We start from the raw sequence: 55,623 nt of genomic DNA on the forward strand, positions 1-55,623 counted from the left end.
GGAAAAACTGCCCCACCACGCCCGGTAGGAAGCTGATGGGCAGGAAAACCGCCAACAGCGAGAGGGTGGCCGCCGATACCGCCGAGAGCACCTCGGTGCTGCCTTTGAGCACCGCGTCCTTGAGGCTATAGGGTTGGCTGAGGTAGGCCTCAATGCCTTCGGTAACGGTTCTTACGTCGTCAGCGGAGAGCAGATCGCCGCTCCCTTTGCTCACCGCCTCGTGCAGCGAATACCCCTGGCCCTGGTAGCGGGCGATGTGCTCGGTCAGGACGGCGGCGTCTTCGCGGGACAGGAATCCCTGGGTGGCCTTCATTACCGCATCGGGGAGGCTATAGTTCTGGTGGCGGTAGCGGTCGATGTTTTCCGCCACCACAATGGAGTCGTCCACCACGATGCCCACCGCTACGATGATGGCGAGCAGGCTGATGATGTTGAAGGTGAAGCCCAACAGCCCAAAGATCAGCAAAGCCCCGGCCAGGGTAATGGGGATGGCCAGCACCACCGAGAACACCGAGTTGAGCTTGCCTAAAAAGATCAGCACGATGAACGAGACCACTGCGACCACCAAAAAAACCTCTTTCCAGGTGTCGTTGACGGTGGCTTCGATGAAGGTGGTGGTGTCGTTGGTGACGCTTACCCGGTAGCCCGGAGGCAGGCTGGTATTGGCGAGGGTTTTCTTGATCCCTTGGGCCACCGCCACCGCGTTGGCGTCGGGGGTTTTGCGGACGTTCAGGAGTACGATGGGCTGCCCGGAGAGCCGGGTATAGCGAGTGGCTTCAGCCTGGCTATCGCGCACGCTGGCGACATCGGAGACTTTGAGCCCGCGCCCCGGATCCACCAGGATCTGGGCTACGTCCACGGCGCTCTGGGGCTGGTTGCGCAGGCTGTAGAGCAAGCGCTGCCCGCTTTGTTCTTGGCTTCCTGCTGGAACTGCTAGGGCCGAGGCCTGTAGCGCGGCCACCACCTGGTTAGCCGAGAGGCCGTAGTCGGCGAGTTTCCAGGGGTCCACCAGCACTTGGATCTGGCGTTTGGGGTTGCCCTCCACCTGGAGATCGGCCACCCCGTTTACCAGTTGCAAGCGGGGCTTGAGTTGGTTCTCTACCCAATCCGCCACGCTTCTGAGGTCGCGCCCCTCCGCCGAAACCGCCACGCTCAGGATGGGCTGTGAAGCCGGGTCGAACTTCTGCACCACCGGGGCCTCCGCGTCGCGGGGGAGCTGCCCGCGCACCGCCGCGATCCGCTGGGAAACGTCGGTGGCGGCTTGGTTTACGGAGGTGCCGTACTTGAACTGGGCGATCACCAAGGAGAACCCCTCGCTGGATTCCGAGGCGATCTGGTCAATGCCCGAGAGGGTCGAGAGGGCTTCTTCGATAGGCTTGGAGATCTGGCTTTCCACCTCTTCCGGACCCGCGCCCGGGTAGGTGGTGCTGATAGCGACCACGGGAAACTCGAACTTAGGCAGCAGGTCTACCCCCAAGCTTCTGGCCGCCAGCAACCCAAACAGCACCAGCGCCAAAAACGCCGCGGTAGAGAAGACGAAGCGCTCGACGAAGAACTTGACGATGGGGCTTTCACGCACGGCTTGACCTCCTATCCCCGTTCATCGGACCACCTCGAGCGCATCCCCCTCGCGCAGGCTAGCGGGGATGGGGAAGACCACCTGGCGGCCCGCCTCTAGACCGCGCAGCGCCACCTGATTGCCGTTATCGCCGAGGATCTGAACCTCCACTGCCTTGGCTCGACCGCCTTCTGCCAGCATCACCGCTGGCTTTTCTCCCGGCAGCAAAGCCCCGCTGGGCACGACCACCCCTTTGGCCAGCTCGAGGGTATAGCGCACGCTGGCGCTGGCCCCGGGCGGCAGGGGGGCTTGGAGGGTAGCTACCGCTTCCACCAGGCGGTCGGTGCCGGGGACTTGGCTGGTGCGGCTGAGGCGGGCGTAATAGGTCTGACCGCCGTAGTCGAGGTTCAACCCGCTTCCCAAGGCCAGCTTGGCCGCTTCCGAGGGAGGGAGGCGGAACTTGGCCTCGAGCCGGCGGACATCGGCCAGCCGGAACACCCGCGAGCCCGCCGCCACGAACTCCCCGGGGTTGACGTACACCTCGGCTACCACCCCGGCGAAAGGGGCCCTGACCTCGGTGTCGGCTAAAGCGCGCCGGGCCTGGGCCAGTTGGGCTTCGGCCTGCTGGACCTGCACCCGCAACAAAGCCAAATCTTCACGGTTGGCCCGCTGGGCCCGCTCGAGCGCCTCGCGGGCGTTATCGGCATTGGACTTGGCCTGGCCCAGCGCGGCCTCCAGGCTGGTGAGGTCGACCTGGGCTATGGCCCCCGCCCGGAAGAGCTCCTGGCCTTCGCTATAGCGGCGCTGGGCCACCCGCAGGTTGGCCTCCGCCGCCTCGAGGGCGGCTTGCAGCGAAGCCAGGCTGCCCTGGTTGGAACGCTGCGCCCGCTCGAGGTTGATCTTGGCCTGTTCCAGCCCCAGCTCGGCGTTTTGTACCGCGGTGCGGGCGGTCGCGTCGTCGAGGCGCAGCACGATCTGGCCCGCCGCGACCCGGCTGCCCGCCTCGACCAGCACCGCCAGCACCTTGCCGCTGGCGCTCGAGGCCACGTTGCTCTCTCGCGCCGGAGCCAGGGTGGCCCCCACGGTCCGGCTGGCCCTAAGGACGCCTTCCTTGGCCACTATCACCCGCACTTTGGTGACCCGGGGAGCGCTTTCGGCGCTCGCCGGGGTGGACTCGGCGTTTCCCCGACGGTTGTTACACCCCGCCAGCAACACAGCGGCCACCGCGAGCAGAACCAGCGCCTTTAGCCGTTTGCGTTTGCTGCTTTGCATGGCTAGCGCCCCCCAGCATACAACCCGTACAGGGCGCGCAAGTAACTCCCCTGGGCTTGCAGGGCCGCCAGCTCCGCTTGCAGGGCGGCCAGCTCGGACTGGGCATAGGCCAGCGGGGAGATCAACCCCGAGTCGAGCCGGCGCTTATCGGCGGCCAGCTGCTCCCGGGCGTTTTGCAGCAGGGATTGCTGGATTCCCAGGGCCCGAAAGGCGTTTTGGGCCTGGGTATACAGGTTCTCATACTGCAAGCTTAGCCCCCGGCGGATCTCGCGCAGGGCGGCCTCAGCCTGCTCGGCGCGGGCTTTGGCGGCTTCGATCTCGGCTTGGGCGGCGTAGCTGGGGTCGAGCAGCTCGAGCTGTAGCTTGGCCAGCTCGAGCCGTTGCTGGGCCTGCACCAGGTCCGGGGTTTGCTCGAGCAGGCTCTGTAGCAGGCTCCGCTCGGGCAGGGCTGGGGCTGGGGGAAGCGGGGCCAGCTCCGCGAACTCCCCTACCAAGCTGCGCAGGTTGCTGCGGGCGTTGGCCAGCCCCTGCTCGGCGAAGGCTTGGTTGCGCTGGGCGTCCTCCAGGCGGGCTTGGGCGTTTTTGCTCTCGAGCGCGGTGCCGGAACCGTTTTTCTGACGGATCTGGGCTACTTCGAGGTTACGCTGGGCCAGCTCGGTGGACTTCTTGGCGAGCGCTACCTGTTGGAGGGCCTCGAGGACCTGGGTATAGGCCTGCACAATGCCGCTTTCGGCTTGGGCTTTGGCCCGGTTCAGGCTGGCCTGAGCCAGCGCCAGGCGCTGCTCGGCCTGGAGCCGCGCTGGGCGGGTCAGCAGGGGGTCGGCCAGGGTGCGTTGAAGATTGGCCTGGGCGTCGGCGAGTTCAGCTTGGGCGCTTTGCACCGGGGCTTGCTCGGCGGCCTTAGCCAGGGCGGCTTGGAGGGTGAGGGGCTGGGTCTGCTGCGCCAGGCCGGCGGCCAGCAGGGGGAAGCAGAAAACCAGCACGAGCTGACGGGGCGCGAACCGCACGGCTGGCGTTGGCTGCCGGTGTTCGATCTGGGCCGTTGGGCGTCGAGTATGCATCACTTCACCTCGCTAAGGGGCAGGGCATAAAAGCGGTAGAGGTCGAGAAGGCGGGAGAGCCGGTTGAGGCTGGCTTGCTCGAGCGCAAGCCGGGCTTGGGCCAGCCCCAGTTCGGCCTGGAGGGTGGCCAGGGGGCTGGCGAGCCCCAGCCGTTCGCGTTCGCGGGCTTCGGCCAGGGTGCGCTCGGCATCTTGCAGGGCGGTTTGCGCCAGCCCTACCTGGGCCTCAGCCCCCTGTAAGGCCGATCGTAGCGAAGCTTCTTGCAAAGCGGCGGCGCGCTTGGCCGCCTCCAGGGCGGCCTGGGCCGCTTCGATCTGCTTGCGTCCAGCCTCCAGAGCGTCGAAGATGGCCGGGCTGAGGTTCACCGAAAGCCCGATCTGGAACTGGCTTTCCGGCTTTACCTGCCCGGTGGTGGTCGTAGGGGGGTTTTGATAGCTGTAGCCGACTTGGGGTTGCAGGGTGCGGCTGTTGAGGCTCAGGCTGAAGCTGTCGCGGGGCGAGGTGTTGTAGGTGTAGCTGGCCTGGGCCACCGGCCAGATGCCTCGCTCGGCGCGGGCGTAGTTGAGCTGGGCCTGCGCCACTTGCAGCTCGGCCTGACGGACGCTAGGGGGGGTGACGGCTAGGGGAGGAGGGGGCTCGGGCAGCGCCCCCAGGGCTGCCGTTCCCAGCAAGTCGCTGAGGTTGCGCTGGGCTAGCTCGAGGTTGCGCTCCGCGTCTTCCACCTGGAGTTGGGCCTGGCGCAGCTGGGCCTGGGCCTGGCGCACTTCGGCGGGGCTGGCGGCCTCGCGCTGGGCGCGCAGCCGCACCGCCTCCAAGCTGGCTTGAGCCAACCGGGCTCCGCTTTGGGCGACTTCCAGCCCCACCTGGGCCAGCCGCACCCGGTAGGCCGCCTCCAGGGCCTGGGCCTCGAGGCTGGCCTGGGTTTGGCGCAGCCCCAAGGCGGCCTGCTCGACCCCCAGCCGGGCCTGGGCGATGGCGTCGGCGGTATCGCCGAAAGGAAAAGGGGTGAAGGCCAGCCCCACCGAGGCGCTTACCGCCTGGGTGTCGGGGATGGGGTCTTTAAAATGGAGCCAGGCGTTACCTCCTTGGGCTTGCAGGCTCACCGGACTCTGCTGCGCCCGCAGCTGGGCTTGGGCAGCCTCGAGCGCCAGCCGGGCCTGGACGAGCGAGGGATGGTTTTGCAGCGGGGCGTAGAAGCTCTGCCCCAGGCCGCAGGCCAAAAGCTGGATGCCGAAAGCCAGGACAAAGGAAGGCGTACGTCGTACCCTATAGGCTCGTTGCTTTTCGACGCAAGACCTAGGACGTACGACGTATGGCGCGAATGCCCTGATCGCCCTCACTCCTTCACCGCCTGGGGTTCCAACAATTTCCGATAGCTCTTGCACAGCATCTCGATCTCCTTTGAACTGAGGCGGGAATACCGCTCCCGCCAGACTTCCCGCCAGCTCTTGCGCAGCCGCTCGAGGAAAGCCCGGCCTTCCTCGGTGAGCAGTATGCGTACCTGCCTTCGGTCTTTGCTGTCCAGCTCGCGGCGTACCCAGCCCCGTTCCTCCAGCCCGGCCAACAGCTGAGAGACCCCCGAGGGCGAAACGTCCAGCACGAAGGCCAGGCTCGAGGGCTGCTCGATTCCCTCCCGCACCGACATCAAGGCGAAGGCCTGCATTGGCGAAATGCCTAAGGGCTCAAACGCCCGCTGCTGGTCAATCCGGAACTGCCACACCAGCCGCAGGGTGAGCCGTTCCAGGGCGTCCAAGGCAGCGTCGCTGAGATACTTCATACGCATGAAATATTAGGGTGACTAACAGGTTTGGACTGGACGGCTCGCTACATTCTTCACGAGAAAGACCTCCAACCCTCAACCCACGCCCGCCCTTTGGCCGGGGTAACGCAGCGTCGCAGGCAACGCTTTGGGTTACCACGCCGGGGTCAAGACAGTGTTATCCTGGGTCAACTATGGGGAAGCAAAGCTTTGATGAACGGGAGTTGATCCTCGAGCTGTTTCCCGGAACCTCTCCAGAACTCTTGCCGCTTGGGGAGGTGCTCTACTACCGAGACGTGGAGGGGCGGGTACACATCTCCGAAGAGCCCTTCCACCTGGTCTTGGAGCCGCTCGAGGATACCGCATCGCTGGCGCCAGTGCTTTGCGAGGCTTGTCTGTGCCAACTCTCTCGCTCGGCGGCCCAGTTCGTGCGGCATCCGGTGGGCCAGGGAGGGCGGCACTTTCGCTACCTGGCCCTCTGCGCCGATACCGACGCTTGCCGCGAGCGAGCCAGACCCGGGCGGCTGCGTGAGATCCTGTTGCGGGCGGGAATTTCCTCACGCGGTGAATCGGCGGACTGAGCAGGCTTGACGCGTGGCTGTTTGGCCTACGACGTCAGTAAAGCCCGATGCCCCCCAAGTTATCGGTGCACTAGGAATTCTTAGCCTGAAGATGTACTATACTGCCTTAGGATTGCTTTGTTGGTTTGGACTGTCTTTCGCTAACACAGCGACAGAAGCCGTATCAGGCCCCAGCGGATGGGGCTTCTTAGTTGGAGGGACGATGGCACGTGAAGTCAGGCTAACCCGCGACGGGTACGAGCGGCTCAAGCGGGAACTCGAGCAAGAGCGCGCTCGCTTACAAGACGCAACCCGCATCCTACAGGAGCTGATGGAGTCCTCCGACGACTACGACGACTCGGGGTTGGAGGATGCCAAACGGGAGAAAGCCCGTATCGAAGCCCGGATTGATTCCCTCGAGGACACCCTCTCGCGGGCGGTGGTGATCGAAGGGGCCCAGGAAAAAGGGGTGGTGACGCTAGGGGCCATCGTCACCCTCAAGGCCCGGGAGGGCAAGGGGGAGCAGATGGAGGTCCAGGTAGTTTCCCCCGCCGAAGCCAGCGTGTTGGAGCACCCGATGAAGATCTCCGACGAGTCGCCCATGGGTAAAGCCCTCCTGGGCCGGAAATTGGGGGAGACGGTGCACCTGGAAAGCCCCAAAGGACACCGCGAGTTCGAGGTGATCTCGGTCAGGAACTAGCCAAACGTCGAAGGCTAAACGCCGAACGCCCGAAGACTTCCAGAGCGTTTGGCGTTTATTCTTGGGAGACATATGCTCGAGCACAGTGAACAGACCCGGCAGCGACTGGCGAACCTCAAAGCCTTGGTAGAAGCTGGTTTTGAGCCCTTCCCATACCGCTATGACAAGACCCATAGCGCCGCAGAGATCCTGTCGGCACACCCCGAGCCTCAACCGGGGCAGGAGTTTCCCGAAGAGCAGGTGCGGGTGGCGGGCCGCCTGATGACCTTTCGCCACATGGGTAAAGCCAGCTTCGCCCACCTCCAAGACGAATCCGGGCGTATCCAGATCTATCTGGCCCGCGATCTCACCGAGCATTACGACCTGTTGAAAAAGCTCGATATCGGGGACATCGTGGGGGTGGAGGGGACGGTCTTCGTTACCAAGACCGGCGAGGTCACCGTTAAGGTGCGGCGCTGGCTGCCCTTGGTCAAAGCGCTCCACCCCTTGCCCGACAAGTGGCACGGGGTCCGGGAGCTCGAGACCCGCTACCGCCAGCGCTATCTGGATCTAATCCAAAATCCCGAGGTGCGGGAGGTGTTTCGTGTTCGCTCCCGCATCACCCGCTACATCCGCGATTACCTCACCGACCGCGGTTTCTTGGAGGTGGAAGGACCCACCTTGCAAGTAGTGGCCGGAGGCACCGAAGCCAGGCCGTTCAAGACCTACCACAACGCCCTGAACCACGAGTTTTACCTCCGCATCGCCCTCGAGCTGCACCTCAAGCGGCTGTTGGTGGGTGGCTTTGAAAAGGTTTTCGAGATCGGACGCAACTACCGCAACGAGGGCATCTCGCCCAAGCACAACCCCGAGTTCACCATGCTCGAGGCCTACTGGGCCTACGCCGACTACACCGACATGATGGCCCTGGTCGAGGACATGCTCTCGGGGCTGGTGCAGAGTATCCATGGCCGTACCGAGATCCGCTACGGTGAGCACCAGATCGACTTCGCCAAACCTTTTCGCCGCATCGACTTCGTGAGCTCGCTCAAGGAGAAGGCCGGGCTGGACTTCGATCCTACCGACCTAGAGCGGCTGCGCCAATTCGCCGATAGCAAGCACCCCGAGATGCGGAGCGTACCCAGCTATAAGCTCTTGGATAAGCTCTTTGGCGAGTATGTAGAGCCTACCCTGATCCAGCCCACCTATGTGATGGACGTTCCGCTGGCCATCAGCCCCCTGGTCAAGCGCCACCGCGACCCCGCCAAGGCCAACCTCACCGAGCGGGCCGATTTGTATGTGGCGGGTTTTGAGATCGCCCCAATCTACTCCGAACTCAACGACGCCCTCGACCAGCGCGCCCGTTTCGAGGAACAAAGCGCCCGCCGTGAGGCAGGAGACGAGGAAGAACCCGAGCAGGATGAAGACTTCCTGCTGGCCCTGGAGTACGGGATGCCCCCCGCCGCCGGGATGGGCCTAGGCATCGATCGTCTGACCATGCTCCTCACCGACCAGCACAGCATACGTGACGTGATCCTGTTTCCCCTTCTCCGACCGCGCAGGCCAGGCGAAGGCATAGACTGAAGGGGTGAGGTTGCTTTACTACTGGAGAGAGGCTGGTATGGGTGGGGCACAGCAATGGGGGCTATCGTGACCCCCCTGGTCGCCGCCCGGCTTAGCCTTGGAGCGGGCGTGGGGGTTTTTGGGCTGAAGTGGTTGGCCTTCAAGCTTACCGGCTCGGTGGCGTTATACTCTGACGCCCTCGAGTCCATCGTAAACATCGTGGCGGCGGGAGCCGCCCTCATCGCGGTGGGGGTCTCTAAGCGCCCCCCTGACGCCAATCATCCCTACGGCCACACCAAGGCGGAATACTTTTCCGCGGTGCTCGAGGGTATCCTGATCGCCCTGGCGGCCCTGGCTATCGTGATCGAGGCCTGGCACAGGTTGTTCGCCCCAACCCCACCCCAGAGCGTCGGCCTGGGGCTGTCGCTCTCGGTAGGGGCCTCCGCCCTTAATGGTTTGCTGGCTTGGTTCTTGATCCGTAGCGGCCGAGCCCACCGCTCTCCGGCGCTGGTAGCGGACGGCCAGCACCTTTTCGCCGATGTGCTCACCTCGCTAGGGGTGCTAGCGGGGGTGGGTCTGGCCTGGCTCACCGGTTGGTGGGTGTTGGATCCCCTCCTGGCGATGGCGGTAGCGGTTAACATTCTTTGGATCGGGTGGCGACTGGTGCGGGATTCGGTGGGTGGGCTGATGGACGAAGCCCTGCCGGAGGCCCAGATGGGCCGGCTACAGGAGGTGATTCGCGGCCACCTCAAGGATTGGCAAGCAGATGGCAAAGTGCTCGAGGTGCACGATCTCAGGAGCCGGCGCGCAGGGCCGCGCACCTTTGTGGAGTTTCACCTGGTGGTGCCGGGCTCGCTCACCGTGGAGGAGGCCCACCGCATCTGCGACCGGCTCGAGGAAGGCTTGCGCGAACGGGTCCCCGGGGTACAAGTGACCATCCACGTGGAGCCGGAGTGGAAGGCCAAACACAGCGGGTTTGTGGTTCGCTCGAGGTGAACGAGCGAACGCCTTGGGGCGCAGCGGAGACGCTTATTTGTACGTCAACTCTACGATGGTGTAGCTCTGTACGCCCTTGGGGCTGGGGTACTCCACCCGGTCCCCTACCTTCTTGCCCATCAGGCGTTGGCCCATGGGGGATTCGTTGGAGATCTTGCCGTTGAACACATCTGCCTCGTGGCTTCCCACGATGGTCAGACTCATGCGTTGGCCTGAGTCGGTCTCGAGCTCCACGCTCACCCCTAAGCCCACCTCTAGCGGGGTACCGTTGCCGGCCTCTACCACCACGGCCCGGGCCAAGATGCTCTCGAGTTCGCTGATTCGCCGGTCGTTGTCCCACTGTGCCCGCCGAGCCTCGTCGTAACCAGCGTTCTCGCGCAGATCGCCCTCCTCGATAGCCTGTTCGAAAGCAGCGGCAATCTCTTGGCGCTTGACCGTCTTGAGGGTGGTCAACTCATCCTGCAAACGCTTCAAGCCTTCAGCGGTCAGGTAGACCGGTTTATTCTGCGACATCCCTGCTTCTCCTTACCGGGCGAGATCCCCTTTGGGGAGCCTATCCCTGCCAGCGCAAAAACAAACACCAGCCTAAAGGCCAGCACCCGTAATTATACCCTGCTCTTGGCGGTTAGAGGAGAAGACTTATCCTGCCCTGCCGCTACTGGCAGGTTTGGCCTCGAGGAGTTCGTAAAACCCCCGGGCGTTGTGCAGATAGTGGGCTAAAATGCCCGGGATCAGGCTTCCGCTCAGAAGATAGCTGAACCCAAACAGCAGTCCAGCGAAGAGGGTATACAGCGGATAAGCCCAGGCCTTGCGGTCAGGGACCGGATGAAATGCGGCAAAGATCACGGCTTGGGCCAGGACCCCTAAAGGGCCCAGCCGCTGTAGCAGAAAACTTTGCAACGCTCCACGAAAAAAGCACTCCTCACCCAGCCCCGAGGCCACCGCCAAGCCCAGCGCCACAGGGTGGGTCAACCCGCCTTGCTGCAAGACGGTCCCCAGTTGGCGATGCAAAGCCTCGGCGTGGCGGAAGGAATTGGGGAAAAGGCGGGAGAAAGCGAGCTCGAGCCCCCACAGCCCTCCAAACAGGAAAAAAAACACCAGGGTATCTCGCAAGGCGTCAAGGGAGCGCACGAAGGGGTAACCGGCCAGGTCCATCCACAGTAGACCAAGGGCGAAAAGCCCGCCTTGGATGGCGAAGAGTATGCGAATCACGCGGGCGAACACAGGGATTTATTATTCCGCATCGAAGCGCCGGGCTTGGGAGTTGGGAGACATTTACACGTTTCGCCGCACAGCGGTGCCCGGGCGCGCGGATGCCAGGAGTGCGTCCTACGTTGAACGTCATACGTCGTACGAAGGGGATCGTCCCCTAGGTGTACAGCCATAGGCTGTCCCGAGACGCCACCCCACGGCTTACGCCGAAACAAGCGTCTCACTTCGCTCGGCGAAAGAAGCGTCAAAAAACCCCCGCGTTTAGCGTCTGGCGTTTTGCGTATGGCGTACGACGTACGACGCAAGTTGCGTTTCGCGTACGACGAGAGTAAAGCCCACTGCCCCAAAAAACGCCTACGTCCTTACTCGATGCTTTCCGAGCCTAATCCGAAGCCTTGCTCGAGCAACTTTTTGGGGTAGGCACGGAAGGCCAAAAAGGTCTGGGTACGCTCCACCCCGGGCATCTTTCGTAGACCCATCGTAACCACGTCGTCGAGCTGCTCGAAATCCGTAAGGCGCAGTAGGGCGATCAGGTCCCACTCTCCGGTGACCGAGTAGACCTCGGCTACACCGGGCAACTCGGCGATGGCCTCTCCGGTCTCCGGGATGAGCTCTCGGCGGGCTTGGATCATCACAAAAGCGGTAATCATACCCCCATGATAAGGCGAGGTGCAGGCTATATCCGGGCGCTTTACTACACCGCAAAGATAAGTTTGGGTTTGAACTGTAGATAATCCGCCGCGACGAAGTGCAGTGGGATGCCCTTCCAGTCTTGGGGTAGCCGTCGCCCGTCGGCGCCGTGGAGGTGCCCGTAGAGCACTGCGTCAGGGCGGTATTGCTCGATCATGTCGGTGAAGGCGCTTTTCTCTCCGCCGGGGCCGAAGGGGGGATAGTGCAGGGCCAGCACCAAATGTCGGTAGGATTTGCCTTTTAGGCTCTCGAGGGAAAGGCGCAGCCGCTCCGCTTCGCGCCGGTAGATCTTCTCGTCCTCTGGGCTGAGCTCGCGGCTTCCTGGGACATCCCAACCCCGAGTCCCGGCGATGGCCACCTCTCCGATCACCAACGAGTCGTTTTGCAAGGCGTACATACCGGGGGGAAGGGCCGAGCGCACCCGTCCGATAGAGCTCCACCAGTAGTCGTGGTTGCCGCGCAGCAGCACTTTGGCCCCGGGCAACTCGGCGATATCCCTTAGATCGAGCAAGGCGTCCTCGAGCCGCATCGCCCAGGAGATGTCTCCGGCGATGACCACCAGATCCTCGGGCCGTACCACCTCGCACCAGCGGCTAAAGAACGCCTCGGGGTGCCCCTCCCAGTTGCCTCCGAAAATGTTCATGGGCTTTGGGGAGGCTCGCGAGAGGTGAGGGTCAGCGATGGCAAAGACGCGCACGCAACCAGTCTAGCCGAGACCGCGGTGCCGGGCTCGAGCTAAACTGGGGGGATGGGGGACGAGCTGTTACACCAGGCCCTGCGGCTGCTGGCGGCGAAGGACTATACCGAAGCGGGGCTGCGGCGCAAGCTCGCCCGTCGGGGTTCGCCCGAAGAGGTGGAGGCGGCGGTTCGCCGGGTCAAGGAACTCGGTTACCTGGACGACCGCAGATACGCCGAGAGCTACCTCCGGCTCAACCAAGGTCGCTGGGGGATGAACAAATTGCGCCAGGCGTTGCGGTCCAGAGGAGTTTCCGTAGAGGTGATCCGGGGGGTGCTGGCTGACCTCGAGTCCGAAGCCGATCCGGTAGCCGAGGCCCTCCGGTTGCTCGAGCGTTACCCCAGCCGCTATAAGGGTGAAAAGGCCAAGGCCATCCGCTTCTTGCTCAACCGGGGATTCCCGCTTTCGGCGGCTTTGGCGGCTTGGGAGAGGTATAGCCAAACGCCGAACCCCGAACGCTAGAGGTCTGGTAACTTGATTTGTGCTGACTCAGACGTCGTACGTCGAACGTCATACGTCATACGAAGGGGATCGGTCCCTCGGGTGTACGGGCGTAGCCCGTCCCGATAGGGGATCGTCCTCAGCGTTTAGCGTCTGGCGTTTTGCGTATTGCGTATGACGTACGACGTAGGACGTATACCAACCCCACCCTAGCCCTCCCCTGCTAGGGGAGGGAGCACCCCGCGTTTGGCGTAAGACGTACAACGTACGACGTATGACCTAAGTCGCGTCTTGCGTTAAGCTATAACCTATGCCGCACGTTCGTGCAGAGATCTTCATTCCTAAACCGCCGGCCCAAGTGTACGCTTATGCCAAGGATTTGGTCGGGCTCAAACCCTACCTGAAGGATGTGGAGAGCCTGCGGGTGCTCGAGGACGCGGGGGCTCACTCCAAATCGGAGTGGGTGGCGGTAGCCATGGGCAAGAAGGTGCGTTGGATCGAGGAAGAAGAATGGTTTGATGCCGAGCTGCGTAACCGCTTTCATAGCCCCGAGGGGGATTTTGACGTGTACCAAGGAAGCTGGACCTTTCTACCGGAGGGGGAGGGTACGCGGGTGGTGCTGGAACTCGAGTACGAGCTTAATATCCCCATCTTTGGCGGACTTTTGCAAAAGCTGGTGCTGAAGCTTATGAAGGAAAACTGTGACGGGCTGCTGCAGGGCCTCAAAGACCGCTCGCTCGCCGCGTGATACAATCGGTTTATGTGGCGTGCCCAGCGATGTTAGGCTGAACTTTCCGCCGGGGTCGTGGCGGGCCTTTGTGCCTCCGGCCCGGCGTTTTTCATATCGTTTGACCCTAGGCTTTCGACCGCAAAAGATCCGGAGATTCCCATGCCGCTTCAGCTGTATAACACCCTGACCCGCCAGAAGGAGCCGTTTGTCCCGGCCACCCCTGGCTATGTCGGTATCTACGTATGCGGGCCGACCGTCTACGGCGACCCCCACCTGGGCCACGCCCGCGGGCCGGTGGTCTTCGACGTGCTGCGCCGGTGGCTCCTTCACCAGGGGCTCAAGGTGCGCTACGTGCGCAACATCACCGATGTGGGCCACCTCACCGACGACGCCGACGAGGGAGAAGACAAGATCCTGAGGCGGGCCAAGCTCGAGCGCCTCGAGCCCATGGAGGTGGCCGAGAAGTATGCGTGGGCCTACTTTGACGCGATGGATGAACTCAACGTGTTGCGCCCGAGCATCTCGCCCCGCGCCGCTGGGCACATCCCCGAGCAGATCGAACTCACCCAGGCCCTCATCGAGAAGGGCCACGCCTACGAGAAAAACGGCTCGGTCTATTTCCGCGTGAGCAGCTGGCCTGGCTACGGCAAGCTCTCGGGGCGCAACTTCGAGGAGCAAGAGGCCGGGGCTCGGGTGGCGGTGCGCGAGGAGAAGGAAGATCCCCGCGACTTCGCCCTGTGGAAGGCCGCCGATCCGGAGCACATCATGCGCTGGAACAGCCCTTGGGGAGAGGGCTTCCCCGGCTGGCACATCGAGTGCAGCGCGATGAGCCTCAAATATCTGGGGGAGGGCTTTGACATTCATGGTGGAGGGATTGACCTCCAGTTCCCCCACCACGAGTGCGAGATTGCCCAGGCCGAGGCTGCCGGGTATGTGTTCGCGCGCTACTGGATGCACCACAACCACGTCCTTTTGAACGGCGAGAAGATGGCCAAGAGTACAGGGAATCTGGTGCTCCTGCATGACCTGCTCAGCCAAAACGAGCCGATGGTGGTGCGCTTTTACCTGCTACAAAGCCATTACCGTAGCGTCCTAGACTTTACCGACGCGGGGCTCGAGGCTGCCTTGGGCGGGTATATGCGTTTGCTAAGCGCCTACCGCGAGGTACGCCGCCAGCTCCGGCTGCCCTCGGCAAAGCCTGGGAGGGATGCTGCTCTCGAACAGGCCCTGGATAGGCTCGAGGCCGATTTCAGCAAGGCGCTGGACGACGACCTGAACACCCCCCAGGCCCTCGCCGCTTTTTTCGTCTTTCTTCCCGTGCTCAACAAGGCGCTGGCCGAGAAAGCGGGAAAGGAGAGCCTCGAGCGCACCGAGAAAGTTTTCGCTGAACTGGGGGAGGGGGTGTTGGGGTTATTCCCTCCTCGCGTGCTGGAAGTCAACCTGGGCGGAAGCCTGCTGGATGGGCTTGTGCGGCTTTTGCTCGAGCTGCGCGAGCAGGCCAGACAGGAGAAGAACTTCGCTCTTTCTGACCAAATCCGCCAGCGCCTGGCAGAGCTAGGGGTGGTGGTGGAGGACACCCGAGAGGGGCCTAAGTGGAAGGTGCAATAAAAAGTAGGGGGATAGCCCCCCTACCTGCGCCAACTCAGCTTACTCTTCCCGCGAGCGCGCCCCTTGGAGGATGGTGAGGTAGTAGAAGATAGTCGAGAGGGTGCTGGCCAGGGCGGCCACATAGGTGAGGGCCGCTGCGGTGAGCACCCGCTGAGCCCCCGCCATCTCGGGGCCGCTGCTTAGAAAGCCCTGGCGCAAGATGCGCAGGGCCCGGCTCGAGGCGTCAAACTCCACCGGTAGGGTCACCAATTGGAAAAGGGCCACCGCCGCAAAAAGCCATAGCCCGAGCTCTGCCAGGCCCAACGAACCAACGACCAAGCCGACCAGCACCAGGATTGGTCCCAGCGCGCTACCGATATTCGCGGCGGGTAAGATCGCCGCACGAACGCGCAGGGCTGCGTAACCTTTGGCGTCTTGCAGGGCGTGTCCTACCTCGTGGGCGGCCACGGCGAGCGCGGCCACCGAGGGCGAGTTGTAGTTAGGCTCGGAGAGCCGCACCACCTTTTGGCTGGGGTCGTAGTGGTCGGTGAGGGCGCCGGGAACCATCTCTACCCGTACGTCTCTCAGTCCGTTGGCGTCTAGGATGGCCCTAGCGGTCTGGGCTCCGGTAAGACCCCTGGAGTTGGCGATGCGGCTATAGCGAGCGTAGGTAGACTGTAACCAGAACTGGATCACCAGGGTAGCTACAAAAACTACCCCCATCAACAGCCAAGCTAGGATCATTTCTTAACCTCCCTCTATGAACATAGCAAAAACCAAACCCCTGATGCTGAGGTTTGGATTACGACTGGAAGATCGGCACTCTACCGTAGAGACGGTCACACGCTCGCCAGGGTGGTCATCGGCATATGGCCGCCAGGCCGCGCAGCGTGTTATCAGCCCGCCAGAGGCTGGCTCTTGATGGTGAAGCGCAAAGCCGTACGCTCTTCGTGCTCGAGGTCCAGCTTGACAAAGGCCGGTTTGACCAACAAGTCCAGGTTGTCCGGGGCGATGTAGCCCCGTGCGATGGCGATGGCCTTGACCGCCTGGTTTACTGCTGCCGGGCCGATGGCCTGCACCTCCACCTCCCCTTGGGAGCGAAGGAGGGCCGCAATAGCACCGGCTACAGAATTTGGGCGAGACTTCCCAGAGACGCGCAACGTTTCCACCATGACCTCCGCACGTAGGATCGCTCCGAGAGTCATGTTAGGGTGAGCTGGGCTATAATGTCAATAAAATAGCGTCCTGGCAAGGAATCCTAATAAATGAAAGGGGGCTTTCCTCTTTGCGCAACGCGATGGGTGAGCCTTGTTTAACCTAACATTTAGCAAACTCTCATCGGCGGTTGTGGGTATCTTCCCCAAGGCAGGGGGGTTGTATCTACCGGGGCGCTTTGCTAACCGGTTATTACGCTAAGCGCGGTGGGCCATCCTCCGCCGGGCCATTCCGGAAAGGGGTAAATCTGATCCCCAGGTTGACGGTATACCAAAGCCTCCGTATAATACCGCAAATGCCGCGTAAAGATATGCGCGGCATTGCATCCCCAGGCAGAGCGTGGTGCGGATTTTGGAAGCGAGTCTCTATCCCTCGTTCGCCTGTGCCTTATTCCTAGAGCTGCCCTCGTCGTGATCGATAAGCACCGACCCCTCGTAGGAGGCCCAAGAGATGGAGTTTAGAAAAGCGTACCCGGAAATTCCGATCGGCAACGATGCCTGCGGAATCATCGCCATCGTCGAGAAGAGCGGGCGGCCCAGCCATGCCAATGTACAGCGGGTGCTAGAGAGCTTATACCGCATGGCTCACCGCGCCGGGTTGATCCGCGGGGAAGGCGACGGAACCGGTATCCAGACCGACCTCCCCCGCGAGCTATGGGCGGCCTATCTGGAAGAGGCCGGGATAGATGGATCCATAGCACAGAATCCGCGCTTTTTCGTGGGCCACCTGTTTGTGCCGAAAAGTGAAGGGGCTCGAGTGCAAGAGCTCCTCGACCTGTTCCGGGTGGAGGGGGCGCGGCGGGGCATCAAGCTTTTGCACGACCGCCGTGGTGATGTGACTTCCGGCGTGTTGGGGCCGGTAGGCAAACGCACGGAGCCCCTGTTCCTACAGGTTGCCGGTCTTTCTACCGATGGTGACGGCCCCTTGTGGGAGTTAGGGCTGGTGCTCGAGGAGCGCTTTCCCGTTCATGTGGTCTCGCTCTCCACCGCTTCGGTGGTGTACAAAGTGCGCGGTTCGGCGGAGATCCTCAAGCGCTACTACCCCGAACTCTCCCGGGCGGAGTTCAAGTCGGCCATCACCCTGGGGCATAACCGCTACTCCACCAACACCCTTTCCACCTTCGAGCAGGTGCAGCCCTTTGGGGTCTTGGGCCACAACGGCGAGATCAACACCATCGAGCGGCTGCGCCGTGAGAGCCGCTTTCTAGGTATCCCGCTCACGGGGGGCTCCGACTCCCAAGACTTGAACCGCCTCCTCGAGGGCCTTCTGTACCGCTTTGGCCTCTCCCTTCCGGAAGCCCTCGACCTGGTGTTTCCTCCCATCTTGGGCGAGATCAAAAACTACTCCCCGGCTCTGCAGGACCTCTACATGGCGCTGCGGCAGCGTTTTGGCCCCCTGGCCCAAGGGCCTGCCGCGCTCGTGACGCGCCATCGCGAGGAAGCGGTGTTTTGCACCGATGCGATGGGCCTGCGCCCTTTGTGGTTTATCGAGACTGAAGGGGAGCTGATCTTCTCCTCCGAGCGAGGGGTCTTCACCGCCGAGGAGTTCGTCCACGACCCGCGCCCGTTGGCCCCCGGGGAGAAGATGTACTTGCGCCTGACCATCGAGGGGGCTCGGCTTTTCCCCTTCGAGCGTCACCAGCGTTTTGTGCTCGAGGGCAACCTGGCGAAAAGCGGGGCCCTGGAGGGTTTTCGAGTGCACCTGACCGGGCCGCGCTACGACGCACCCGCACCGCTTGCGGGGGGCTCGGAGCCCCAGGTGGAAGAGCGGCCAGCTCCTCCTTCATTGGGCCTCGAGCGGGCTTTTGGCTGGGATCGCTGGGACACTGCCTACCTCGAGGCTTTGGCCGAAACTGGCAACGAACCCATCGGCTCCTTGGGCTACGACGGGCCCTTGGCGGCTTTGAACCCGGAGAAGCCCAATCTTTCCGAGTTCTTCAAGGAGACCGTGGCCGTGGTGACTAACCCGGCCATTGACCGCGAGCGCGAGATCGAGCACTTCTCCACCCGCTCCATCCTGGGCCGCCGGGCCTTGCCCGATGGACGCGGGGTCGGGCATGTCGAGGAGCTGCTGGTTCCCGTGCTCATCGAGGAACTGGTGGCGGCCCCCGCCGCGAAGACTGCTCCCAACCTTCGCGCGATCGCCCAAGGGCAGGGCACGTTGACCCTCGAGGAAGCCCTCTCCCGTTTCAAGCACGCGCTTTTGGTGCCTCAGTTCACCGTGGAGGAAGGCTTGCTGGCCGGGCTCAGGCGTCTGCAAGAGGCCGCCGTTCAAGCCGTGCGGGACGGAGCCGAACTGCTGGTGCTCTCCGACCGCCACGCCTATGAGGGGGGGGTCTGGATCGACATCTACCTGGCCCTGGCTGCGGTAGGGCGTTCCCTGGAAGAGGCCCGCGACCTCGAAGGGATCAGCCTGCGCCGCCGGACCTCGATCGTGGTGCACTCCGGTGGGGTGCGCAACCTCCACGACCTAGCGGTGTGTCTGGGCCTAGGGGCCGACGCGGTGGCCCCCTGGTTGATGCAGCAAAAAGCCCTGGCCTCCGGGGGTAGCGAGGCCCTACAGAAGCTGGTGGAAGGGCTCAGAAAGGGCCTCGAGAAGGTCATCAGCACCATGGGCATTCACGAGCTACGCGGCTACGGGCGCATCTTCAGCGCGGTGGGGCTCAAGCCCGAGTTGGCGGGGTACTTCGGCATCCGGAGCTTCCTGGCCTCCGAACAGGCGGGCTATGGCTTCTCCGAGCTCGAGCGCACCCTCTTGGAGCGGGTGAGCTTCCTCACTGCCCCCAAGGTGCTGCCGGCCAAGGATTTCCGTTTCAACCCGCGCATTTACAAGACCGCCCTGGATGTGGCCGCGGGGGAAGCCCCTTACGAGCACTACCAAGAGAAAGTGCGGGGGCTCGAGCACGAATCCCCCATCGCGGCCCGGCAGCTTTTGGCGGTGCGCTTTCCCGAGAAGAGCGCCGTAACCCCCGAGGAGGTGGACATCGGGGTAGGTGGGCACTCGTTGCCCTTTGTCATCACCGCGATGAGCTTCGGTTCCCAGGGCGAGACCGCCTTCCGCGCCTATGTAGAGGCGGCGAAGAAGCTCAACATGCTGTGCATCAACGGCGAGGGGGGCGAGATCCCCGACATGCTGGGAAAGTACACCCACTGGCGCGGCCAGCAGGTAGCCTCCGGGCGCTTCGGGGCGCACGCCTACATGCTCAACTCGGCTTCGGTGATCGAGATCAAGATCGGGCAGGGGGCCAAGCCTGGTGAGGGTGGTCACCTCCCCGGCAAGAAAGTCACCCCCAAGGTGGCTGCGGCCCGCAACGCGGTGCCCGGCGTGGACCTTATCTCGCCCTCCAACAACCACGACCTGTACTCCATCGAAGACCTGGCCCAGCTCGTCGAGGAACTCAAAACGGTGAACCCCAAGGCCAAGGTCTCGGTGAAGGTCCCGGTGATTCCCGGGATCGGCACCATCGCGGTGGGAATCGCCAAGGCCGGAGCCGACATCATTGCCCTCTCCGGCTTTGAAGGAGGGACCGGGGCGGCCCGTTGGCACGCCCTCAAGTACGCGGGGTTACCCGTGGAAATCGGGGTGCGCCGGGCCCACCGGGCCTTGGTTCGGGCGGGGATGCGCGACAAGGTGGAGATCTGGGCGGATGGCGGTCTGAAGACGGCCTATGACGTGCTGCGCATGGTTTTGCTGGGCGCAGACCGGGTGGGTATGGCCACGCTGGCGATGGTCGCCATCGGCTGTACCATCTGCCGGGGGTGCCAGACCGATACCTGCCACGTGGGCATCGCCACCCAGATCGAGACGCTCGAGCAGGCCCAGGCCCACGGCCTCAAGCGCTTCGTACCGCAGGAGCCCGAGCGGGCTGTAGACCAGCTGGTGCGGTTCTTCTCGCTGAAGGGAGAGGAGCTGCGCAAGCTCGTGGCGGCGCTGGGCTTCCCGTCGCTCAAAGAGGTTCGTGGTCGGAGCGATCTGCTCTACCAGGAAGCCCATGGCGAGTCCTTAGACCTTCGCTACTTTTTCGAACCCATCAGCGAGCCGGAATGGCTGCGGGAGCGCTCGGCGCACGTGCTGCGCAAACCCCTCAACCAGCTCACCCGCACCATCACCGAGGTCGTCTCGGAAGCTTACGCCGAGGGCGGGCGGGAACTGCTGTTCCAGGAGGGTCCGGTAGGCTCCACCGATCGCGCCTTGGGGACCCACCTGGCCGGAGAGATCGCCCGTCGCAGGCTTTACGGTAAAGGCTTTGACGCTCAGGTCGAGTTGCGCTTCGACGCGGGATCGGTGGCGGGGAACGGGCTGGCCGCTTTTAGCGTGGAAGGGCTCGAGGTTCTCGTCGAAGGTGGGGCTCAGGACGGGGTGGCCAAAGGGGCTTACGGTGGCAAGGTCGTGGTGCTTAAAGGACGCAACCCCTACGGGCAGTATGTAGACGGCAGCGTGGGTAAGAGCTTCGCCTACGGGGCCATCGGCGGTACCCTGATCGTGGAGGGCATGGCCGACAGCCGCTTCTGCATTCGGCTCTCCGGGGCTGACGTCGTGTTGGGCGGCGAGCCGGAGCGCCCGGTGCAAGACGAGTTGGGCAACCTCGCTTCTCGCGCTCAGGCCAAGGGATTCGCCTTTGAATACATGACCCGGGGCCGCGCGCTGGTGCTAGGCGATCCCGGTCCCTGGATCTGCTCGGGGATGACCGGCGGGCGGGTTTACTTGCGTTATTGGCCGGAGATGGGCCTGAACGAGGAGGCCATGCGCCGCCGCTTGGCCAAGGGGGCTAAAGTGGTGATCCAAAAGCTCGACGAGCGAGGGGTAGCCGATGTGCGCGAGCTGATGGGGGTTTACCTATCCGTCCTCACCCAGGCCGAGCGGCACGACAAGGCGGAGCGACTCGAGCGCCTTCTCCTCGATCCTGGCTCCCATTTCCGCATGGTGCTTCCCGCCAACCAGCAGGTTGCCCAGGAAGTGAGCACCGAGTAGGGAAGATGCCGACTCCCGTTCTTTTGGGGCTGCGCCGGAGAAGGGTTTGGCAGGGTTTGCTGCTGGGCAGCGGATTCCCTCACCCCAGGCCACCGGAGGGTCTTGGGGTAGATTCCCTTCGGGACAGCCTACGGCTGTACACCCAGAGGTAGATTCCCCGGCGGGACGGCCTACACCCGTACGACCCCACCCCAACCCTCCCCTGCTAGGGGAGGGGGTATTAGCTTTCCTGGCTCCCGGCCTGGTCGGCTACGGTCAAGGCGAAGGGTACAGCATAAAGGGGTATGATCCCCTGCGTTTAGCGTACGACGTGCGTCATTCCGCATTTTTGGTACGATTGTCCCGATGGACCCCTGTATTTTGCTAGAGACCCTCAAACGCCGGACGGGCTTCAATGAGGGGCACGTTCGGGTGCTGGCCGGACTAGGGCATTATATGACCCCTCTCGCCGCTGAGGTGGCTCTGGCGTTTTATGACTATTTGGGCCGCGATCCTGAGATGCGGGATATCCTCTGGGCTTCTCCAGGGAGGGTAGAGCGGCTTTACGGAAGCTTTGCGGCTTGGTATCGCGAGCTTTTTTCTGGCGTTTACGACGCCGCTTACGCTCACCGTCGTTACCGCATCGGCCTGATCCATGCCCGCCTCGGCATTACCCCTGGCTATATGGTTCCAGCGATGGGGATTGTACAGGAAATCTCCCTCGAGCACATGCGCACCGCCCTTCGTGTTGGCGAGATTTTCCCTGCGGTAGAGGCTTTCGAGAAGATCATCGCCATTGAGATTGCCCTGATTGACGAGAGCTACCTGGCGGCGCTCGAGGTCGGGTTCAAGTTGGGGGTCAGCAGCCGCGACGCACTGGTGCAAGGGGCAAGCACCTTGCTCAAGGAGGCTAGCGTGTGGTCCTAGGGGCGGCCATAACGGTAGAAGCCCCCATTATTTTTGCTATAGGCTAGCCCGGTATGATCCGCGCCATCCTTTTTGACCTGGATGAGACCCTGATCCTCGATGAGGCTGTCTGTGAGCATGCTTTTCGTGAGGCGGCCTTTGTCGCGGCGCAGCGCTACAGCCTCGACCTAGAGCGCCTTGTGCGCACCGCTAAAACCTCTGCTCAGCGGTTGTGGGCCCAAGGCCCTTACCACTCCTACGCTCTTTGCATTGGGCACAGTGCCTTGGAGGGGCTGTGGGCGGGCTACACGCAGCCCGAGGTGCAAGGGTTGCGTGAGTGGGCTCCCGGCTACCGCCTGGCCGTATGGCGCGAGGCTCTGGCCGAACAGAACGTCTCAGATGAAAACCTCCTTTTTGAACTGGTGGACACCTGGCGCACGGCTCGAGCCCTTTACCCTCGCTATCCCGAGGTGGATGCCCTGCTTTCGGCCCTATCTCCTAGGTATCGGCTTGGCCTCGTCACCAACGGGGTGCCCGACCTTCAGCGGGCGAAGATTTATGGGAGTAATCTGGCTTCCCACTTTCAGGCGGTGGCGGTCTCGGGGGAGCTGAACGTGGGCAAGCCCGATCCGAAGATCTTCGAGTGGATCTGCGCGAGGCTCGAGGTCGCCCCCGCGGAGTGCGTGATGGTTGGGGACAACCCCGAGCGCGACGTGGCTGGGGCCATCCAGGCCGGGATGAGATCGGTTTGGGTGGATCGCGGCTTCAAGCCTCGGGACCAGCGTTACCCGGCGGATCTGGAAGTAAAAAACCTGCTCGCGATGCTGCCCTGGCTCGAGGAACTAGCTAGGCAGCAGGGCTAAGCGATCTCAAAGGGCTCGAGCCGGTCTGTGCGGTTGACCAGCAAGTGGTATACGCTGTACGTCGTACGCTAAACGCAAGACGCAAAACGCTGGGGACGAGCAAAGCTCGTACACCTATTCGTATTCGTATGACGTACGACATGGGACAGCTCAGCGCAGCGCTTTGAGGGCCAGCCGGATGATCTCTTGGGTGCTGGCCTCGGGGTTTTGCTGGATGATCTGGGTCACGGCGGCGCGCACCTGGTTTTCGCGGAAGCCCAGCGTGACCAGGGCCAGCTCGGCTTCTTCGCTCTGGGGGCGGCGGAGGATGGGGCCGCCCTCGCCCATCAGGTGGGGCGGGACTTTTCCGCGGAGCTCGAGGGCGATCCGCTCAGCCAGCTTTCGCCCCACCCCCTGGGCTCCGGTAAGCAGGCGAATATCGCCGTCGGCGAGTGCGCGTGCCAGCAGGGCTGGCGATAGCGAGGAGAGCAGGTTGAGCCCCACCTTGGGTCCCACCCCGCTCACCCCCAGCAGCATCTCAAAGAGCTCCAGCGAGCGTTCGTCGGCGAAGCCGTACAGTGAGAGGTCGTCCTCGCGCACAACGAGCTTGGTGTGTAAGGCGATCTCGCCCGCTTCGGGCAGGTTGGCAAGGGTGGTGGTGGGGCAGAAGACCTCGAGCCCGAATCCCCCCACCAGCAGAATCACGCTGGTTTCGGTTTTGCGTAGGGCGGTGCCTTTAAGATAGCGGACCATAGAGGTGTATCCTACCTACCGCTGAATTTAGCCGCTCGCTTCTCGTAGAAGGCTTGCACCCCCTCTTTGTGATCCAGGGTACGGCCTGCGACCTCTTGCAGCAGGGCTTCATACTCGAGCATCTCCTCGAGCGTAGCCCCTGCACTCCGCCTGAGGGCCCGCTTGATGAGGCCGTAGGTCTTGGTGGGGCCGCTGGCGAGTTCGGCGGCGAGTTTACCCACCTCCTCGGCCAGTTGCTCGGCGGGCACGACCCGGTTCACCAGGCCTAGGGCCAAGGCTTGCTCGGCGGTGAGGCGAGGGGAAAGGGCCTCGAGCTCGAAGGCCTTGGCGTACCCGACGATGCGGGGCAGGTGGTAGTTCATCCCGGCGTCGGGGATCAGGCCGATCTTGCTGAAGCCGGTGGTGAAGACCGCATCCGAGGCGGCAATACGCAGATCGCAGGCCAGCGCCAGCGACATTCCCGCCCCGGCGGCAGCCCCGTGTATGGCTGCGATGACCGGTTTTTCCAAGGCGGTGATGTTTTCCACCACTGCGGTGTAGTTTCGCAAATGGGCTTTGTAGGAGACAGTTTGGCCAGCAAACTCGCGTAAATCTTGACCCGAGCAGAACCCCCGCCCTGCCCCCCGCAGCACCACTACCCGCACCTCGGGGGCGCTGGCTTCTTTGTGGAAGGCTTTAGCCAGAGCTTGCAGCATCTCGGTGGTGAAGGCGTTGATGGCCTCAGGGCGGTTTAGGGTTAGGGTGAGAACGCCCTCTTGTAGTTGTGAAAGCAGTACGCTCATGGCTTTTCACTTTCCTTTCCAAACCGGCTTGCGCTTCTCGACAAAGGCAGTGGTTCCCTCCTGCTTGTCTTCGCTGCCAAAGGCGATCAGGAACTGGCTGCGCTCGTAGGCCAGGCCGTGTTCAAGCGGGAGATCCTGTGCGCGGTTGACGGCGTCTTTAGCGAGCTGGGCGGCCAAAGGAGCGCGGGAGGCTACCAGGTTGCCCAGCTCGAGGGCTTCCTCGAGGTATAACTCGACGGGAACCACCTTGTTCACCAACCCCATCCGGTAGGCTTCCCAGGCGCTTAAGACCCGCCCGGCCAGCACGGTCTCCATGGCCCAATATTTGCCGATCTGGCGGGTCAGGCGCTGGGTTCCGCCGGCGCCGGGGATGATGCCTAGGTTGATCTCGGGCTGGGCAAAGCGGGCCGTCTCCGAGGCCACGATCAGGTCGCAGAGCATGGCCAGCTCGCAGCCACCGCCATAAGCAAACCCCGATACTGCTGCGATTAGGGGTTTCTTAGCCCGCCGCAGTATCTCGTACTGGTCGGCCCGCAGGCCCCGCATTAGCTCGGGGAGCGAGGTCTGCTGGAACTCGGCGATGTCCGCTCCGGCGGCGAAGGCCCGCTCGTTGCCGGTGAGGACCATGGCCCTGATCTCGCTGTCCTGCTCGAACGCACTCACGGCCTGACCGATCTCGCCGAGGGTTGCGGTATTGATCGCGTTGAGCTGCTGAGGTCGGTTGAGGCGGATCAGCCCAACTTTTCCATGGGTTTCGACGAGGATGTTTTCGTACATGGAATGCTCCCGCGTTCGTCCTACGCCTCAATGCAGGGCTACTTCATCCGCTCTTCGCTGAAGCGCTGGCCCTCCCACACGTCAATGAAAGCCGTTCCGGCGTGGAGCTTGGCCTTGTGGGGGACTCCCGCAGGGATATGGTAGTAATCACCCTTTTTGAAGGTTTGGTGCTGGCCGTCAATCCAAAACTCCACCACGCCCTCGAGCACCACCCCCCACTGTCCCTCATGGGCGTGCTCGGGTACCTCGGTCTCCTGGGGTACGTAGCCGAAGCCGATCTGCCCCCCCTGTCCCGAGATCACCGGTATATCCATCCCTGGCCACAGGGTTACCTGTTTGAACTTCGCGAACCACTCCGGGAATACCTGCATGGCTCTCACCTCGCCCCTAGCTTATCAACCGGAGCTTGGCTTTGCGTTGGGAGAATCTTTCGTGTTATCCTTCACAGCTAATATGGCTTTGGTCGTGCAGAAATACGGCGGCACCAGCGTGGGCGACCTCGAGCGTATTCACAAGGTCGCCCAGCGCATCCAGCACTACCGTGAGCGGGGTCATCAGCTGGCGGTGGTGGTCTCGGCGATGGGCCATACCACCGATGAGCTGATCGCCCTGGCGAAACGGGTCAATAAGCGCCCACCGCAACGGGAGCTGGATATGCTCACTACCATCGGGGAGCAGCAGTCGGTGGCGCTGCTCTCGATGCAGCTCAACGCGATGGGCATCCCGGCGCGGGGGTTCACGCAACACCAGATCGGCATCACCACCGACGGGCGCTATGGCGATGCTCGCATTTTGCGGGTGGAGCCTCGGCTTATCAAAGAGGCCTTGGACCGCGGCGAGGTGGCGGTGGTGGCGGGTTTCATGGGCACCACCCCCGAAGGTGAGCTGACCACCTTGGGGCGCGGGGGTTCCGATACCACCGCAGTGGCCCTTGCGGCGGCCTTGGGAGCTCGCGAGTGCGAAATCTTCACCGACACCGAGGGGGTCTACACCACCGACCCTCACACCATTCCCGAGGCGCAGAAACTCTCCCGCATCGGTTATGACCAGATGCTCGAGCTAGCCGCCCTGGGAGCACGGGTGTTGCACCCCCGTGCGGTCTATTACGGTAAGCGCTACGGCGTAAAGATTCACGTGCGCAGCAGCTTTTCCTACAACCCCGGAACCCTAGTGGAGGAAGGTATGGAACTCGATCGCCCAGTGACGGGAGTGGCTCTAGATGATGAGATTGCGCAGATTGGTCTAATAGGTATCCCTGACCGCCCCGGTATTGCTAGCCGAGTATTTGAGGCCCTTGCCCGCCGAGGAGTAGCGGTAGACATGATCATTCAGGGCGTGCCCGGCCACGATGCCTCGCGCCAGCAGATGGCCTTCACAGTCAACAAAGACTTTGCCGAGGACGCGATGGAAGCCTTGGAGCCGGTGTTGGCCGAGATCGGTGGGGAGGCCGTGCTCCGCCGCGACGTGGCCAAGGTTTCCATCGTGGGGGTAGCCCTGGCTTCGACCCCGGGTATTCCCGCGCGTATGTTCGCGGCGGTTGCAGGCGTGGGAGCTAACATCGAGATGATCGCCACCAGCGAGGTGCGCATCTCGGTGATCATCCCCGCCCATTATGCTGAAGCCGCGCTTCGCGCCGTGCACAGCGCCTTCGAACTGGACAAGCCGGTGGCCTCATGAGCGCCTATTCCGGCAAATGCTTTCTCGGCTGGCAGGAGATTACCGCCCTGGTCTCGAGCCTCCTACGTCGGCTCGACCCTCACCGCTACGACTGCATCCTGGCGGTGACCCGCGGCGGCATGATCCCGGCCTGCCTCATCAGCGAGGCCACTGACGTGCGTAATATCCTCACCGCGGCGGTGATGTTCTACACCGGCGCGGGTCAGACCTTGCAAGAGCCCCACTTCCTTCAGTTTCCCGGCGATGCGCTGCTCTTGGGAAAGCGCGTCCTGATTGTGGATGATGTCTGGGATTCGGGCAAGACCGCGGTGGCGGTGCGCGAGCGGGTCAAGTTGGCGGGGGGTGAGCCTACCTTGGCTGTGCTTCACTACAAGCCCACGATGAACCAGTTCCCAGGGGATGGTCCCGATCTTTACGCTGCGGAGACCGACGCCTGGATTGTGTATCCCTGGGATCCAGCGCAGGGATGGACAAATTTGGGACAGCCTCCCCGCCAGGCTTAGCAGCCAAATATCCGCTCTCGAGAAGGAGGGCTCTCCCGGCTTGGGAGAGCCCTGGGAACATCTTGGGCGTAGCCGACCAGGGAAGCTAAATACCCCCCAGCAGGGGAGGGGGTATACGTCGTACGCAATACGCAAAACGCCAGACGCAAAAAAGGGACGATCCCCTACGGGACGGGCTACGCCCGTACACCCGGGGTAGATTCCCTATCGGGACCGGCGGAGCCGGTACACCTAGGGGACGATCCCCTATCGGGACGGAGCAAGCTCCGTACACCTAGGGGACCGATCCCCTTCGTATGACGTATGACGCACGACGTTTGCCATAAGACGTACTGCTCGCAGGGAAGGGTTGGGGTAGGGGCCCGTTTCGCATGAAAGGGTATCACTTGATCAGGCCAAGCTGCTTTACCGCGTCCCGTTCGTCGGCTAGCTCCTTGGCGCTGGCGTCCATCCTCTGGCGGCTAAATTCATTGACCTCGAGGCCCTGTACGATGCTAAACTCTCCACCCTGGCATACACAGGGGTAGCTATAGACCAGCCCCTCAGGGATGCCGTAAGAACCATCGGAGGGGATTGCCATGCTCACCCAGTCACCCTCGGGGGTTCCCAGGGCCCAGTCGCGCATATGGTCAATGGCCGCGCTGGCTGCGCTAGCGGCTGAGGAGGCCCCACGGGCTTCGATGATGGCGGCTCCGCGCTTGGCGACAGTAGGGATGTAGGTGTTGGCGTACCACTCGTGGTCGCCCACCAGCTCGTAGGCGTTTTGGCCATCCACCTCACAGTGGAAAAGGTCTGGGTACTGGGTGAGCGAGTGGTTGCCCCAGATGGTCATCTTCTTGATGCTGCTCACCGGGCGCTTGACCTTAGCGGCGAGCTGGCTGATGGCCCGGTTGTGGTCGAGGCGGGTCATGGCGTGAAACTGGCGGGGAGAAAGGCCGGGCGCGTTATGGTAAGCGATGAGGGCGTTGGTGTTGGCGGGGTTGCCCACCACCAGTACCTTTACGTTTTTCTTGGCGTTGTCCGAGAGGGCCCTGCCCTGGGCGGTGAAGATGGCCCCGTTGGCTTGCAGCAAATCGGCGCGCTCCATGCCGGCTTTGCGCGGCATCGCTCCCACCAGCAAGGCGTAATCGGCATCGGCGAAGGCCACGTTCGGGTCATCGGTCTGCACCACCCCGGCCAAGGTGGGGAAGGCGCAGTCTTCGAGCTCCATCACCACCCCCTGTAGAGCTTTCATGGCAGGGGTGATTTCCAGAAGTTGCAGGATGACCGGTTGGTCTTTACCCAGCATCTCGCCCGCTGCGATCCTAAAAAGTAGGCTATAGCCAATCTGACCGGCGGGTCCGGTGACCGCCACACGAACCGGGGATTTCATCTGCGATTCTCCTTTCCATTCGGTGCTGCCCTTGCAGCACCGAAACCGTTCAGAATCATACCGCGAACCACCCTCGGCCTAGCGGTGCAGGTGGTAATACTCCTCGTTGGGTTTCCAGCCGAGCGCGTTGGCCAGGCGGTTGGTGAAGTTGAACATCGCCGCGACCTGGGCCGCTTCGAAGATGGCCTCGTCTGAGAGCCCCACCGCCCGCAGCGGCGTGAGGTCCTCCGGGCTCATGGTAGGAGAGTCTTGGGTCATCTTTACCGCAAAGTCCAGCAGGGCCCGCTCCCGGGGCGTCAGCTCGGCGCGGCGGTAGTTGGCGGCCAGCACCTCCGGAAGCACCAGGTCACCGCTGATCTGGCGTAAGTAGGCGGAGTGGCTGGCCAAGCAGTACTCGCACCTGTTCTCTGAAGAGACCACCACCGCGATCATCTCCCGCTCTTTGCGCGAGAGTTGGCTGTGCTCCTCGTTTCGCATCAGGAAGTCGTAGTAGCGGAACCAGCGCAGGAAATGCTCGGGTAGCAGGGCGAAGTTGCGGGCTACATTGGGGAGTAGGCCGGTTTTCTCGAGAAACTTGGCGAAGAGCGCCTGTACGTCGGAGGGGGCCTCGCTGGGCTCGGGTACTTTGATCCAAGCGGTGGGCTCGAGGGAAGCCGCTTGCGAGTTGGATTGGGTTTGGCTCATAGAGCTTTGCACCTCGGTCTAGAGAACGCCGTTCAGCCTTGCTGTGCTTCCCAGCGGGCGGGAGCGGCCTGTTTGAGAAACTCCACGATATCCTGCGTCGAAGTGCCAGGGCCAAATACCGCCGACACCCCCATCTCTTTTAGGTGCGGTACGTCCTCATCCGGGATGATACCTCCTCCAAAGAGCAGGATGTCGCCCGCATTTTGTTCCTCGAGCAGGCGGCGGACCTCGCTGAAGTAATGCATGTGGGCCCCAGAAAGGATCGAGAGTCCGATGGCATCCACATCTTCTTGCAAAGCCGCCGAGACGATCATCTCTGGGGTTTGCCGCAAGCCGGTGTAGATCACTTCCATTCCCGCATCGCGCAGGGCGCGGGCCACCACCTTGGCCCCTCGGTCGTGGCCGTCAAGGCCGGGTTTGGCGATCAGCACTCGGATTCGTCTATCCATACTCACATTCTACCCAAAGGGGGCCCTGACCCCCTTGTCTGCGAGAAGAGCCAGCGGATAAACTCCCGCTCGCGGTAGGCGCGGTCCCAGCTATTATGTTCCACCCCGGCGTACTCGGTGAAGCGGTGGTTCTTATTCCCAGCGCGCTCAAGGGCCCGCTGCAAAACCCGGCTAAACTCCACCGGAACCACCGTATCGGCGTCACCGTGGAAGTTCCACACCGGCAGATGCCCCAACCTAGACATCACCGCGAAGGGGTCGGCAGCCCCGCAAATGGGAGCCAAGGCGGCGAATTTGTCGGGGTAGCGAATGGCCATATTCCAAGCCCCATGCCCTCCCATCGAGAGCCCGGTCAGGTAAATACGTCGGGAGTCGATCTGGGCTTTACGCTCGAGCTCGCAAAGCAAAGCGTAAACAGCCTCGAGCACCGTTCCCTGCCATAGCAATCCCTGTGGGCACTGTGGCATCAGCACTAAGGCGGGCCAGTCTTCAGGATTTTCCCGGATAGCTGGGCCAAGGCCCACGGTGGTCTGCTTCTTGCCATCGCAGCCCCGCTCGCCCGAGCCGTGCAAGAAGACCACCAGCGGCCAGCCCTCCTTGGGCGGAGGGCCATCGGGGACGTACAGCGCGTAGGGCAGGGTGTCGAAAGCGGCCTTGCGGTAGCGGAAGCGCACGCTCATGGCCCTAAGTCTAGAGTGCCGATCAACATTTGTGTGTATAGTCCCGGCGGGGATGGTCTTTGGTCACACGTCCACCACACGCCTCAAGCCGCTACCCCGCGTCCTGCGTTTCGCGTTTGGTGTACGCCTCCGCAACGCTGCACTCAGACCAGCACCGGCTCCTCGTAGACCCCGTAGACCGCCCGGAGCTGGTCCATCATCTCGCCCAGCGTACAGTAGGCCAGGGCGCACTCGACGAAGTGGGGCATGGTGTTGCGGCCTTCTTTGGCGGCCTGGCGCAGGCCCTCGAGCGCCGCCTGCACGGCGACGGGGTCGCGCTCGCGGCGCACCTGGGCCAGCCGGGCGTTCTGCACCTTCTCCACCTCGGGGTCGATGAGCTGGATGGGCACCTGCAAGCCCTCGTCCTGGAAGGCGTTCACGCCCACGATGATGCGCTCGCCCTTCTCGACCTCCTGCTGGTAGCGGTAGGAGGCGTCGGCGATCTCGCGCAGGAAGTAGCCCTCCTCAATGGCCCGCACCACCCCGCCCATGCGCCGGATCTCCTCGATGATCTGCATGGCCTGGCGCTCCATCTCGTCGGTGAGCCACTCCACGTAGTAGCTGCCGGCCAGGGGGTCGGCGGTGTGGGTCACGCCGCTCTCGTAGGCGATGATCTGCTGGGTGCGCAAGGCGATCTTGGCCGACTCCTCGGTGGGCAAGGCCAGCGCCTCGTCGTAAGCGTCGGTGTGCAGGGAGTTGGTGCCCCCCAGCACCGCAGCCAGGGCCTGGATGGCTACGCGGGCGATGTTGTTGAGCGGCTGTTGCGCGGTGAGCGAAACGCCGGCGGTCTGGGCGTGGGTGCGCAGCATCCAACTAGCCGGGTTCTTGGCTTTGTAGCGCTCGCGCATCTCGCGGGCCCAGATACGCCTGGCGGCGCGGAACTTGGCGATCTCCTCGAAGAAGTCGTTGTGGGCGTTGAAGAAGAAGGAGATGCGCGGGGCGAACTCGTCGATGTCGAGGCTGCGCTCGAGCGCAGCCTCGACGTACTCGAAGCCATCGGCCAGGGTGTAGGCCAGCTCCTGCACCGCGGTGGAGCCCGCTTCGCGGATGTGGTAGCCCGAGACCGAGATGAAGTTCCACTTCGGCACGTTTCGGGGGCCCCACTCGAAGGTGTCGATGACCAGCTTGACGCTGGGCTCGGGCGGGAAGATGAACTCCTTCTGGGCGATGAACTCCTTGAGGATGTCGTTCTGGATGGTGCCGCCCAGCCGCTCCCAGCGGTAGCCCTTCTTCTTGGCCGCCGCCAGGTACATCGCCCAGATGGCGTTGGCCGGGGAGTTGATGGTCATGGAGGTGGTGACCTCTTCCAGGTTGATGCCCTCGAAGAGGATCTCCATGTCGGCCAGGCTGGAAACGGCCACCCCGCACTTGCCCACCTCGCCCTTGGAGAGGGGGTGGTCGGAATCGTAGCCCATGAGGGTGGGCAGGTCGAAGGCGGTGGAGAGGCCCGTCTGGCCCGCCGCCAAAAGCTTCTTGAAGCGCTCGTTGGTCTGCTCGGCGCTGCCGAACCCGGCGAACATCCGCATGGTCCAGAGCTTGCTGCGGTACATCGAGCCGTAGACGCCGCGGGTGTAAGGATACTCGCCGGGGTAACCGAGCTTTTCTTCGTAATCGAAGTCGCGCAGATCTTCAGGGGTATATAGCGGGTCTGGCGCGATGTCCGAGAGGGTCCTATGGGCGACCGGGCGCTCGGGCATCTTCTGGAGCGACTGGTTATAGGTTTCCTGCATCCAGGCGTTTTTGGAGCGCTTTGTGCTCATGCTCTGATTTTATAACGCTTTTGCTGATTTGAAACGCTAAACCGTTAGATAGTCGCGGTTTCTCCGGGCCAGCGCCGAATCTGGCCGGGACAATCGTCATAGGTACAAACGCCTCTGTGGCATTTGGTTGGATCCGTCTAGGCTAGGGCTGAGGAGGATAACATGACAACCGCCAAAATCACTGCTCCCACGCAAATACCAGAACCCGCTGTCGCCCGCTTTCTCTTTTCCGACACCCGGCTGGCCCCCTTATGGCTGATCCTGAGGGTCTACTTGGGATGGCAATGGCTCGAGGCCGGTTGGGGCAAGCTCACCAACCCAGCCGGGGTATGGGTGGGTGAAAAGGCAGGTGTGGCCCTCGCCGCTTTTCTCAAGGGAGCGCTGACCAAGACCACTGGCGAACACCCCGACGTGACCGGCTGGTACGCTTGGTTTATCTCCCATGTGGCCTTACCCAACGCCAAGGCCTTTAGCTACTTGGTGGTCTTCGGAGAAATCCTAGTGGGGTTGGCTCTGATCCTGGGTCTTTTCACCGGCTTAGCGGCTTTCTTTGGAGGCTTCATGAATGCAGCCTTCCTGCTGGCGGGAACGGTGAGCGCCAACCCCTGGATGTTCATCGTGGCGACTTGGCTGGTGCTGGCCTGGCGGAGTGCAGGTTACTGGGGCCTGGATGGCTGGGTGCTGCCTCGCTTGGGAGCGTTCTTTGGGAGAGGCGATCGTTCGCCTGCTGGCTAAGCGCCCTCTCAGACCCCACGGGAGAGAACACCTCTAGGCCTTCCGTGGGGTCTTTACACAATGCCTTGACGAGACAAAGCCATTGTGCGACCATTGAACCCGGACAGGCCTGGAGCAGGTGTCGGTAGTGGGGCTGTCCTAGACACGGGGAGTAGCGCAGTCTGGTAGCGCATCTGCTTTGGGAGCAGAGGGTCGGAGGTTCGAATCCTCTCTCCCCGACCAAGCGACCGGCAGTGTGTAAAGCCACGCGCGGGAGTAGCTCAGTTGGTAGAGCATTAGCCTTCCAAGCTAAGGGTCGCGGGTTCGAGTCCCGTCTCCCGCTCCAAGTTTTTGGCGTCCAGAAGTTGTGGTCTTCCGGACGCCCTTTTTCTATTTGAAGGTAGCCTTGATCCGCTCGCGCGTCTCTCGCCTGCGGGTGTGCCCGGCATGCAGGCGCTCACCCTGCCAGTCTTCCCGACGTAGCGCCAGCGCAAGCCGGTGGTGAGCATCAGGTAAAACATCGGGTACGATGCGGCCTGGGCCGGGTGGGAGCTGTGGCGGGCCTACCAAGCGTGATAGGGGCATGAAGCGTGTGGGCCCTAAAGCGCCCAAACCGAAAACCATCGGCCCAAACCCAAATTCATGGGCAGATGACTTCGTTGTCATCGAACCTGCTAACCCCAACCAAAGACCCCTACCCCCACAAGTCAAACTCAAAGGCAAAAAAAGCTCATTTGAATATGTCAAAGAACAGCGAAGATGAACTTGTTGTCTTTGATACCAACGCGCTGATCCAAATACATACCCAAGAGCGCTTCAGTCAGTTGGCCTTATCGGTTTACCAAAAAGCCGGGTACATCGGGGTTTGCAATCGGGTTGTGCCTGAAATGGCTGGGGCAACCGGGGCTATGGTGCGAAGCAAAAGCCTTAGCAAAGCCGATAGAAACAAGATTCAATCCTTCTTGCTGGACAACCTGGAAAACTGGCCGGTACTTCCAGTTTCAAAAACGGTTTGCCGCAAAGCCTTTGACCTATGCCGAAAACACCCCCTCAAAGGGGCCGATGCCGTACACCTGGCCGCTGCGCTGGATATGCAACTATTTCGTGAGCTAAGGTTTTTCACCCTGGACAAAACCCTGTACCAGGCCGCCCTAAAAGAAAAAGTTCCGGTTGTAGCGGTCTCGGAGTTCGAAGGTGGCCGGTAGACAGACCTTCCGCATCCTCATCGTGGGCAAGTCGGGCTCGGGGAATCCGGCGCATGGAGGAGCGCTACACCGTGGGCGAAGACGGCGACCCCACCCCCACAGCCTTCCGCCAAGGCAAACGGAATACGGGTTATGCCTGCTACATTATTGCCCGGGCCAATTTCTGCACAGAGCTGAAGGGGTAGGTGTCTTTTAGGCGCCAAAAAGGAAAAGCCCGGGTACAGCAACCCGAACTTTTCGCCTTCTGGACTGGCGGGCCTGGAGCGATTCGAACGCCCGACCTACGGCTTAGAAGGCCGCTGCTCTATCCGCTGAGCTACAGGCCCACATCGAGCTAGTATAGCCTGAGCAGGAGGAGGGCTCAACACCAGAGAGGGTCGTGCTAAGCTTCGGGTTATGGGGCCCATTTTTCTGAGCGCCATCAACCAGATGGATCGGGCAGCGTTCGTTGAAGCAGTGGGTTGGGTGTTTGAGGGTTCCCCCTGGGTAGCCGAACGGGCTTGGGCCACCCGTCCTTGGGCGAGTGTGGAGGGGCTGCACCAGGCCATGTGCCAGATGGTCGAGATGGCCCCCATCGCCCTCAAGCTGGATCTGATCCGAGCTCACCCCGACCTGGGTAGCCGAGCCCGGATGGCTGAGGCTTCCGCTCGAGAACAAAAGGGGGCTGGGCTGGACACCCTGGCCCCTGAGGAATTCGATCGTCTTCAGCGGCTCAACCGCTCTTATAGAGAAAAGTTTGGCTTTCCCTTTATCCTGGCGGTGCGAGGCAAGACCAAAGGCGAGGTTTTGCAGGCGCTAGAAGAGCGGCTGGAGCACGATAAACAAACCGAGCTGGAAGCTGCCCTCGAGCAGATCTACCGCATCGCTTGGTGGCGCCTGAGCGAGGTGGTAAATCCTTAGGAGGCCCGTGTGATTGATCCGCTTCATCAAGACCGCCTGAGGGTGGTACGTTGGCCTTGGATAGTGGCCTTGCTGGCGATCTTTGGCATCGGCGTGGCCCTAACCGTGGCCAACGGGTGGCAGGCCCATGCCAAGGAGTTTTTAAACCTGCTGGTGCGCTGGTTACACATCACCTACGGCATCGCCTGGATCGGGGCTAGCTTCTACTTCATCTTTCTGGAGAACGCCCTCGAGCGCCATAACGTACGCCCGGAGCTTTCCGGGAACATCTGGGCCATTCACGGCGGAGGGGTATACTACCTCGAGAAGTACAAAACTGCTCCCCCTAAGCTCCCGCCGTACTTGCACTGGTTCAAGTGGGACGCCTACTTGACCTGGGTGACGGGCTTCTTGCTGCTGGTCATCGTCTACTACTCCGACCCTCGAGCCAACCTGCTGGCGCCGGGAAGCTCGCTCTCGAGCGCTGTGGCGATCCTCATCGCGGTGGGGAGCCTGGTGGGGGCCTGGCTGATTTACGTAGGGCTTTCGCGCACGGCGTTGCTGTACCGGCCTGCGCTCTTCCTAGCGGTGGGAGGGGTGTTGGTGGCGGGAGCGGCTTGGGCGCTGTCGCAGATCTACAGCGGGCGCGGGGCTTTCATGCACGTGGGGGCCATGCTCGGCACGATCATGGCGGCCAATGTCTTCTTCGTGATCATCCCCTCGCAAAAGGCCCTGGTTCGCGCCGCGCAGAAGGGGGAAGCCCTAGACCCGGCCTTCGTCAACTGGGTGCAGCTGAGATCGCGCCACAACAATTACCTGACCCTGCCGGTCCTCTTCACCATGATCGCCCACCACTTTCCCTTTACCTACACCTACGGGGCCAACTGGCTAATCTTGGTGTTGCTCTTTGCGGCGGGGGTGGCGGTACGACACTTCATCAACGTGACCGAGCAACAGCACCACACGACCCTAAAGACCGGCGGGGCCATGCCCTATTTGCTGGTAGTTGCGGCAGTGCTGGTGTTGGGGGTCTTTTATCTCACCGCGCCCAAGGGCGGCAAGACCGCCCTTAGCGGGGAACCGGTAACCTTCGAAGAGGTTCAGGCCATCATCAACACCCACTGCCATGTCTGCCACGCGGCTCATCCTACCCAGCCCGGTTTTGCTTCGGCTCCGGCGGGGGTGATGTTCGACACCCCCCAGGAGATCCTAGCCCAGGCGGGGCGGATCAAGCAGGTGGCGGTGGACTCCGAGTATATGCCGCTGGGAAACATTACCCACATGACCCAGGAAGAACGCTCCAGGCTCGGGGCTTGGGTCAGCCAAGGGGCCAAGGGTCCGGTAAAGTAGAAAGTATGCGCATCGCGGTGTTTTCGGACGTCCATGGCAATCGGTTCGCGCTCGAGGCAGTGCTGGAGGATATCCAGTCGCACCACCCCGACGCGCTGGTCAACCTGGGCGACCAGGTCTGGGGCGCGGCTGACCCGGCGGGGGCCTGGCGGCTCCAGCAAAGCCTAGGGGCTATCACCGTGCGGGGCAACACCGACGAGTTTTTGAGCAAAACAGGCCCCTACGCTGAACTGGCCGATTGGCTCAAAGGACAGCTCGAACCCGAGGCCCCCCAGCGGCTCAGGGGATTCCCCGTCACCGCCGAGGTGGCCGAAGGCGAGGTGGTGGTGGCCCACGGCTCGCTGCACAACCCCTCGGAGGCGTTGTTTTTGCGTTTTGAGGGTGGCCAGAGTTATAACGCCTCACCCCGGGAGATGCTGGAGCAGGCCCGGGCTTTCCCCAAAGCCCGGGTGATCGTGGTGGGGCACACCCACCGGGAGATGCTGCAGGTGCTCGAGGGGATCACCTTCGTCAACGCGGGGCCGGTTTCGCGTCAGTTCGACGGGCTCCCCTTGGCCCGCTGGGTGCTGCTGGAAAAGCGCGGCTCGGGCTGGACGGTCGCTTTCCGGCGGGTCGAGTACGATGTGGAAGCCGCCGCCCGGTGGGCCCTGGAACACGCCCCCATCGGCGAGGCCGAGGCCGCCCATCTGCGCAGTGGAATCCCGAGGTAAAGCATGCCCCGCCTTTCTACCCATGTGCTCGACACCTATCACGGCGCTCCGGCTGCTGGGATGACCTACGCCCTCTATAAGTTGCCTGATCCTGGTGAGCCCTACCTGGCCGCCAGCGGGGTTACCGACGCCGACGGGCGAGCCCTCTTAGGAGAGGACCTCGAGGCTGGGGTCTACGAGTTGGTCTTTTGGGTAGGGGAGTACTTCGCCAAGCGGGGGGTGGTCACCTCTGAGCCGCCTTTTCTCGATACCGTACCCCTTCGCTTTGGCCTGGGCGAAGGAAGGTATCACGTTCCTCTGTTGTGCTCGCCCTGGAGCTACACTACCTACCGGGGGTCTTGAGCCGCCATGCTCCGCCGCCTGGCCCAGACCGTCCTCGAGCGCTGCGACCGCCTCGCCCTGTGCACCGAGGCGGCAGGGCAGATCACCCGTACCTTTCTCTGTCCTCCGATGCGCGAGGTGCACCGGCAGGTGCGAAGCTGGATGGAACACGCCGGGATGCAGGTGCGGCTGGACGCGGTGGGGAACCTTATCGGGACCTACCCCGCGGCCACCCCGGAGGCCCCCAAGCTGCTCATCGGCTCGCATCTGGACACCGTGCCCGACGCCGGGCGCTACGATGGGGTGCTGGGGGTGCTGCTGGGGATTGCGCTGGTGGAAGCTTTAGCAGGCCGGCGGCTGCGCTTCGCCCTCGAGGTGGTGGGCTTTTCCGAGGAGGAAGGGGTGCGCTTTGGGGTTCCCTTTCTGGGCAGTCGCGCCTTCGCCGGGAGCTTTGAGGAAAAGTTGCTCGGGATAACCGACATAGCAGGGGTCAGCGTGGCCCAGGCCATCCGCGACTTCGGCCTCGACCCCGCCGAGATCGCCCCGGCGGAGGGGGAATACCTGGGCTACCTCGAGTTCCACATCGAGCAGGGGCCGCTGCTCGAGGCCGAGGGGTTGCCCATGGGGATCGTGGAGGCGATCGTGGGGCAGAGCCGGCTCGAGCTCGAGTTCGCCGGTCAGGCTGCCCACGCCGGAACTACCCCCATGCACCTGCGCCGCGACGCCCTGGCGGGGGCGGCCCGGTTCGTCCTGGAGGCTGAGGGCCTGGCCCGCGAGGTCCCGGGCTTGGTCGCCACGGTGGGGCAATTGGCGGTGGAGCCGGGAGCGGGGAACGTGATCCCGGGCCGGGCGAGGCTGAGCCTGGACCTGCGGCACGCCCGCGACGCGGTGCGCCTGGAGGCGCTCGAGCGCCTCGGCCATGCTGCCCAGCAGATTGCCCACGAGCGCGGCCTCGGGCTGGCCGTGGCCACTAAACTTGAACAGCCCGCCGTACCGATGGACGCCTGGATGCAATCCCAGCTGGCGGCGGCGATGGAGGAGTCGGGCTACCCCCCCTATAGGTTGCAAAGCGGGGCCGGGCATGACGCCATGATCCTGGCTCAGCGGATGCCCTCAGCGATGCTGTTCTTGCGTAGCCCGGGGGGGATCAGCCACAACCCCGCGGAGGCGGTCTGGCCCGAGGATGTCGCGGCTGCCCTCGAGGTTGGGGCGCGCTTTCTTGCGCGCCTCGATTCGTCGTTGCGCGGCTAGCCCGAGTCTGGCCGCGCCCGTGCTATATTCGGCAGAGGAGCGAATCCCATGGGGCTAGACTTGCTCGTTCGCGGGGGGTATCTGGTTCGCCCGGAAGGGGTCGCGCGGGCTGATATTGGCGTGCTGGATGGCAAGATTGCCATGATCGAAGCGGAGATCGCCGAGCCTGCCCGCACGCTCATCGAGGCCACGGGGAGATATATTTTCCCCGGCCTGATCGATGTTCACGTGCACTTTAACGAGCCGGGCCGCACCCACTGGGAAGGTTTTGCCAGCGGCTCGGCGGCGCTGGCCGCAGGAGGCGGAACCTTATTCTGTGATATGCCCCTCAACTCGCACCCGCCCGTGCTTACCCGGCGGGAGTTCGACGATAAGCTCGAGGCCGCCCGCGCCCACTCCTACACCGATTTTGCCCTGTGGGGCGGGCTCACCCCGGACAACCTCGAGCACCTCGAGGAACTCGCCGAAGCCGGGGTGATGGGGTTCAAAGCTTTCATGGCCAACTCCGGCATTCCCGAGTTCCGCGCCGCGGACGATGCCACCCTCTACGAGGGGATGAAGGCCGCTGCCCGGCTGGGGTTGCCGGTGGCGGTCCACGCCGAGAGCGACGGGCTCACCGCTCACCTCACCCGGCAGATCCGGGGCAAAGGGGGGACGTCAGCCCGCGATTACCTGGCCTCCCGGCCCGTTTTCACCGAGCTCGAGGCCATCCAGCGGGCCCTGCTGTTGGCCCAGGAGACCGGTTGCAAACTGCACCTCGTCCATATCTCGAGCGGGAGCGGGGTGGCGCTGGCCTACCAGGCCAAGGCGCGCGGAGTGGACGTGAGCCTCGAGACCTGTCCGCACTACCTGGCGTTTAGCCAAGCAGACCTCGAACGCTTGGGCGCGCTGCTCAAATGCGCCCCCCCCGTGCGCGTGCAGGAGGAGCAGGAACTTCTGTGGAGTGGGGTGCTCGCTGGAAAAGTGGACCTCATCGCCTCAGACCACTCGCCCAGCCCCCCCGAGCTCAAGGAGGGGGGCGATTTTTTCGCTCTCTGGGGGGGGATCTCGGGGGTGCAATCCACCTTGCCGGTGCTGTTCAGCGAGGGGTATTGGGCGCGGGGGCTTCCGCTGGAGGCGATCAGCCGGATGACCGCCTGCTACCCTGCGCAGCGTTTTGGCTTTGCCTCAAAGGGCCGGGTCGCGGTGGGCTTCGACGCCGATCTGACCTTGGTGGACCTCGAGGCGGAGTTCACCCTGGATCGAGAGGGGCTTTTTTACCGCCACCCCCAAAGCCCCTACCTCGGACGGCGCTTCAAGGGTAGGGTGGTACACACCCTGATCCGCGGCCAGACGGTTTTTGCTGAGGGGAAGCTTTACCCGGAGGTTCGCGGCCAGCTGGTTCGGCCCCGGGTGCGAAGGGGGTTGGGGGGTTCGGGTAGAATCGCCGAATAGCAGGAGGTTTCATGCAACAGCTCGGTATGACCCGCAGTTCCTATCGGCGCGACCACGCCCTCATCACCCCCGACACCTTCATCCGCACCCCCCTGCCAGGCTGGCAGGATTCGGCCTGTATCGTCCACATATCGCCGCAGATGGGGGCGGCGTTCACCATGTACCAGGTGGAGCTGCCGGCTTCCGGCAGGGGGGAGGCTACTTTGGCGGGGGTCGAGCGCTTTGTGTACGTGCTCGAGGGCGAGATCCTGGCCCATCTGGGGGGAAAGACCCACTCCCTGACTCAGGGGGGCTACGCCTTTTTTCCCGCCGGGGTCTCGCACGTGCTAGAGGCGGTGGGAAAGGCCCGCTTGGCGGTGTATGAGAAGCCCTTCCGGCCGCTAGATGGGGTACTGGCGCCCAGCGTGATCGTGGGGAACGAGGCCGACGTGGAGGGTAGACCGCTGGGCGACGACCCCGACCTGATCGTACGGATGCTCCTCCCCGACCAGCTTTCCTACGACATGGCGGTCAACACCATGACCTTTAACCCCGGGGCCGCGCTCCCGCTGGTGGAGGTGCACGTGATGGAGCACGGCCTTTTGATGCTCCAAGGTGGTGGCCTCTACCGCCTCAGCGACCGTTGGTATCCGGTGGCAGCGGGAGACGTGATCTACATGGCCCCCTACTGTCCGCAGTGGTTTGGGGCCATTGGGAAGCAGCCCGCGCGCTACCTGCTTTATAAAGATGCCAACCGCCACCCGCTTGAGCAGGAGGGCTAGGTGAACGTCGATATCCAGCGCCTAATGGGGGAGATCGAGCGCCTTGCTGCCTTCTCGGACGCGCCCGCTCCCGCTGTGACCCGCGTCCTCTACACCCCCACCGATCTAGCCGCCCGGGCCTATTTGAAGTCGCTTTTTGCCGAGGCGGATCTCGAGCTGCGGGAGGATGCCTTGGGTAACCTCTTTGCCCGCTGGGTCGGTGCGGAACCGGATCTCCCTGCGGTGGGTACAGGCTCCCACACCGATGCCATCCCCTACGCGGGCCGTTACGACGGGGTGGTGGGGGTCTTGGGCGGCCTCGAGGCTATCCGTGCCCTCCAGAGGGCAGGTTTTCGGCCCCGCCGCTCCGTTGAACTCCTGATGTTCACCGCCGAGGAGCCCACCCGCTTCGGGGTAGGCTGCTTGGGAAGCCGCGCCCTCAGCGGGGCCTGGACGGCGGAGATGCTCGAGCGCCTCCGGGATTCGGAGGGCAAGAGCCTGGACGAAGCCCGGACCGAGGCGGGTTTTTCCGGAGGGCTCGAGACGGTGCGCCTCCCCGAGGGTTACTACTCGGCCTTCGTGGAGCTGCACATCGAGCAAGGGCCTCTGCTCGAGCGGGAGAATCTCCCGCTGGGCATCGTCACCGCCATCGCTGCGCCCGCCTCGTTGGTGGTCCGGCTCAACGGCCAGGGTGGACATGCCGGAGCCGTGCTGATGTCGGAGCGCCGGGACGCCCTTTTGGCCGGGGCAGAGATCGCCCTCGAGGTGGAGCGCGCTACCCTGGCCACCGGCGCGCCGGATACGGTGGGTACGACAGGGGTCTTCAAGGTTCACCCCGGGGCCATCAACAGCATTCCCAGCCGGGTTGAGCTAGGGATTGACCTCCGCGACATTGACGGGGTCCGCCGGGACGGGGTGGTCGAACGGGTGGTTGCGGCGGTGGGGAAGATTTGCCAACGCCGTGGCATCGACTACGAGGTAGAGGTGCTGAACGCCGACCCGCCCGCCCAGAGCGGGGAAGAGGTGGTGCGGGCGCTCGAGGCCAGCGCGCGGGAGCTCGCTCTGCCCTACCGAAAGATGGTCAGCCGAGCCTATCACGACTCGCTCTTCATGGCCCGCCTCTGCCCTACCGCGATGCTCTTCATCCCCTGCAAAAATGGTTGGAGCCACCGTCCAGACGAGTACGCTTCGCCCGAGCATATCGAGCTGGGGGTGCGGGTGTTGGCCCGCACCCTGGCGCGCTTGGCGTCGTAGCGGTTCTTTTCGTATACTCGTCCAATAACGGCCCGACGGCCTGGCGGAGGTCTATGCAGCCTATACGCTTTACCCTCAACGGCAAGGAAGTGGTGCTGTGGGGGGTGGATCCCCACACCAACTTGCTCACCTGGCTGCGCCAGAACGGGTTCACCGGCAGCAAGGAAGGCTGTGCGGAAGGAGAGTGCGGGGCTTGTGCGGTGGCCCTCGTGCGCCAGGATGCCGAAGGCCGTACCCGCTACGAGGTGGTGAACGGCTGTTTGCTGTTGCTGCCTATGCTGCACGCTCAAGAAGTGGTGACCGTCGAGGGCATCGGCTCGCCGGAGTTGCACCCGGTGCAGGCTGCTATGCTCCGAGGGGGATCCCAGTGCGGTTATTGCACCCCGGGGTTTGTGGTGAGCCTGTTCGCCGAGTATTACCGCCCGGGGCGAGAGGGCTTCGACCTGGAGGCCCTAAGCGGCAACCTCTGCCGCTGTACCGGTTATCGCCCTATCAAGGACGCGGCGCTTGGCCTGCCGCTTCCTGACCCGGAGGATCCCTTCCGCAAGCGGTTAGAAGAGCCTGCCCCCCTTCCTGAGCCGCTGGAGTACACCCAGCTCGAGCGCCGCTTCTACCGCCCCGCTACCCTGCCGGAGCTGTTCGATCTCCTGCAGAGGCACCCTCAGGCCAGGCTCATCGCCGGGGGTACCGATCTCGTGGTCGAGGCTAACCTGCGCCACTCCCGCTGGCCCACCTTGGTGAGCCTCGAGGCCATCCCCGAGATGGGGCGGATCGATTGGGGGGCTGACTACCTGGAGATCGGTGCGGCGGTCCCCTTGAGCCGCATCGAGGAGGAAATTCGGGGTAAGCTGCCTCTGCTGGAGGAGCTGCTGCCCCTCTTCGCCTCGCGGCCCTTGCGCAACCGGGCTACGTTAGGGGGCAACCTGGCTACGGCCTCCCCCATAGGGGACTCGGCCCCGGCGCTACTGGCCTTGGGGGCGTGGGTGCGGGTGGCCTCGGCCAGGGGCCAGCGGCTTATCCCTCTCGACGAATTCTTCCTCGCTTACCGTAAGACGGCCCTCGAGGGGGGCGAGGTCATCCTCTCGGTGCAGATCCCTCGCCCCTTCCCGGAGATTGGACGTTTCTACAAGGTTGCTAAACGCCACCGGGACGACATCAGCACCGTGGCGGGGGCCTTTGCGCTCGAGCTGGCCGGAAACGGCACGGTCTCGCGGATTCGCATCGCCTATGGCGGGGTGGCGGCGACCCCCGTCCGGGCGAAGCTCACCGAAGCAGCCTTGGTGGGCAAGCCCTGGAACCTGGCCGCGGTGCAGGCCGCCTCGAGGGTGCTGTCCACCGAGTTTCGCCCCATCAGCGATCACCGGGGTAGCGCCGAGTACCGCACGGCGATGGTGGCCAAGCTGTTGGAGAAGTTCTTTTATGAATCCTCAGAGGTACCGGCATGACCGTTGGGGGTGTAGCATGAAGATCGTCGGCCAGCCCATCCCTCATGAGAGCGCCCGGGAGCACGTCACTGGCCGGGCCCTCTATACCGATGACCTCGGCGGGCGGTTTACGAACTTGCTCCACGCCTGGCCGGTGCAGTCCCCGCACGCCCATGCCAAGATTCTGCGGCTCAAGGCGGAAGGGGCGCTCTTGGTCCCCGGTGTCCTTCACGTCCTCACCGCCGCTGACGTGCCCGGCCACAACAACGTAGGGCCGGTGCGCCCCGACGAGCCTCTTTTCCCCGAAGAAGTGATGTACCACGCCCAGGCAGTGGCTTGGGTGGTGGCCGAGAGCGAGGAGGCCGCCCGATTGGGGGCGGAGCGGGTAGAGGTCGAATACGCGCCGCTCCCGGCGACAATCACCCTGGAGGAGGCGATCAACCGGCAGAGCTTTTTGAACGACCCTCTTCGGGTGCGCAAGGGCGAGCCCGAGCAGGCTATCCTGGAAGCCCCGCACAAGCTCAAGGGAAAGCTCGAGATCGGAGGGCAAGAGCACTTCTACCTCGAGACCCAAGCTGCCCTTGCCTATCTCGACGAGTATGGCCAGGTGATGGTGCATTCTTCCACCCAGCACCCCAGCGAAACCCAGGCTATCGTGGCCGAGGTGCTGGGCCTACCCCGCCACCGGGTCACGGTGCAGTGCCTGCGGATGGGCGGAGGGTTTGGGGGTAAGGAGACCCAGGCTAACACTTGGGCGGCGGTAGCCGCGCTGGCGGCTTGGAAAACCGGACAGCCGGTGCGGGTGCGGCTCAACCGCACCCAGGACATGACCCTCACCGGCAAGCGCCACCCCTTTATGGGCAAGTTCTCGGTGGGCTTTGACGACGAGGGGAGGATCCTGGGGCTCAAGCTCGAGCTCTACTCCGATGGCGGCTGGAGCCTGGACCTCTCCGAGGCGGTGTTGCTGCGCGCCCTCTTGCACTGCGATAACGCCTACCACATCCCTCACCTGGAGGTGGTGGGGCGGGTTTGCAAAACCCATAAAACTTCCCAGACCGCCTTCCGCGGCTTTGGCGGGCCGCAGGGGATGGTGATGATCGAGGAGATCCTGGACCGCGTAGCCCGTACCTTAGGGCTGCCCCCTGAAGCGGTGCGGGAGCGCAACTTTTACCGCGAAGGGGATACTACCCACTACCTCCAGCCGGTCAAGGATGCCGAGCGGATTGAGCGTATCTGGTACGAGTTGAAGACCACCAGCGACTTTGCTGCCCGCCGTCAACAGATCGCCGAGTTCAACGCGGCGCACCCGCACAAGAAGCGAGGCATTGCCCTCACCCCGGTCAAATTCGGCATCTCCTTCAACGCCATCCAGTACAACCAGGCCGGGGCCTTGGTGCTGGTCTACCAAGATGGCAGCGTGCTGGTGAACCACGGCGGCACCGAGATGGGACAGGGGGTCCACACCAAGATCCTGCAGATCGCCGCACACAGCTTAGGGGTTCCGCTCGAGCAGGTGCGCATCGCCCCTACCCGCACCGATAAGGTGCCCAACACCTCCGCTACCGCCGCTTCCACCGGGAGCGACCTCAACGGAGCCGCGGTCAGAAACGCCTGCGAAACCATCAAAGCCCGCCTGGCCCAGGTCGCGGCCCAGCGCTTGGGGGTAAACCCCCAGGACGTCGTTTTCCAAGAGGGGTGGGTCTATCCCTTGGGGTCTCCGGAGAAGGCTGTACCTTTCGTGGATATTGTCAAGGCCGCGCATGCGCAGCGCGTCCAGTTGTGGTCGGATGGCTTTTACCGCACCCCCGGGCTGCACTTTGACCGCGCCAAGGGCCAAGGCCATCCCTTCCACTACTTCGCCTACGGTGCGGCGGTGAGCGAGGTCGAGGTGGACGGCTTCACCGGCCAGTACCGCTTGCGCCGGGTGGACATCCTGCACGACGTGGGAGACTCCCTCTCGCCCTTGGTGGATTTGGGGCAGGTGGAGGGAGGGTTTTTTCAGGGGATGGGCTGGCTGACCCTGGAAGAGCTTGTCTGGGACGCCGAGGGTCGCCTGGTCACCAAAGGGGCTAGCACCTACAAGCTTCCAAGCCTGGCCGATCTGCCCGAGGTGTTTAACGTGCGCTTCCTCGAGCGGGCTACCGAGCCCGGGGTGGTTTACGGCTCCAAGGCCGTGGGAGAGCCCCCGCTGATGCTGGCTATCTCGGTGCGGGAAGCGCTGAAGGACGCGGTGGCCGCCTTTGGCGCTGGAGGGGTGGTCGAGCTGGCTTGCCCGGCCACCATGGAGGCGGTGTACTGGGCCATCGAGAAGGTGCGCTCGAGGGCGATGGTGTCGGGCGATTGAGTATGCGCTGGTTCGAACATCTGGCTCAGCTCGTCCAGAACAAGACGCCCGTGGTCATGGTCACCTTGCTCTCGGTGCGGGGACATGCCCCGCGCGAAGCCGGGGCTAAGATGCTGGTCACGGCGGAGGCTACCTATGGCAGCATCGGCGGGGGAAACCTCGAGCAGACCGCTATCGCCCGAGCGCGGGAGATCCTCCTGGGGCAGGGGAACCCGGCTTTGGTGGTCCTGACGGCGCGCCTTACCGAAAAAGCAGCGGGCGAGTTTGGGGTGCAGTGCTGCGGGGGAGAGGTAGAGGTTTTACTCGAGAGGGTGGATCCGGCCCGAGCGGCGGTCGCGATCTTTGGGGTGGGGCATGTGGGGTTGGCCCTGGCCCGGATTCTCTCGCTGCTGCCCATCGAGCTATACCTGATAGATTCCCGGGCGGAGCTGATGTCCTCCGAGCGTTTGTACCCGGTCATGCTGGGAGAGGCCCAGGTCCAGGTGCGCCAGCTACCCATCCTCGACGGGGCCGTGGGCGAGCTGCCGGCGGGGACCCACCTGGTCATCATGACTCACGACCACGCCGAGGATCTGTACGTCCTTGAGATGGCCTTGCGCCGGGCTGATTTGGGGTACATAGGGCTGATCGGGAGCCGGGCGAAGTGGGCGCGTTTTCGACAAAAGCTCCTCGAGCAAGGGTTTTCCGAGGAGGATCTGGCCCGGGTGAGCTGCCCCATCGGCTTGCCGGGGGTTCCTGGAAAGTCGCCGGAGGCTATCGCCATCGCCACCGCCGCCCAGCTGATGGGCCGGTTGGGCCTGGAGGCTGACTGGAGCGACCCACCCCTGCCCAAAACCTCTTCGGCAAGGCTATGATGTGCGCGTTGTGATGAGCCAACCCCTCCTCGAGCTCCACCACATCACCAAGCGCTTCCCCGGCGTGGTCGCCAACGACCGGGTGAGCCTCCAGGTCTACCCCGGCGAGGTGCTGGCCCTTTTGGGCGAGAACGGGGCCGGGAAGAGCACCCTCGTCAGTATCCTGTACGGGCTGTACCTCCCCGACGAGGGGGAGATTCGCCTCGAGGGCAAGCCTATCCGCATCGCTTCCCCGGTGCACGCCCTCAAGCTGGGGATCGGCTTGGTTCCTCAGCACCCCTTGCTGGTGAGCCGCCATACCGTGGCGGAAAACCTGGCCTTGGGGATGGGTAGCCCGTTCTTCCCCGCTCGCCGCATCGTCCCGCTTATCGAAAGGCTTTCCCGCGCCTACGGGCTCGAGGTGGACCCCAAGGCCCCGGTGCACCAGCTTTCCCCCGGCGAGAAGCAGCGCGTCGAGATCGTGCGGGCGCTTCTGCGCGGGGCCAAGGTGCTGATCCTCGACGAGCCGACCAGCGTGCTCACCCCCCAAGAAGCCCAGTCCCTGTTCAAGGTCATGCGTGAGCTGCGCTCGGCGGGAAAGTCGCTGATCTTTATTTCCCACAAGCTTGAGGAGGTGCTGGCCATTTCCGACCGCTGCACGGTGCTCCGCCGGGGTAAGGTGGTAGGAAGCCTCCACACCGCTGAAGCCACCCGCTCCAGGTTGGCCGAGATGATGGTGGGGCGTGACGTGAGCTTCGAGCGCAAGCGGGGCGAAGCGCGGCTGGGAAGGGTGCTGCTCGAGGTCGAAAACCTTCGGGTGAGGTCGAGCCGGGGGCTGGAGGCGCTGCGGGGGGTGAGCTTCCGGCTGCGCGAGGGCGAGGTGTTGGGGATCGCGGGGGTCGCCGGAAACGGTCAGAGCGAGCTTGTCGAGGTGCTGGCGGGTCTGCGTAGGGCCGAGGAGGGAAAGGTGGTGCTCGAAGGGAAGCCCATCGCCGCCAACCCAGCCCAGCTTTTCGAGCGAGGGGTGGCCCATATCCCCGAAGACCGCCTGCGCATGGGTACGGTGCCCACCATGACCGTGGCGGAGAACCTGGCCCTGCGAGAGTTTGAAAAGCCTCCTCTAGCGCGTGCTTTTCTGCGTAACCTGACGGCCTGCGAACGCTACGCCCAGGCTAAGGTGCAAGAGTACGCTGTGGCCACCCCTAGCATCCACACCCCGGTGCGGCTTCTCTCCGGCGGAAACATCCAGAAGGTGATCCTGGCCCGTGAGCTTTCCCATCGGGCCAAGCTGATCCTGGCCGTCCACCCTACCTACGGCCTCGATATCAGCGCGACCGAGCAGGTACACCGGGCGTTGTTGCACAAGACCTATGAAGGGGTAGGGGTGCTTTTGGTGTCTGAAGACCTGGAAGAACTGCTCTCGCTTTCGGACCGGATCGCGGTGCTCTATCATGGCCAACTCAGAGGCCCGTTCGAGGTCTTTGAGGTCGGCCGTGAGGAGATTGGCCTGCTGATGGCGGGGGGGGAGGCGGAGCGCCCAGCGCGGAACGCTCCACGCGGAACGCTATGAATCTGTCTCCTTGTTGGCCAAACCCTAAGTCTAACGCCCGGAACCTGGAGGTCCGCCGATGATCCGCCTGGTTCCCGAACCCAACCCCTCCCGCTACCGCGCCCTCTGGGTGACGCTGGGAGCGATGGGGGTGGCTTTCGTCATCGCCGGGGGGATCTTCTGGGCCTACGGGGTGGGCCCGCTCGAGGCCTACCGGACGATGCTCGAGGGTACCCTCTTCGACCCCAGAGGTCTGCAAGAGGTCCTTCGCCGCACCATTCCCCTCCTCCTGATCGGGGTAGGTCTGACCCTGGCCTTCCGTACGCAGTTTTTCAACATCGGGGCCGAAGGACAGCTGCTCCTGGGGGCGGTCTGTGCCGCGGGAGTTGCTCTGTTCGTCCCGCTTTTACCCTCCCTGACCCTACCGGCGATGTTTGTAGCGGGGGCCATAGGCGGGGCCTTGTGGTGTTGGGTGGCGGCCTGGCTCAAAATCCGCTTGAGGGTCAATGAGATCCTCACCACCCTAATGCTCAACTACGTCGCCCAGTATGTGGTCATCTACCTCATCAACGGTCCTTGGAAGGGCAAGGACGCTCGCGGGTACATCTACTCTGACCAGTTCGCCCCCGGGGCTCAGATCCCGGTGATCCCCGGGACCAACGTCCACTGGCCCACGCTCCTACTAGGCATTTTCCTGGCCCTGGCTTTGCAGTTTCTGCTCGAGCGCACCACGCTCGGCTACGCCATGCGGGTGGTGGGGGAGAACCCAGGGGCGGCACGCTATGCAGGGATCGCAACCTCTCGGATCGTGTTGCTCATCGCCCTCATCACCGGAGGGGCGGCGGGGCTGGCTGGGGTAGGGGAGATCGCCGGGATCCACCACCGCCTCATCGAGCCCTTGCAACTGTCGTCCGGGTATGGCTTTACCGCGGTGATCGTGGCCTGGCTGGCCCGAGGCAACCCTGCGGTGGTGCTTCTCACCGCGCCGCTGATGGGGACTATCCTAGCCGGGGGCGATGTGCTCAAGGTGGGCCTTAACATGCCGTTTCGGGTGGTGGACGTCTTCAGCGGGGTGATGCTGTTGTGTTTGATCGCCTCGGAGGTATTGCTGCGGAACCGGGTGAGATGGGAAAGATGATGAAAAAACGCGCACGGCCTGTTTGTGATATGCGGGGCTCATATGGATGAGATCTTGAATGCCTTTACTCGAGCCCTCTCCTTCGGTACCCCGCTCCTTTTGGCCAGCCTGGGGGCCATCGTGAACGAGCGGGCCGGGGTGGTGAACCTGGGGGTCGAAGGCATGATGGCGGTGGGGGCCTTGGCCGGGTTCGCCGTCGCTTATGGCAGCGGAGCCGGAGACGGCAACCTGGCCCTGGCCATTCTCGCCGCGATGGCCGCGGGTACGCTGGCCTCGATGATCCATGCGTTTGTGACCATCACCCTGCGGGCTAACCAGTTCGTCTCCGGTCTGGCGTTGAGCATGTTGGGGCTGGGGGTGGCGGGGCTCTTGGGCAAGCGCTTCGAGGGGTTGCCGTTATTCAATCAGCCCCCCGAGCTGCCGTTTACCTTGGGTGCCATCGGCTTGGCCTTGGGGCTGGCGCTGCTGCTGGACGCCACCCATTTGGGCTTGGTGCTGCGCTCGGTGGGAGAGAATCCGGCCGCCGCCGACGCGCTGGGAATCAACGTGCTGGGGGTGCGCTACGCTGCGGTGGGGTTCGGCGGGGCCATGGCGGGGCTGGCGGGGGCGTTTCTCTCGTTGGTCTACCGCCCCTCCTGGACGGATGGCATGACCGCCGGGCTGGGCTGGATCGCGGTGGCGCTGGTGATCTTTGTAGGCTGGAGCCCCTTTAGAGCCATCTTCGGCTCCATCTTCTTTGGGCTACTCTACTATCTGCAGTTTCGCCTCCAGGGGCAAAGCGGCGTCCCCACCGAGGTGTTTGCGAGCTTGCCGTACCTTTTGGTTATACTGGTGCTGGCTTTGTCCGGGCTGCGCGGGCAGCAGGGCAATGCGCCAGAGTCGTTGGGAAAACCCTATCAACGCGGAGAACGCTAGCTTGTAGGCCTGGCTTTGCCGAGGGAGGAGATTATGAAGATGCGCTGGCTGGTGGTTGTGTTGGCTTTGGTGTGGGGCTTGGCCTTGGCCCAGGAGAAAAAGCTCAAGGCCTGTTTTATCTACATAGGCCCCGTTGGAGACATTGGCTGGACCTTTGCCCACAACGAAGCCCGCTTGGCTACCGAGAAGGCCATCCCCGGCCTCGAGACCAAGTACGTGGAATCGGTCAAGCCCTCCGACACCGGGGCGGTGGTGGATCGGCTGGTTAGCGAAGGCTGCAACGTGATCTTCACCACCTCTTTCGACTTCATGGACGCTACCCTCGAGGCGGCCAAGAAATACCCCGACGTGATCTTTGCCCACGCCTCGGGCTTCAAGCGGGCCCCCAACATGGCTACTTACATGGCCGACTTCTACCAGGTCTACTACCTCAACGGCCTGATGGCCGGGGCCTTGACCAAGACCGGTAAGGTGGGCTACGTGGGGGCTTTCCCCATCCCCGAACTCAAGCGCCACATCTCGGCCTTCGCCCTCGGGGTGCGAGCGGCCAACCCCAAGGCCACCGTCAACGTCAAGTGGATCAACGCCTGGTTTGACCCCACCAAGGCGCGTGAGGCCGCCGAGGCCCTCATCGCCGAAGGTAACGACATCCTGGCCTTCACCGAGGACACCGCTACCGTGGTGCAGACCGCGGCCAAAAAGAAGATCCCCAGCTTCAGCCATTACAACTCGATGTACAAGTTCGCTCCGGATTACGTGGTCTCGGGGCAGATTGTGCACTGGGAAAAGATCTACATCGACTTCCTCAAGAAGGTGCAAAACGGCACCTACACCAACAAGAACCTGCAAAACGTGGACTACTGGTGGTTGTTGCGCGAGGGGGCGGTTGAGCTGGGGGCCCAGGTGGGCATGCCCATCAACCCCAAGTACGAGAGTGCCCTCAAACAGGCCACTATGACCGTAAACGGCAAGAAGGTGAGCGTTTACGACCGGGTGATGGAGCTTCTCAAGGACATGTCCAGCCCCAACCCCAAGTTTGATCCCTTCACCGGCCCCATCAAGGACCGCAACGGGGTGTTGCGGATCCCAGCGGGCAAGAAGGCCAGCGTGGCCGAGCTCACCAGCATGCAGTGGGTGGCCCCCGGAGTGGTGGGCCAGGTGGCCGACGAACCCAAATAAGGCATCCCGCTAAACCTCGAGCGCTGTCGGCTCGGCTTTCATCGCGGCCCCTCTTCGTACAGGGAGAGGGGCGATTCCCTGGCTGTGGTTATGATTGGAGCGATGACCCGAATTCTTCGTGGCGTGCTGATCCACACCCCCTCGAGCCCCTTCCACGGCCCCGGGCTCGAGGCCTTTTCCGACGGCGGGCTCGTCATCCAGGAGGGGCGGATCGTGGCGGCGGGAGCTTTTGCGGAGGTTCGAGGCCAGTATCCGGATGCCGAAGTTTCCGATCTGCGAGAAGGGGTGATCCTGCCCGGGTTCGTGGACCTCCACGTGCATTACCCGCAAGCGCGGATCATCGGGGCGCTAGGGTATCGGCTGTTGGACTGGCTCGAGGTCAATACCCTCCCTGAGGAAGCTCGCCTGGCGGATGTAACGTATGCTCGCGCCCTGGCTAAAGACTTCCTGCGCGGCTTGCTCAACAATGGCACAACGACGGCCCTGGTCTTCGGCTCGCACTTCGCGGCGGCGATGGAGGTGTTTTTTGAAGAGGCCCTCGCCTCCGGGCTTCGCATCCTGAGCGGTTTGGTGCTCTCCGACCGGAACCTGCGCCCCGAGCTCCACACCACGCCCCAGCGGGCTTACCGGGAGAGCCTGTGGCTTGCGCAGAAGTGGCATGAGCGGGGCAAGCTGCGCTACGTGGTTACCCCGCGCTTCTCCCTGTCGTGTTCGGAGGCGATCCTCGAGGTCTGCCAGCAAATACAAAAGGAGCTCCCGGGGGTCTTCTTTACCAGCCACCTCAACGAAACGCCCGAGGAGATCGCCGCCGTGAAGCGGCTATTTCCCTGGGCCGAGTCCTACTGTCAAACCTACGACCGATTCGGGCTGGTGAACCAGCGCGCGGTGTTGGCCCACAACGTCTACCCCCAAGACGCCGAGCTCGAGTGCCTGGCCTCGCGCGAAGCGGCGGTGGCCCACTGCCCCTGCTCCAACGCTTTCATCGGAAGCGGGATCTTTCCGCTCAGGCGCCACCTCGAGGCCGGGGTGAAGTTCGCCTTGGGCACCGACGTGGCGGGGGGTACGGGTTTTGGGATTCCTAAGGAGGCCCTGATGGCCTACTTGGCCCAGCGGCTACTGCCCGAAGGCCACCTGCTGACGGCTCCGCAACTTCTATACCTGGCCACCAGGGCCGGGGCCGAGGCCTTGGGCTTGCAGGGGGAGATCGGGGATTTCGGGATCGGCAAGGCCGCGGACCTGGTATACGTCAAGCCGCCCAAGGGGAGCAGCCTCGAGGCCGTGCTACGCCACGCCGAAACCCCCGAACAAGCCCTGGGGGCTTTGTTCACCATGGCCTCCGAGGCCGACATTGCGCAGGTGTACGTGGATGGGAAGGAGAGGCTAGAAGGCTCAAGCCCCGACCTCTGCTAGCACCTCGCCCAGCAGGCCTAGGGCGAGGTCCGCTTCCTCCAGGCTGAGGATCAGCGGGGGGGCCAACCGCACCGTGCTGGGCCCTGCCGAGAGGACCAGCAGCCCTTTCTCGAAGGCTTTTTGCTGGATCTGGTCGCGCAGCGCGGGATTCTCCTCCCGGGTTTTGTGGTCTTTTACGAAGTCCAGCCCGATCATCAACCCTCGCCCCCGCACATCGCCCAGGCGGGGGTGCTTTTCCTGTAGCTTGCGCAGCCCCTGTATCAGGTGTTGGCCTATCTTGCGGGCGTTTTCCATCAGCCCTTCTTCCAGCAGGTCCAGCGTCGCCAGGGCGGCCGCCACCGAGACCGCGTTGCCGCCGAAGGTGGTGCCGTGGGCTCCGGGAGTCCAGGTGGAGAGTTCTTCGCGAAACACGACGGCGCTGATGGGGTAGCCGGAAGCCAGTCCCTTGGCCAGCACCACGATGTCGGCTTGCACTCCCTCCTGCTCGAGGGCCAAAAAGCTTCCGCTGCGTCCCACCCCGCTTTGTACCTCGTCAGCCACCAATAGGATGCCGTGCCGCTGGGTCAGCTCGCGCAAGCCCTGCACGAATCCTTTGGGCGGCACCACATACCCGCCCTCTCCCTGGATGGGCTCGAGGAAAACCGCGGCCACCTCGTCCGCGGGCAGGCTGGTGTGGAAGAGGTGCTCGAGGTGATCCAGCACGGCTTGCCCAACGTTTTCCGAGCCGGCCCCCAACGGTGGGCGGTAGGGGTGGGGGTAGGGGACGTGGACCACGTGGGGCAGTAGAGGTCCGAAGCCACGGCGGTACTTGGCGTTTGAGGCGGTGAGCGACAAAGAGCCCAGGGTACGCCCGTGAAAGCTACCGCTGAAGGCGATCAGGTAAGGGCGGCGGGTGTGGTAGCGGGCCAGCTTGATGGCCGCCTCGATGCCCTCGGTGCCGGAGTTGGCGAAGAACACCCGGTAGCCTCCGCCTAGCTTGGCGGCGAGGCGCTCGGCCAGGGTGACGGCGGAGTCGTGGGTGAAGTCCGAGAAGCAGACGTGGGCAAACTTCTGGGCCTGCTCGGTCACGGCTTTAACCACCCGCGGGTGGGCATAGCCGGTGGTGTTGACCGCGATTCCTGCCATCAGATCCAAGAAACTGTTCCCGTCCACGTCGTAGAGCCAGCAGCCCTCGCCGCGTTCGGGTACCAGCGCGTAGGGGCGGACGTACGAAGTGGACATTTGCCGGCGGTCGCGCTCGAGGATGGCTCGGGCTTTGGGGCCGGGTAGAGCGGTCTGGATCAAAGGACGGGTCAACATGGATTCAGTATACGGCTATGCAGATTCTGATTCATCGGAGATTGTCGAGGCCGCCAGCCTGGAGGCTCCACAGCTCGCGGCCATCGTCTGGGGGGCTTTCGTCGCGCCCGGGGTTGGGGAACGTGACGGGCGAAGCCGCTCTCCGCGAAAAGCAGAATGGCCCCCATCGAGTGGCTGGTGGTATGCTCTAGACTTCGGCCTCGCCCTGTTATAAACTTTGACTCGGTATAAAAACTTAGAGACGTAAGACCGAAGGCAACCAAGCCACCAATGGGGCAAAACGGAGGAGCGATGCGAATCAAGAAAATAGGGGTTGTCGGTGCGGGAACGATGGGTGGGGCCATTGCGGCTCTGGCCGCTTCGGCGGGGGTTCCGGTGGTGTTGCTCGACATCCCGGGGCAGCAAGACAAGCTCGAGCTGGTCAAGAAGGGCCTCGAGCGGCAACTGAAGAGTAAGCCCGCGGCCTTCATGGACAAAAGCCGGGCCAGCCTGATCGAGCTCGGTACCACTGAGGAGCTCACCAAGCTCAAAGACTGTGACTGGATCGTCGAGGTCATCATCGAGAAACCCGAGCCCAAACAGGAGCTTTTCGCCAAGCTCGAGGCGGTCGCCCCGCAGGCGATCGTCTCCTCCAACACCTCCGGCATCCCTATGCGGATTTTGCTCGAGGGCCGCTCGGAAGGCTTTCGTAAGCGATTCCTGGGCACCCACTTCTTCGCTCCGGTGCGCTACTTGCACCTCTTGGAGCTGATCCCCACCCCCGAGACCGATCCCCAGGTGGTCGAGGCAATGCGCCACTTCGGCGAGCGCATCCTGGGCAAGGGCACGGTGATCTGTAAAGATGCCCCTGGCTTCATCGCCAACCGGCTTGGCGTGTACGGTATGACCCAGGCCATGCGGCTGATGATGGAGGAGGGGCTTACCATTGATGAGGTGGACGCCCTCACCGGCCCCTTGGTGGGCCGCCCCAAGTCGGCCACCTTCCGCACCGGGGACATCTCCGGGTTAGACGTGCTCAAACTGGTCTCCACCGAGCTTGCCCACACCACCGGGGAAGACTTCCGCATGCCCGACTGGGTGGAGAACCTGATCCAGCAGGGCAACCTTGGCGAGAAGACCGGGGCGGGCTTTTACAAAAAGGTGGGCAAGGAGATCCTCACCTACGATTACCGCAGCGGCGAGTACAAGCCGCAGGAAAAGCTGCGCCTGCCGGAGATGGCCGCTATCAAGGACCTACCCCTCTCTGAGCGGCTAAGGAGGGTGGGAGAACTGCCGGGCAAGTACGGCGCGTTTGCCCGCAAGCTCTTCCTCTTCACCGCGCACTACGCCCTCGAGAAGGCTCCCGAGATCGCCTACGACATCCCCTCGGTGGACCGGGCCCTGGAGTGGGGCTTCGCCTGGGAGCAGGGCCCCTTCAAGAACATGGACGCGGTAGGTCTCG

The 55,623-nt window shown here is 63.4% G+C and carries 52 protein-coding genes and 3 tRNA genes (2 of these 55 cut by a window edge); 33 read left to right on the forward strand and 22 right to left on the reverse strand.

Translation table 11 applies throughout. The features are described from left to right. From DNA98_RS04360 to DNA98_RS04380, 5 genes are all read right to left on the reverse strand, one after another. Positions 1-1,579, reverse strand: partial view of an efflux RND transporter permease subunit gene (locus DNA98_RS04360; protein WP_110526272.1) — the beginning only. Its footprint begins 1,934 nt before the window's first position; only the first 1,579 of its 3,513 coding nucleotides appear in the window; its start codon is at positions 1,577-1,579; its stop codon lies beyond the left edge, outside the window. A 21-nt stretch (positions 1,580-1,600) separates the two neighbouring features. Further along, positions 1,601-2,830, reverse strand: coding sequence for an efflux RND transporter periplasmic adaptor subunit (locus tag DNA98_RS04365; RefSeq protein ID WP_110526275.1), 1,230 nt, complete (start codon positions 2,828-2,830; stop codon positions 1,601-1,603). Between the two features lie 2 nt (positions 2,831-2,832). Beyond that, entirely contained in the window at positions 2,833-3,837 is a 1,005-nt protein-coding gene (locus DNA98_RS04370) for a TolC family protein (RefSeq protein ID WP_233493074.1), read from the reverse strand. 53 nt (positions 3,838-3,890) lie between these two features. After that, positions 3,891-5,111, reverse strand: coding sequence for a TolC family protein (locus tag DNA98_RS04375; RefSeq protein ID WP_233493076.1), 1,221 nt, complete (start codon positions 5,109-5,111; stop codon positions 3,891-3,893). Between the two features lie 116 nt (positions 5,112-5,227). Next, entirely contained in the window at positions 5,228-5,668 is a 441-nt protein-coding gene (locus tag DNA98_RS04380; RefSeq protein WP_233493080.1) for a MarR family winged helix-turn-helix transcriptional regulator, read from the reverse strand. A 176-nt stretch (positions 5,669-5,844) separates the two neighbouring features. On the opposite strand from DNA98_RS04380, the gene DNA98_RS04385 reads away from it, so the two are divergent. The 4 genes from DNA98_RS04385 (at position 5,845) to DNA98_RS04400 (ending at position 9,448) form a co-directional block, all read left to right on the forward strand. Then, positions 5,845-6,231: a hypothetical protein gene (locus DNA98_RS04385; RefSeq protein ID WP_110526284.1), complete on the forward strand. Its 387-nt coding sequence runs from the start codon at positions 5,845-5,847 to the stop codon at positions 6,229-6,231. A 202-nt stretch (positions 6,232-6,433) separates the two neighbouring features. After that, positions 6,434-6,910, forward strand: coding sequence for a GreA/GreB family elongation factor (locus DNA98_RS04390; protein ID WP_110526287.1), 477 nt, complete (start codon positions 6,434-6,436; stop codon positions 6,908-6,910). Between the two features lie 72 nt (positions 6,911-6,982). Further along, positions 6,983-8,473 (forward strand): lysine--tRNA ligase, encoded by a 1,491-nt coding sequence (lysS, locus tag DNA98_RS04395; protein WP_110526290.1) that lies wholly within the window; start codon positions 6,983-6,985, stop codon positions 8,471-8,473. A 54-nt stretch (positions 8,474-8,527) separates the two neighbouring features. Beyond that, complete coding sequence (locus tag DNA98_RS04400) at positions 8,528-9,448, forward strand: cation diffusion facilitator family transporter (protein ID WP_110526292.1); 921 nt, start codon at positions 8,528-8,530, stop codon at positions 9,446-9,448. A 33-nt stretch (positions 9,449-9,481) separates the two neighbouring features. On the opposite strand, the gene greA is transcribed toward DNA98_RS04400, so the two are convergent. The 4 genes from greA to DNA98_RS04420 form a co-directional block, all read right to left on the reverse strand. After that, positions 9,482-9,961 carry a transcription elongation factor GreA gene (gene greA / locus DNA98_RS04405; RefSeq protein WP_110526295.1) on the reverse strand — a complete coding sequence of 160 codons (480 nt, stop codon included), beginning with the start codon at positions 9,959-9,961 and terminating at the stop codon, positions 9,482-9,484. A 126-nt stretch (positions 9,962-10,087) separates the two neighbouring features. Further along, entirely contained in the window at positions 10,088-10,672 is a 585-nt protein-coding gene (locus tag DNA98_RS04410) for a CPBP family intramembrane glutamic endopeptidase (RefSeq protein WP_110526297.1), read from the reverse strand. Between the two features lie 350 nt (positions 10,673-11,022). After that, positions 11,023-11,310: an Lrp/AsnC family transcriptional regulator gene (locus DNA98_RS04415; protein WP_110526300.1), complete on the reverse strand. Its 288-nt coding sequence runs from the start codon at positions 11,308-11,310 to the stop codon at positions 11,023-11,025. Between the two features lie 44 nt (positions 11,311-11,354). Then, positions 11,355-12,047 carry a metallophosphoesterase gene (locus DNA98_RS04420; RefSeq protein ID WP_110526303.1) on the reverse strand — a complete coding sequence of 231 codons (693 nt, stop codon included), beginning with the start codon at positions 12,045-12,047 and terminating at the stop codon, positions 11,355-11,357. Positions 12,048-12,098: 51 nt separating this feature from the next. Here DNA98_RS04420 and DNA98_RS04425 point away from each other — a divergent pair, with 51 nt between their 5' ends. The 3 genes from DNA98_RS04425 to cysS all read left to right on the forward strand — a co-directional run bounded on the left by DNA98_RS04425 (position 12,099) and on the right by cysS (position 14,865). Then, on the forward strand, positions 12,099-12,548 hold the full coding sequence (locus DNA98_RS04425) for a regulatory protein RecX (protein WP_110526306.1): 450 nt from the start codon (positions 12,099-12,101) through the stop codon (positions 12,546-12,548). 289 nt (positions 12,549-12,837) lie between these two features. After that, positions 12,838-13,275, forward strand: a complete 438-nt coding sequence (locus DNA98_RS04430; RefSeq protein ID WP_110526309.1) for a type II toxin-antitoxin system RatA family toxin — start codon at positions 12,838-12,840, stop codon at positions 13,273-13,275. Between the two features lie 141 nt (positions 13,276-13,416). Further along, complete coding sequence (cysS, locus tag DNA98_RS04435) at positions 13,417-14,865, forward strand: cysteine--tRNA ligase (protein WP_110526312.1); 1,449 nt, start codon at positions 13,417-13,419, stop codon at positions 14,863-14,865. Between the two features lie 39 nt (positions 14,866-14,904). Here cysS and DNA98_RS04440 read toward each other — a convergent pair whose 3' ends face one another. Together DNA98_RS04440 and DNA98_RS04445 are read right to left on the reverse strand one after the other, a co-directional pair. Next, the gene (locus DNA98_RS04440; RefSeq protein ID WP_110526315.1) at positions 14,905-15,588 is read right to left on the reverse strand and encodes a zinc metallopeptidase; all 684 of its coding nucleotides are present in this window, start codon (positions 15,586-15,588) and stop codon (positions 14,905-14,907) included. 152 nt (positions 15,589-15,740) lie between these two features. Beyond that, positions 15,741-16,013: a stage V sporulation protein S gene (locus tag DNA98_RS04445; protein ID WP_110526980.1), complete on the reverse strand. Its 273-nt coding sequence runs from the start codon at positions 16,011-16,013 to the stop codon at positions 15,741-15,743. A gap of 496 nt (positions 16,014-16,509) precedes the next feature. On the opposite strand from DNA98_RS04445, the gene DNA98_RS04450 reads away from it, so the two are divergent. The 3 genes from DNA98_RS04450 to DNA98_RS04460 all read left to right on the forward strand — a co-directional run bounded on the left by DNA98_RS04450 (position 16,510) and on the right by DNA98_RS04460 (position 22,778). Continuing rightward, entirely contained in the window at positions 16,510-21,030 is a 4,521-nt protein-coding gene (locus tag DNA98_RS04450; RefSeq protein ID WP_110526318.1) for a glutamate synthase-related protein, read from the forward strand. Positions 21,031-21,375: 345 nt separating this feature from the next. Beyond that, positions 21,376-21,936 (forward strand): protoglobin domain-containing protein, encoded by a 561-nt coding sequence (locus DNA98_RS04455; RefSeq protein ID WP_110526321.1) that lies wholly within the window; start codon positions 21,376-21,378, stop codon positions 21,934-21,936. 53 nt (positions 21,937-21,989) lie between these two features. Next, complete coding sequence (locus DNA98_RS04460; RefSeq protein WP_110526324.1) at positions 21,990-22,778, forward strand: HAD family hydrolase; 789 nt, start codon at positions 21,990-21,992, stop codon at positions 22,776-22,778. A 150-nt stretch (positions 22,779-22,928) separates the two neighbouring features. Here DNA98_RS04460 and ruvA read toward each other — a convergent pair whose 3' ends face one another. The 4 genes from ruvA to DNA98_RS04480 are packed head-to-tail and all read right to left on the reverse strand — an operon-like array spanning position 22,929 to position 25,440. After that, positions 22,929-23,510 (reverse strand): Holliday junction branch migration protein RuvA, encoded by a 582-nt coding sequence (gene ruvA / locus DNA98_RS04465; RefSeq protein WP_110526327.1) that lies wholly within the window; start codon positions 23,508-23,510, stop codon positions 22,929-22,931. Positions 23,511-23,521: 11 nt separating this feature from the next. Continuing rightward, positions 23,522-24,292 (reverse strand): enoyl-CoA hydratase-related protein, encoded by a 771-nt coding sequence (locus DNA98_RS04470; RefSeq protein WP_110526330.1) that lies wholly within the window; start codon positions 24,290-24,292, stop codon positions 23,522-23,524. Positions 24,293-24,298: 6 nt separating this feature from the next. After that, a complete protein-coding gene (locus tag DNA98_RS04475; protein WP_110526333.1) occupies positions 24,299-25,069 on the reverse strand; it encodes an enoyl-CoA hydratase-related protein in 771 nt (256 codons plus the stop codon). A gap of 38 nt (positions 25,070-25,107) precedes the next feature. Further along, positions 25,108-25,440 carry a cupin domain-containing protein gene (locus DNA98_RS04480; RefSeq protein ID WP_110526336.1) on the reverse strand — a complete coding sequence of 111 codons (333 nt, stop codon included), beginning with the start codon at positions 25,438-25,440 and terminating at the stop codon, positions 25,108-25,110. Between the two features lie 82 nt (positions 25,441-25,522). Between DNA98_RS04480 and DNA98_RS04485 the strand changes: the two genes are divergently transcribed. Further along, positions 25,523-26,746, forward strand: a complete 1,224-nt coding sequence (locus DNA98_RS04485) for an aspartate kinase (RefSeq protein WP_110526339.1) — start codon at positions 25,523-25,525, stop codon at positions 26,744-26,746. After that, the gene (locus DNA98_RS04490) at positions 26,743-27,249 is read left to right on the forward strand and encodes a phosphoribosyltransferase (RefSeq protein WP_110526342.1); all 507 of its coding nucleotides are present in this window, start codon (positions 26,743-26,745) and stop codon (positions 27,247-27,249) included. Before DNA98_RS04485 ends, DNA98_RS04490 begins: the two co-directional genes overlap by 4 nt. Before the next feature lie 382 nt (positions 27,250-27,631). On the opposite strand, the gene DNA98_RS04495 is transcribed toward DNA98_RS04490, so the two are convergent. From DNA98_RS04495 to DNA98_RS04515, 5 genes are all read right to left on the reverse strand, one after another. Next, positions 27,632-28,621 carry a malate dehydrogenase gene (locus tag DNA98_RS04495; protein WP_110526345.1) on the reverse strand — a complete coding sequence of 330 codons (990 nt, stop codon included), beginning with the start codon at positions 28,619-28,621 and terminating at the stop codon, positions 27,632-27,634. Between the two features lie 78 nt (positions 28,622-28,699). Beyond that, entirely contained in the window at positions 28,700-29,305 is a 606-nt protein-coding gene (locus DNA98_RS04500) for a peroxidase-related enzyme (RefSeq protein ID WP_110526348.1), read from the reverse strand. A gap of 32 nt (positions 29,306-29,337) precedes the next feature. After that, positions 29,338-29,754: a cobalamin B12-binding domain-containing protein gene (locus tag DNA98_RS04505; RefSeq protein ID WP_110526351.1), complete on the reverse strand. Its 417-nt coding sequence runs from the start codon at positions 29,752-29,754 to the stop codon at positions 29,338-29,340. 2 nt (positions 29,755-29,756) lie between these two features. Next, a complete protein-coding gene (locus tag DNA98_RS04510) occupies positions 29,757-30,434 on the reverse strand; it encodes an alpha/beta hydrolase-fold protein (RefSeq protein ID WP_110526354.1) in 678 nt (225 codons plus the stop codon). Between the two features lie 143 nt (positions 30,435-30,577). Beyond that, a complete protein-coding gene (locus DNA98_RS04515; protein ID WP_110526357.1) occupies positions 30,578-32,233 on the reverse strand; it encodes a methylmalonyl-CoA mutase in 1,656 nt (551 codons plus the stop codon). Positions 32,234-32,395: 162 nt separating this feature from the next. On the opposite strand from DNA98_RS04515, the gene DNA98_RS04520 reads away from it, so the two are divergent. The 4 genes from DNA98_RS04520 to DNA98_RS04535 all read left to right on the forward strand — a co-directional run bounded on the left by DNA98_RS04520 (position 32,396) and on the right by DNA98_RS04535 (position 34,152). Further along, positions 32,396-32,968 carry a DoxX family protein gene (locus DNA98_RS04520; RefSeq protein WP_110526360.1) on the forward strand — a complete coding sequence of 191 codons (573 nt, stop codon included), beginning with the start codon at positions 32,396-32,398 and terminating at the stop codon, positions 32,966-32,968. 145 nt (positions 32,969-33,113) lie between these two features. Beyond that, positions 33,114-33,190: transfer RNA gene (locus DNA98_RS04525), tRNA-Pro, on the forward strand. Positions 33,191-33,217: 27 nt separating this feature from the next. Next, positions 33,218-33,293: transfer RNA gene (locus DNA98_RS04530), tRNA-Gly, on the forward strand. Positions 33,294-33,687: 394 nt separating this feature from the next. Next, positions 33,688-34,152, forward strand: a complete 465-nt coding sequence (locus DNA98_RS04535) for a type II toxin-antitoxin system VapC family toxin (RefSeq protein WP_110526363.1) — start codon at positions 33,688-33,690, stop codon at positions 34,150-34,152. Positions 34,153-34,402: 250 nt separating this feature from the next. Here the strand turns inward: DNA98_RS04535 and DNA98_RS04540 are convergent. After that, a tRNA-Arg gene (locus tag DNA98_RS04540) sits at positions 34,403-34,478 on the reverse strand. Positions 34,479-34,548: 70 nt separating this feature from the next. Between DNA98_RS04540 and uraD the strand changes: the two genes are divergently transcribed. The 16 genes from uraD to guaD all read left to right on the forward strand — a co-directional run bounded on the left by uraD (position 34,549) and on the right by guaD (position 52,883). Beyond that, the gene (uraD, locus tag DNA98_RS04545) at positions 34,549-35,052 is read left to right on the forward strand and encodes a 2-oxo-4-hydroxy-4-carboxy-5-ureidoimidazoline decarboxylase (RefSeq protein ID WP_174720008.1); all 504 of its coding nucleotides are present in this window, start codon (positions 34,549-34,551) and stop codon (positions 35,050-35,052) included. A gap of 9 nt (positions 35,053-35,061) precedes the next feature. Then, positions 35,062-36,381 carry a urate hydroxylase PuuD gene (locus DNA98_RS04550; protein ID WP_233493082.1) on the forward strand — a complete coding sequence of 440 codons (1,320 nt, stop codon included), beginning with the start codon at positions 35,062-35,064 and terminating at the stop codon, positions 36,379-36,381. Between the two features lie 5 nt (positions 36,382-36,386). Next, positions 36,387-37,091 carry a metallophosphoesterase gene (locus tag DNA98_RS04555; protein WP_110526366.1) on the forward strand — a complete coding sequence of 235 codons (705 nt, stop codon included), beginning with the start codon at positions 36,387-36,389 and terminating at the stop codon, positions 37,089-37,091. Positions 37,092-37,094: 3 nt separating this feature from the next. Beyond that, the gene (gene uraH / locus DNA98_RS04560; RefSeq protein ID WP_110526369.1) at positions 37,095-37,433 is read left to right on the forward strand and encodes a hydroxyisourate hydrolase; all 339 of its coding nucleotides are present in this window, start codon (positions 37,095-37,097) and stop codon (positions 37,431-37,433) included. Between the two features lie 6 nt (positions 37,434-37,439). Beyond that, on the forward strand, positions 37,440-38,663 hold the full coding sequence (locus tag DNA98_RS04565) for an allantoate amidohydrolase (RefSeq protein WP_110526371.1): 1,224 nt from the start codon (positions 37,440-37,442) through the stop codon (positions 38,661-38,663). Between the two features lie 48 nt (positions 38,664-38,711). Beyond that, positions 38,712-40,097, forward strand: coding sequence for an allantoinase (locus tag DNA98_RS04570; RefSeq protein WP_110526374.1), 1,386 nt, complete (start codon positions 38,712-38,714; stop codon positions 40,095-40,097). An 11-nt stretch (positions 40,098-40,108) separates the two neighbouring features. Continuing rightward, on the forward strand, positions 40,109-40,858 hold the full coding sequence (allE, locus tag DNA98_RS04575; protein WP_110526376.1) for a (S)-ureidoglycine aminohydrolase: 750 nt from the start codon (positions 40,109-40,111) through the stop codon (positions 40,856-40,858). Next, the gene (locus tag DNA98_RS04580) at positions 40,859-42,091 is read left to right on the forward strand and encodes a M20 family metallo-hydrolase (RefSeq protein ID WP_199489355.1); all 1,233 of its coding nucleotides are present in this window, start codon (positions 40,859-40,861) and stop codon (positions 42,089-42,091) included. Between the two features lie 53 nt (positions 42,092-42,144). Continuing rightward, on the forward strand, positions 42,145-43,536 hold the full coding sequence (gene xdhA / locus DNA98_RS04585) for a xanthine dehydrogenase small subunit (RefSeq protein WP_110526379.1): 1,392 nt from the start codon (positions 42,145-42,147) through the stop codon (positions 43,534-43,536). 16 nt (positions 43,537-43,552) lie between these two features. Then, the gene (gene xdhB, locus DNA98_RS04590; RefSeq protein ID WP_110526382.1) at positions 43,553-45,859 is read left to right on the forward strand and encodes a xanthine dehydrogenase molybdopterin binding subunit; all 2,307 of its coding nucleotides are present in this window, start codon (positions 43,553-43,555) and stop codon (positions 45,857-45,859) included. Positions 45,860-45,861: 2 nt separating this feature from the next. Then, positions 45,862-46,713 (forward strand): xanthine dehydrogenase accessory protein XdhC, encoded by an 852-nt coding sequence (gene xdhC, locus DNA98_RS04595; protein ID WP_110526385.1) that lies wholly within the window; start codon positions 45,862-45,864, stop codon positions 46,711-46,713. 13 nt (positions 46,714-46,726) lie between these two features. After that, positions 46,727-48,262 (forward strand): ABC transporter ATP-binding protein, encoded by a 1,536-nt coding sequence (locus DNA98_RS04600; protein WP_110526388.1) that lies wholly within the window; start codon positions 46,727-46,729, stop codon positions 48,260-48,262. Positions 48,263-48,323: 61 nt separating this feature from the next. Then, positions 48,324-49,379, forward strand: coding sequence for an ABC transporter permease (locus tag DNA98_RS04605; RefSeq protein WP_370444432.1), 1,056 nt, complete (start codon positions 48,324-48,326; stop codon positions 49,377-49,379). Positions 49,380-49,421: 42 nt separating this feature from the next. Next, entirely contained in the window at positions 49,422-50,294 is an 873-nt protein-coding gene (locus DNA98_RS04610; RefSeq protein ID WP_110526394.1) for an ABC transporter permease, read from the forward strand. 39 nt (positions 50,295-50,333) lie between these two features. After that, positions 50,334-51,473, forward strand: a complete 1,140-nt coding sequence (locus DNA98_RS04615) for a BMP family ABC transporter substrate-binding protein (protein ID WP_110526992.1) — start codon at positions 50,334-50,336, stop codon at positions 51,471-51,473. Between the two features lie 102 nt (positions 51,474-51,575). Further along, the gene (gene guaD / locus DNA98_RS04620) at positions 51,576-52,883 is read left to right on the forward strand and encodes a guanine deaminase (protein ID WP_165363965.1); all 1,308 of its coding nucleotides are present in this window, start codon (positions 51,576-51,578) and stop codon (positions 52,881-52,883) included. On the opposite strand, the gene DNA98_RS04625 is transcribed toward guaD, so the two are convergent. Beyond that, complete coding sequence (locus tag DNA98_RS04625) at positions 52,863-54,182, reverse strand: acetyl ornithine aminotransferase family protein (RefSeq protein ID WP_110526400.1); 1,320 nt, start codon at positions 54,180-54,182, stop codon at positions 52,863-52,865. The two genes, guaD and DNA98_RS04625, sit on opposite strands and share 21 nt — an antisense overlap. 291 nt (positions 54,183-54,473) lie before the next feature. Here DNA98_RS04625 and DNA98_RS04630 point away from each other — a divergent pair, with 291 nt between their 5' ends. Beyond that, positions 54,474-55,623: the 5' portion of a 3-hydroxyacyl-CoA dehydrogenase/enoyl-CoA hydratase family protein gene (locus DNA98_RS04630; RefSeq protein ID WP_110526995.1), read on the forward strand. 1,142 nt of this gene lie beyond the right edge of the window; the window shows 1,150 of its 2,292 coding nt (coding positions 1-1,150); the start codon lies at positions 54,474-54,476; the stop codon falls past the right edge of the window.

The organism is Meiothermus sp. Pnk-1 (assembly GCF_003226535.1).
Lineage (GTDB): Bacteria > Deinococcota > Deinococci > Deinococcales > Thermaceae > Allomeiothermus.

Coding starts and splice junctions, on each gene's coding strand:
- DNA98_RS04365 (WP_110526275.1), bottom strand. CDS start 2,830: ATGCAAAGCAGCAAACGCAAACGGCTAAAGGCGCTGGTTCTGCTCGCG.
- DNA98_RS04380 (WP_233493080.1), bottom strand. CDS start 5,668: ATGAAGTATCTCAGCGACGCTGCCTTGGACGCCCTGGAACGGCTCACC.
- DNA98_RS04385 (WP_110526284.1), top strand. CDS start 5,845: ATGGGGAAGCAAAGCTTTGATGAACGGGAGTTGATCCTCGAGCTGTTT.
- DNA98_RS04390 (WP_110526287.1), top strand. CDS start 6,434: ATGGCACGTGAAGTCAGGCTAACCCGCGACGGGTACGAGCGGCTCAAG.
- lysS (WP_110526290.1), top strand. CDS start 6,983: ATGCTCGAGCACAGTGAACAGACCCGGCAGCGACTGGCGAACCTCAAA.
- DNA98_RS04400 (WP_110526292.1), top strand. CDS start 8,528: ATGGGGGCTATCGTGACCCCCCTGGTCGCCGCCCGGCTTAGCCTTGGA.
- greA (WP_110526295.1), bottom strand. CDS start 9,961: ATGTCGCAGAATAAACCGGTCTACCTGACCGCTGAAGGCTTGAAGCGT.
- DNA98_RS04415 (WP_110526300.1), bottom strand. CDS start 11,310: ATGATTACCGCTTTTGTGATGATCCAAGCCCGCCGAGAGCTCATCCCG.
- DNA98_RS04425 (WP_110526306.1), top strand. CDS start 12,099: ATGGGGGACGAGCTGTTACACCAGGCCCTGCGGCTGCTGGCGGCGAAG.
- DNA98_RS04430 (WP_110526309.1), top strand. CDS start 12,838: ATGCCGCACGTTCGTGCAGAGATCTTCATTCCTAAACCGCCGGCCCAA.
- cysS (WP_110526312.1), top strand. CDS start 13,417: ATGCCGCTTCAGCTGTATAACACCCTGACCCGCCAGAAGGAGCCGTTT.
- DNA98_RS04440 (WP_110526315.1), bottom strand. CDS start 15,588: ATGATCCTAGCTTGGCTGTTGATGGGGGTAGTTTTTGTAGCTACCCTG.
- DNA98_RS04450 (WP_110526318.1), top strand. CDS start 16,510: ATGGAGTTTAGAAAAGCGTACCCGGAAATTCCGATCGGCAACGATGCC.
- DNA98_RS04455 (WP_110526321.1), top strand. CDS start 21,376: ATGGACCCCTGTATTTTGCTAGAGACCCTCAAACGCCGGACGGGCTTC.
- DNA98_RS04460 (WP_110526324.1), top strand. CDS start 21,990: ATGATCCGCGCCATCCTTTTTGACCTGGATGAGACCCTGATCCTCGAT.
- ruvA (WP_110526327.1), bottom strand. CDS start 23,510: ATGGTCCGCTATCTTAAAGGCACCGCCCTACGCAAAACCGAAACCAGC.
- DNA98_RS04470 (WP_110526330.1), bottom strand. CDS start 24,292: ATGAGCGTACTGCTTTCACAACTACAAGAGGGCGTTCTCACCCTAACC.
- DNA98_RS04475 (WP_110526333.1), bottom strand. CDS start 25,069: ATGTACGAAAACATCCTCGTCGAAACCCATGGAAAAGTTGGGCTGATC.
- DNA98_RS04480 (WP_110526336.1), bottom strand. CDS start 25,440: ATGCAGGTATTCCCGGAGTGGTTCGCGAAGTTCAAACAGGTAACCCTG.
- DNA98_RS04485 (WP_110526339.1), top strand. CDS start 25,523: ATGGCTTTGGTCGTGCAGAAATACGGCGGCACCAGCGTGGGCGACCTC.
- DNA98_RS04490 (WP_110526342.1), top strand. CDS start 26,743: ATGAGCGCCTATTCCGGCAAATGCTTTCTCGGCTGGCAGGAGATTACC.
- DNA98_RS04495 (WP_110526345.1), bottom strand. CDS start 28,621: ATGAAATCCCCGGTTCGTGTGGCGGTCACCGGACCCGCCGGTCAGATT.
- DNA98_RS04500 (WP_110526348.1), bottom strand. CDS start 29,305: ATGAGCCAAACCCAATCCAACTCGCAAGCGGCTTCCCTCGAGCCCACC.
- DNA98_RS04505 (WP_110526351.1), bottom strand. CDS start 29,754: ATGGATAGACGAATCCGAGTGCTGATCGCCAAACCCGGCCTTGACGGC.
- DNA98_RS04510 (WP_110526354.1), bottom strand. CDS start 30,434: ATGAGCGTGCGCTTCCGCTACCGCAAGGCCGCTTTCGACACCCTGCCC.
- DNA98_RS04515 (WP_110526357.1), bottom strand. CDS start 32,233: ATGAGCACAAAGCGCTCCAAAAACGCCTGGATGCAGGAAACCTATAAC.
- DNA98_RS04520 (WP_110526360.1), top strand. CDS start 32,396: ATGACAACCGCCAAAATCACTGCTCCCACGCAAATACCAGAACCCGCT.
- DNA98_RS04535 (WP_110526363.1), top strand. CDS start 33,688: ATGTCAAAGAACAGCGAAGATGAACTTGTTGTCTTTGATACCAACGCG.
- uraD (WP_174720008.1), top strand. CDS start 34,549: ATGGGGCCCATTTTTCTGAGCGCCATCAACCAGATGGATCGGGCAGCG.
- DNA98_RS04555 (WP_110526366.1), top strand. CDS start 36,387: ATGCGCATCGCGGTGTTTTCGGACGTCCATGGCAATCGGTTCGCGCTC.
- uraH (WP_110526369.1), top strand. CDS start 37,095: ATGCCCCGCCTTTCTACCCATGTGCTCGACACCTATCACGGCGCTCCG.
- DNA98_RS04565 (WP_110526371.1), top strand. CDS start 37,440: ATGCTCCGCCGCCTGGCCCAGACCGTCCTCGAGCGCTGCGACCGCCTC.
- DNA98_RS04570 (WP_110526374.1), top strand. CDS start 38,712: ATGGGGCTAGACTTGCTCGTTCGCGGGGGGTATCTGGTTCGCCCGGAA.
- allE (WP_110526376.1), top strand. CDS start 40,109: ATGCAACAGCTCGGTATGACCCGCAGTTCCTATCGGCGCGACCACGCC.
- xdhA (WP_110526379.1), top strand. CDS start 42,145: ATGCAGCCTATACGCTTTACCCTCAACGGCAAGGAAGTGGTGCTGTGG.
- xdhB (WP_110526382.1), top strand. CDS start 43,553: ATGAAGATCGTCGGCCAGCCCATCCCTCATGAGAGCGCCCGGGAGCAC.
- xdhC (WP_110526385.1), top strand. CDS start 45,862: ATGCGCTGGTTCGAACATCTGGCTCAGCTCGTCCAGAACAAGACGCCC.
- DNA98_RS04600 (WP_110526388.1), top strand. CDS start 46,727: ATGAGCCAACCCCTCCTCGAGCTCCACCACATCACCAAGCGCTTCCCC.
- DNA98_RS04610 (WP_110526394.1), top strand. CDS start 49,422: ATGGATGAGATCTTGAATGCCTTTACTCGAGCCCTCTCCTTCGGTACC.
- DNA98_RS04615 (WP_110526992.1), top strand. CDS start 50,334: ATGCGCTGGCTGGTGGTTGTGTTGGCTTTGGTGTGGGGCTTGGCCTTG.
- guaD (WP_165363965.1), top strand. CDS start 51,576: ATGACCCGAATTCTTCGTGGCGTGCTGATCCACACCCCCTCGAGCCCC.
- DNA98_RS04625 (WP_110526400.1), bottom strand. CDS start 54,182: ATGTTGACCCGTCCTTTGATCCAGACCGCTCTACCCGGCCCCAAAGCC.